The organism is Bordetella genomosp. 2, from assembly GCF_002261345.1.
Taxonomy (GTDB): Bacteria; Pseudomonadota; Gammaproteobacteria; order Burkholderiales; family Burkholderiaceae_B; genus Bordetella_A.
Window position 1 is genome coordinate 281,803 of the sequence record NZ_NEVT01000006.1, and the last position, 56,881, is coordinate 338,683.

Here is a 56,881-nt window from a genome sequence, read left to right on the forward strand (position 1 = left end):
AGCAGACCAGCGAATGGGAGGGCGAGCGCTTCGGCGTGCCCGACCAGGTCGACCGCTATCGCGCCGTCACCTTCGGCGCGCCGCCGGCCGGCAAGAAAGGCGACGCGCGCCCGCTGCAGGAGCCCGGCACCTACTGGGAATACAACGACGTCCGGATCAACCAGCTTTCTTACGCCTTGCTGCACCTGTTCCGCCGGCCGCTGCCGGAGGTGTTCCGCGAAGCCGTGATGCGCCCCATCGGCGCCAGCGAAGACTGGCAATGGGTCTGCTACGACAACGCCTGGGTCGAGATCGACGGCCAGCGCATGCCGTCGGTGCCGGGCGGCTCGCACTGGGGCGGGGGCATGTCCATCAGCAGCGCGGACCAGGCCCTGATCGGCCGCATGCTGCTCGACGATGGCCGCGCCAACGGCCGCCGGGTCATCTCGCCGGAGTGGCTGCGCGCCATGCGCACGCCCAGCGAACTGGCGCCGTACTACGGCTTCCTGATCTGGCTGAACGAAGGGCGGCGCATTTTTCCCAGCGTGCCGGAGTCCAGCTTTTTCGGCATCGGCGCCGGCAGCTCCTTCACCTGGATCGAGCCCGAGCGGCGCATGGTGGTCATCGTGCGCTGGCTGAACTCGTCGCATGCCGACACGCTGTTCGGCAAGATCCTGGCCGCCGTGGACGGCTGAGCGGGCGGCGTGCTCCGGCGCGGGGCCGGTTGACGGGGGTCAAGCTGCGGCCGGACGGGCGGCACTACCCTGGAACCGGCGGGCAACCGCCCGCCAGTCCCTCCACCACAAGAGCACGCCATGTACCAGCACATCCTCATCCCCATCGACGGCTCCGAGCTCTCGCGCCTCGGCCTCGTCAACGGCCTGGCGCTCGCCAAGGCGCTGCAGGCCCGCGTCACCATCATGACGGCGATCGAGCCCATCAACGTCCTGTCGGCCGAAACCGTCCAGTTCGCCAGCGTGCCGCAACAGTACGAGCGCCAGGCGCGCGAACGCGCCCGGCAGTGGCTGGCCGACGCCGCCGACCAGGCCCGCCAGGCGGGCGTGCCGTGCGACACCGCCATCCGCGAGAACAGCCAGCCGTACCTGTCCATCATCGAGTGCGCCACCCAGGGCGGCTGCGACCTGATCACCATGTCGTCGCACGGCCGCAGCGGCATGGCGGCCGTGATGGTGGGCAGCCAGACCCAGAAGGTGCTGACCAAATCCAAGATCCCGGTGCTGGTCTACCGCTGAGCCGCGCCCCGCGGGGCGCGCCGCGCCGGCGCCATCCGCCGGACTGGATATAATCGCCAGTTCGGCTTTTTTTCGTGGCCGCCACTCATCCCTTCCTTTGCGCCCCCGCGCACTACCGATATGAAAAAACTGACCGCTGCTTTCCTGGTCTGCGCCACGTCGCTGCTCGCGGCCTGCGGGCAGAGCGACGACCCCGCCCCGCAAGCCGGCGCCGCCGCCGCCCAGAAAATTGTCGTCGGGCTGGACGACAATTTCCCGCCCATGGGCTTTCGCGACGAGAACAACCAGCTCGTCGGCTTCGACATCGACATGGCGCGCGAGGCCGCGCGCCGCATGGACATCCAGGTCGAGTTCAAGCCCATCGACTGGAGCGCCAAGGAAGCCGAGCTCAACGGCAAGCGCGTCGACGTGCTCTGGAACGGCCTGACCATCACCGAAGAGCGCAAGCAGAACATCGCCTTCACCGCGCCCTACATGGCCAATCACCAGATCATCCTGGTTGCCCACGGCTCGCCGGTGCAGGCCAAGGCCGACCTGGCCGGCAAGGTGGTCGGCGCGCAGGACGGCAGCAGCGCCGTCGACGCCATCAAGAAAGACGCGCCAGTCGCCGCCAGCCTGAAAGAGATCAAGCTGTTCGGCGACAACGTCACCGCCCTGATGGACCTCTCGGCCGGCCGCCTGGATGCCGTGGTGGTGGACGAAGTAGTGGGCCGCTACCTGGCCAACAAGCGCGAAGGGCAGTACCGCGTCCTGGACGAGAATTTCGGCACCGAGGACTACGGCGTGGGCGTGCGCAAGGACGACACCGAGCTGCTGGCCCGGCTCGACCAGACCCTCGCCGCCATGAAAAAGGATGGCTCCGCCGCCCGCATCGCCCAGCAATGGTTTGGCGCCGACATCATCAAATAGGCGCGGGCGCCGGCCCGCTGAGCGCCTAGGATAGCCGCATGGATTACGTCATTTCCCTGCTGGGGCCCATGGCGCAGGGGGGCCAGGACCACCCTGACGCTGTTCTTCGTCACCTTCGCGCTGGCAGTGCCCCTGGGGCTGCTGCTGGCGCTGGCGCGCATCTCGCACTGGCGGCTGCTCAGCCAATTGGTCAACGGCTACATCTGGCTGATGCGCGGCACGCCGCTCATGCTGCAGATGCTGTTCATCTACTTCGCGCTGCCGTTCGTGCCGGTGGTGGGGGTGCGCCTGCCCGATTTCCCGGCCGCGGTGGTGGCGTTCACGCTGAACTACGCCGCCTATTTCGCCGAGATCTTCCGCGCCGGCATCCAGTCGGTGGACCGTGGCCAGTACGAGGGCAGCAAGGTGCTGGGCATGAGCTACCTGCAGACCCTGCGGCGCATCGTGCTGCCGCAGATGGTGCAGCGCGTGCTGCCGCCCATGAGCAACGAGACCATCACCCTGGTCAAGGACACCTCGCTCATCTACGTGCTGGCGCTCAACGACATCCTGCGCACCGCGCGCGGCATCGTGCAGCGCGACTTCACCACCACGCCGTTCCTGGTCGCGGCGGCCTTCTACCTGATCATGACGCTGGTGCTGACCTGGCTGTTCCAGCACATGGAAAAACGCTATGCCAAGTACGACCAATAGCCCCGTCGCCGCCGATCCGCGTCCGGTGATGATCGCGGCGCGCGAGGTCGGCAAATCGTTCGGCGCCGCGCGCGTGCTGGACCAGGTGTCGCTGACGCTGCGCAAGGGCGAGGTGGTCGCGGTGATCGGCCCGTCGGGGTCGGGCAAGAGCACCTTCCTGCGCTGCCTGATCCACCTCGAGACCATCGACGAAGGCAGCATAGAGATCGAGGGCGAGGCCCTGGCGACGGCCGTGCCGGGCGGCCCGAGCCGCTATGTGCGCGATGCGGAGGTGCGGCGCATCTGCCGCAAGATGGGCATGGTGTTCCAGTCGTTCAACCTGTTCCCCCACATGACCGTGCTCGAGAACATCATCGAGGCGCCGGTGACCGTGCAGGGCGTGCCGCGCGACCAGGCCATCCCGAAGGCCGAGGCGCTGCTGCGCAAGGTGGGGCTGCTGAACAAGCGCGACAACTATCCGGCGCGCCTGTCGGGCGGGCAGAAGCAGCGCGTGGCGATCGCCCGGGCGCTGGCCATGGAGCCGGACATCATGCTGTTCGACGAGCCGACCTCGGCGCTCGACCCCGAACTCACCGGCGAGGTCCTGCGCACCATGCGGCAACTAGCCGACGAGCACATGACCATGCTGGTGGTCACCCACGAGATGGGCTTTGCCCGCGAAGCCGCGCATCGGGTGGTGTTCATGGACGAAGGCCGCATCGTCGAAGAAGCGCCGGCCGAGACCTTCTTCCGGGCCCCGCAGCAGCCGCGCGCCCGCGCGTTCCTGGGGAAGATGCTGTAGGCGCCGCGCTTCCATGGCGGCGTCATAGTGTTACACCCAATGAAAGAATTAATAAAATAAAACAGCATTTCTCCACCATTTGATTATCTTGGTAAACATTGCGTGCCCGCCCAGCGAGCGCGCCATCCAGGAGACAAAGGAGGAGGGGAGATGCGTACGTTCCAACGCAGGATCGCCGCATGGCTGGCGTGCGGCGCGCTGGCGCTGCTGGCGGGGTGCGCCGCGCCGGGCGGCGGCAAGCAGTCGACCATCGATATGCCGGGGTTGTCGCAGCCGGTGGAAATTCTGCGCGACCAGCATGGCGTTTCGCACATCTACGCGCAGAACCAGCACGACCTGTTCTTCGCCCAGGGTTTCAACGCCGCGCGCGACCGCATGTGGCAGCTCGACCTGTGGCGCCGCCAGGGCGAAGGCAAGATGGCCGAACAATTCGGCCCGCGCTTCATCGAGCAGGACCGCGCGGCGCGCCTGTTCCTGTACCGGGGCGACATGCAGGCCGAGTTCGCCAGCTACCATCCCGAGGGGCGCGCCATCCTGACCGCGTTCGCCGAGGGCATCAATGCCTACGTCGACTGGGTCAAGGCCAACCCCGAGCACATGCCGCCCGAGTTCAAGCTCACCGGCACCGAGCCGGGCTACTGGAGCCCGGAAACCTCGCTGATCCGCATCTACGGCCTGACCCGCAATGTGGCCAGCGAGGTCAAGCTGGCCCGCCAGGTGGCCGCCCTGGGCCTGAACGTGGTGCAGGACCTGGGCGTGTATGAACCGCCGATTGCGCTGCAGGTGCCGGCTGGCCTGAATGTGAACCAGATCGACGAGAACATCCTGGCCGACTACAACCTGGCGCGCAAGGGGCAGAAGTTCGTCGCCGCCGATTTCCCGCGCAGCCCGCTGGCGGCGGACGGGCGCGAGAAGCTGGCCGAGAGTCTCTCGGCCAGCCTGGAAGCCTCGCTGGATCCCGCCTTCGATCCGCTGGCGCCGCGCTATGAAAGCAATAACTGGACCCTGTCCGGCCAGCGCACGGCGACCGGGCGGCCCATGTTGGTGGGCGATCCGCACCGCACCATCGCCATGCCGTCGCTGCGCTACATGGTGCACCTGAACGCGCCGGGCTGGAACGTGATCGGCGCCGGCGAGCCGGCGCTGCCCGGCGTGTCCATGGGGCACAACGAGCGCATCGCCTTCGGGCTGACCATCTTCGCGTTCGCGGACGAGGAAGACCTGTACGTCTACGACCTCAACCCCGCCAATGCCAGCCAGTATCGCTATCGCGGCGGCTGGGAAACCATGCGCACCATCGACGAGACCATCGAGGTGCGCGGGCAGGCGCCGGTGCGGCGGCAACTGAAGTTCACCCGGCACGGTCCCGTCATCCATGTCGATCCCGTGCGCCACAAGGCCTATGCGCTGCGCGCGGCCTACCTGGAGTTTCCCGGCACGGCGGCCTACCTGGCCAGCCTGCGGCTGAACCAGGCGCAGAACTGGCAGGAGTTCGTGGCCGGCATGGAACGCCACTACACACCCAGCGAAAACATGGTCTATGCGGACGTGGACGGCAACATCGGCTGGTTCGGCGGCAGCATCGCGCCGATCCGCCCGCGCAAGGACTGGAGCGGCATGCTGCCGGTGCCGGGCAATGGCGATTTCGAATGGAACGGCTTCCTGCCGACCAGCTCGCTGCCCAAGGCGCTGAATCCGCCCGAGGGCTACGTAGCGACCGCCAACGAATACAACTTGCCCGCCGACTATGCGTATAAGGACATGTCGAACCGCACCTGGGCCGAACCGTACCGCATCCAGCGCATCCGCGAGGTGCTGGCGGACGCGCGCGGCCTGAGCCTGGAGGATTCGCAGCGCCTGCAGTTCGACAATCTGTCGATTCCGGCCCGCACGCTGACCAAGTACGCCGAGTCGTTGAATTCGACCGATCCGGGCGTGGCCGAGGCGTTGCGGCTGTTGAAGGACTGGGACTATCGCACCGAGATCGATTCGAAGGCCGCCACGGTGTACGAGTTCTGGCTGCCGGAAGTGGTCAAGCGCGTGTCCGACCTGTATGTGCCCGCCAACGGCCGCGAGGTGTTCGGCAACCTGTCCACCCGCAAGACCCTGGAGAAGCTGGCCACGCCCGATGCCGCGTTCGGGCCGCGGCCGGAACAGGGCCGCGACGCGCTGCTGCTGGCGGCGCTGGCCGACGGCGTGCGCAAGCTGACCGCCATGCAGGGGGCCGACTCGCGGCAATGGGAATGGGGCAAGCTGCACCATATCCAGTTCGAGCACAGCCTGGCCGAGCTGCTGCCGCCCGACACCGCCAAAGCGTACGGCACGCCGCGCTACCCGGTCAGCGGCGACAACGATACGGTGCACCGCGCCACGTTCCGCAAATCCGATTTCCGCCAGATCAGCGGCGCCTCGTACCGCCAGGTCATCGACGTAGGCAACTGGGACAACTCGCGCATGCAGAACATGCCGGGCCAGTCGGCCGACCCGCGCAGCCCGCACTACCGCGACCTGCTCGAAGGCTGGGCCACCGGGAAGTACATTCCCATGGCGTTCAGCCGCGAGAAGGTGGAAAGCGAGCTCGGCGATACGCTGGTGCTGCAGCCGGCGCAACGTTGAGCGGGTCGGCGCGGCGCCGGGCGATCGAGCCTCCGGCGCCGCGCCGTCTTAGCGTGGCGGGCCGAGCGGCGGCGCCACGGCTTCCAGCGGCTTGCGCTCGGCGTCGACCGCCAGGCGCCAGGCCAGGATGCCGGCGCCGGCCATCAGCGCCGCCGCCAGCAGATAGCCCAGGGTCAGCGCGCCGCGCTGGCCGCCGCCGATAAGCCAGCCGTACAGGGCCGGCCCGGCGAAGCCGCCGGCGCCGGTGCCGGCCGCGTAGAACAACGAAATGGCCAGCCCGCGCATCTCCAGCGGGAATACCTCGCTGACCGTCAGGTAGGCCGAACTGGCCGCCGCCGAGGCCACGAAGAAGACCGCCGACCAACACCATGCCTGCGAGCGGGCGTCCAGCCAGCCGGCCTGGAATGCCAGCGCGGAGGCGGCCAGTCCGAGACCCGACAGCAGGTAGGTGAGGGCGATCATCCTGCGCCGCCCCACGCGGTCGAACAACGGTCCCAGCACCAGCGGCCCCAGGACATTGCCCAGCGCGAATGGCAGCACGTACCAGCCCACGTCCTGCGCCGGTACGCTGTAGAAGCGGGTAAGGACCAGGGCATAGGTGAAAAAGATGGCGTTATAGAAGAATGCCTGCGCCAGCATCAACGCCAGGCACACCGCCGACCGGTCCGGATAGCGGCGCAGCAGCACGGCCGCCGCCTCGCGCAGTGTGGGCGTGCCGGCCGCATGGCTGGGCAGCGCCGGCGCGGCCGCGGGCAAGGGGCCGTGGCGCCGCCGCACCCGCGCCTCGATATCGCGCACGATGGCCAGCGCCTGCGCCTGGCGGCCGTGCGCCAACAGCCAGCGCGGGCTTTCCGGCACGTCGCGGCGCACCAGCAGGATGGCGATCGCCAGCAGCCCTCCCAGCGCGAAGGCCAGGCGCCAGCCCAGGTCGGCCGGCACCAGGGCCGGGTCGAGCAGAGGCAGGCTGAGGCCGGCGCCGAGCGCCGCGCCGATCCAGAAACAGCCGTTGATGGCCAGATTGACCCGGCCGCGCACGCGCGCCGGGATTAGTTCGTCGATGGCGGAGTTGATGGCGGCATACTCGCCGCCGATGCCCACGCCGGTCAGGCAGCGGCATGCCGCGAAGAACGCGTAGTTCGGCGCGCAGGCCGTGGCGAGCGTGGCGGCCATGTACAGCCCGAGCGTGGCCAGGAACAGCCGCTTGCGGCCGAGCCGGTCGGCCAGCCGCCCGAACAGCAGGGCGCCGGCCACCGCTCCGGCCACGTACAGCGAACCGGCGGCGCCCACTTGCGCGGCGCTCAGGCCCAGGGTGCCGGGCTGGGTCAGCACGCCGCCCAACGACCCGGCCAGCGTGACCTCCAGGCCGTCGAGCACCCAGGCCACGCCCAGCGCGATCACCACGCGCCAGTGCCAGGCCGACCAGGGCAGGCGGTCCAGGCGGGCGGGGATATCGCTGCAGCATGGGGGCATGGCAGTGCGCAGGTCTGTAACGCGACACCAGACAGTACATGAGACCGGCGGCCATGCGTCAAGCGCGCGGCGCGGGTATGCGTCTTGCTGCGCCCGCCGCGCATTGCAGGGAGGACGCGATGAGCCTGACAGCTATTCCGCGCGGCGACCCCGCGACGCTGGCCCACCGCCTGGGCCGCGCCGTGCGGCCGGCCTGCGAGCCGCTGCCGCCGGTGGAGGACGGCGCGGCCTTTGGCGCCTGTTTCGACCGCTATGCCGACGCCCGCATCGTGCTGCTGGGCGAGGCCAGCCATGGCAGCGCCGAGTTCTACCGGGCGCGCGCCGCGATCACCCGACGGCTGATCGCACAGTACGGCTACGACATCGTCGCGGTGGAGGCGGACTGGCCGGACGCGGCGCGCATCGACCGCTACGTCCGCCACCGGCCCGCCGACCCGCACGACGAGCCCGCGTTCACGCGCTTTCCTGCCTGGATGTGGCGCAACGAAGACGTGGCGGCCTTCGTGCAATGGCTGCACCGCCACAATCGCGGCCTGCCGCCCGAGCGGCGCACCGAGTTCCGCGGACTGGACGTCTATTCGCTGCGCGCCTCGATCGCCAGCGTGCTCGCCTACCTGGAGCGCGTCGATCCCGAGGCGGCGGCACAGGCGCGCCGCCGCTACGGCTGCCTGACGCCGTGGCAGACCGAGCCGGCCTGGTACGGTCGCGCGGTGCTGCGCGGCGAGCGCGACCCCTGCGAGGATGAGGTGCATGCCCAGCTGCGCGATATCCTGGCCCGGCGGCTCGAGTACGCGGCGCAAGACGGCGACGACTGGTTCGACGCGGCCCAGAACGCGCGCACTATCCTGGCCGCCGAACAGTACTACCGCAGCATGTTTCGCGGCGCCACCGAATCGTGGAACTTGCGCGACCGCCACATGTTCGAGACGCTGCAGCAGGTGCTGCGCGCCCGCGGCCCGGATGCCCGGGCGGTGGTGTGGGCGCACAACTCGCATATCGGCCATGCGCCGGCCACGGCCATGGGCTGGCAGGGCCAGTTCAATATCGGGGAGCTGTGCCGCACGGCCTACGGCGAGGCCGCCGTGCTCATCGGTTTCGGCACCGACCGCGGCACCGTGGCGGCCGCCGACGACTGGGACGAACCCATGCGGGTCAAGGACGTGCTGCCATCGCGCGCGGATTCGTATGAGCAGGTGTTCCTGCAAGCCGGCGTGCCGTGCGCGCTGGCCGACCTGCGCAAGCCGGCCAACCGGGCGGCGCGCCAGGCCTTGCTGCCGCCCAGGCTCGAACGCGCCATCGGGGTGGTCTACCGTCCCGACACGGAATTCCACAGCCATTACTTCCAGGCGGTGCTGCCGGATCAATTCGATGGCTACGTCTGGTACGAGCAGACCCGCGCGGTCACGCCGCTGGCGGCGCCGGCGCCGCACGGCATGCCCGATACGTATCCGTTCGCCGTCTAGGGCCGCATGACAGGGAGATCGCCATGAACGCTCAAGCCCTTTTCGCCGACAGGGCGGACGCCGGCCGGCAACTGGCGCGGGCGCTGGCCGGACGTGCGGACCGCGACGCCGTCGTCATGGCCCTGCCGCGCGGCGGCGTGCCGGTGGCTTCCGAAGTGGCGCGCGCACTGGGCGCCGCGCTGGACGTGCTGATCGTCCGCAAGCTGGGCGCGCCCGGCCAGCCGGAATTCGGCATCGGCGCGGTGGCCGATGGCGCCGCGCCGCGGGTGGTGCTCAACGACGAGGCGCTGGGCCTCCTGCGGCCGCCGCCCGCCTATGTGGAGGGCGAGATCCGGCGCCAGCTCGACGAGATCGAGCGGCGGCGGGCCGCCTATGCCGCGGGCCGCGAGCCCGCCGAAGTGCGCGGACGGACAGTGGTGGTGGTCGACGACGGCGCGGCGACCGGCGGCACCGCGAAGGCGGCCCTGCGCGCCCTGCGGCAGGCGGGTGCGGCGCGGCTGTTGCTGGCGGTGCCGGTAGCCTCGCCGCATGCCCTGGCGACGCTGCGTCCGGACGCCGATGAGGTGGTGTGCCTGCACGCTCCCGCCGATTTCCGGGCGGTCGGCATGTACTACGCCGATTTCCGCCAGACCTCCGACGCGGAAGTGGTGCGCCTGCTGGCCGGCGCGATGCGCTGAGGCATATTCCGGGGTCAGCGTCCCTGTGCTATGAGCCGCGCGTCCAGGCGTGGGTAGACGCGCCTGGCATTGCCTTCGAAGATCAGGTGCCGGACTTCGGCGCCCAGGCCGCTGGCGTCGATATAGCGGCGCGTGTCGTCGAAATGGTGGCCGGTGTCGGGATCGATGCCGCGCACGGCGCCGATCATCTCGCTGGCGAACAGCAGGTTCTCGACAGGAATCACGCGCGTCAGCAGGTCGATGCCGGGCTGGTGATACACGCAGGTGTCGAAGAAGATATTGTTCAGCAGATGTTCCTGCAGCCGCGGCTTGCGCAACGCCTGGGCCAGGCCGCGGAAGCGACCCCAGTGATAGGGCACGGCGCCGCCGCCGTGCGGGATGACGAACCGCAGTGTCGGGAAATCGCGAAACAGGTCGGAGTCCAGGCATTGCATGAAGGCGGTCGTGTCGCCATTCAGGTAATGTGCGCCGGTCGTGTGAAAACAGGCATTGCAGCTCTGGCTCACGTGAATCATGGCCGGCACGTCATATTCCACCAGCTTTTCGTACAGGGGATACCAATAGCGATCGCTGAGCGGCGGGCTGGTCCAGTGGCCGCCCGACGGATCGGGATTCAGGTTGACGGCGACGTTGCCGTATTCCTCGACGCAGCGCCGCAATTCCGCGATGCAGGTGGCCGGATCGACGCCGGGGCTTTGCGGCAGCATGGCGGCCGGTACGAAATGCTCGGGAAACAGGGTGGCCACCCGGAAGCACAGCTCATTGCAGATACCCGCCCAGGTCGACGACACGCCAAAATCGCCTATGTGATGCGCCATGAAGATGGCGCGCGGGCTGAAGATGGTCATGTCGTGGCCGCGCTCGCGCATCATGCGCAACTGGTTGGCCTCGATGGCGGCGCGTATTTCGTCGTCGCTGATGCGCAATTCGGCGGTCCGCGGTTGCGGCGTGCCGTCCGCCACCGCGGCGATCTGGCGCGCGCGCCACTGCTCGAGCGCCGGCGGCGCGGTGGTGAAATGCCCGTGGCAGTCGATGATCATGTGATCGATTCCGTAGTCAGTTGTTGCTGATGCCCGCGCTCGCGATCAGCTCGCCCCAGCGTCGCGTCTCGGTCTCCAGGAAGGCTTGGAAGCGCGCCGGCGGTTGCGGATCGACGATCGCGCCGACCGCCGCCAACCGCTGCTGGACCTGCTTGTCGTCGAGCACCGCCAGCAGGTTTTCGCTGAGCGTGGCAATGGCCGGGCCGGGCGTTCCCGCCGGCACCAGGAAACCCCACCATACGGTCGCCTCGAAGCCCGGAACGCCGGCTTCGTCGAAGGTCGGCACCTCGGGCAGGGTGGCGATGCGCTGCCGCGACGCCACGGCCAAGGCCCGGATATTGCCGGCCGCCACCCGCGGCGCGGCTTCCAGCGGGTTGACCATCATGAAGTCGAGGCGCCCGCCGATCAGGTCGGTCAGGGCGGGCGCGCCGCCCTTGTAGCCGATGTGCATGGCCTGGATATCGGTCGTGCGCTTGAGCATCTCGACCGCCAGGTGGCCGGATCCTCCCACGCCGGAAGATCCATAATTCATCTTGCCCTGCTTGTCGCGCGCCGCCTGCAGCAGGCCCTGCAGGGTTTGATAGGGCGACTCGGCGTCCACCACGAGCACCAGCGGCGCATAGCCGACGCGCGCCACCGGCGCCAGGTCCTTGAGCGGATCGAAGGGTAGATTGCGGTCCAGCCACGGGTTGGTCGCCAGGCCATTGGCGCCCAACAGCAGCGTGTAGCCGTCGGCAGGCGCGCGCACCACCTCGTGGGCGCCGATATTGGCGTGGTTGCCCGGCTTGTTCTCGACGATCACGGGCTGCCCCAGGCGGCCCGACAGCGGGTCGCCGATGATGCGGGCGACGCTGTCGACCGCGCCGCCCGCCGCGAACGGGACCACGATGCGCAACGGGCGGGATGGGAACGTGTCGGCATTGGCCAGCGCGGGGCCGACCAGCGTCGCGCCGGCCAATGCCAGGCAGGCGGCCCAGCGTCTGCGTACTCGGGAGGTCTGTGCTGTGCCCATGCTTGTCTCCTGATTGTCTGTTTGCCGGAACGGAGGGCGCCCGTGCCGTTGCGCAAACTATGGTGCTAGACTGCATGTGGCGGGTCAAATATATATTTTTATGGGTTTTCCATACGAAAAACGAATAGATGGATCTACGCCAACTACGCTATTTCGTGGCGGTTGCCGAAGAACTCAGCTTCACGGCCGCGGCGCGCCGGCTCAATATCAGCCAGCCACCCTTGAGCATGCAGATCCGCGCGCTCGAAGACGCCTTGGGCGCGCGCCTGTTCGAGCGCGCGCATCGCAGCATCGCGCTGACCGAGGCCGGGCGGGTGTTCCTGGAACAGGCCCGGCTGACGCTTAGCCAGATGGCCCATGCGGTACAGCTTGCCCAGCTGGCCGACCGCGGCGAAGCCGGCTTGCTGCGCATTGCGTTCACTGGATCGGTGCCACTGGTGCCCGGTTTTGCGCGGCTGATCAAGACTTTCCGCGCGGAGCGGCCATTGGCGCGCCTGGAGATCGCCCACATGCCTACCGGGCAGCAGTTGCAGGCGCTCGAAGAACGCCGCATCGATATCGGCCTGCTGCGGCCCGCGCCGCAGTTCCAGCCGCCTGGGCACCTGCATTTCACGCCGTTCTGGAAAGACGAACTGCGCGTGGCGATGTCCGGCGACCACCCGCTGGCCGCGCGCAAGGGCCGCATTTCCGTCAAGGAACTGGCCCGCTATCCGCTTATCCTGTTCCCGCGTGAAATCAGCTGCGGCCTGCACGACCAGATCATCCAGCTGTTCAATGCGGCGGGCCTGGTGCCCCAGGTGGCGCAGGAAGCGCGCGAAGGGACCACCATCGTCGGCCTGGTCGCCGCGGGGGTGGGCATTTCACTGCTGCCCGACACGTACGCGCGCCAGCAGGCCGAAGGTGTGCACTATGCCCAGTTGGAACCCGGCGTGGCCAATTGCCCGCTGTTGCTGGCCCACTGGAAAACCGGGCATTCCGATCTGGTCAGGCGTTTCGTGAAGCTGGCCCGCACGATCATTGCGGCCTGAGCCGCCGCGCGTACACGGTGCCCCAGGCCAGGCCCAGCAGCGCCGTCACCAGCGACCCCAGCAGCACGCCCAGCTTGGCGGCGCCAAGGAAGTTGGCGTCGCCGGCGAACGCCAGCATCGCAATGAAGATGGACATGGTGAAGCCCACGCCGGCCAGCAGCCCGATCAGGGCGATACCGCCCCAGGTGACGCCCGGCGGGAGGGCGCACCAGCCCAGGCGCACCATCAGCCAGCTCATGCTGATCACGCCCAGCGGCTTGCCGGCGATCAGGGCGATCGCCACGCCGGCCATCACCCAATGCGAGCCGCCCGCGGAGAGATCGATGCCGTCGAGGCTGACGCCGGCGTTGGCGAGCGCGAACAGGGGCATGATCGAATAGGCTACCCAGGGATGCAGCGCGCCCTGCACGCGCACCACGGGGGGCAGCACTTCGCGCTGGGCCAGCCGCAACTGGCGCAGCGGCTGCGCCAGGCTGCCGCCGCCGCGGTCCGGGTCGGCGTCGCGTCCCAGCAGGTCGTTCGTCACCCGCGAGACCATGTCCAGCGGGCGCTCGCGCATGGGCACCGACATTACCGGCGTCATCAGGCCCAGGACGACGCCGGCCAGCGTGGGATGGGCGCCGGTCATCAGCAGGCCCATCCAGACGATCGCGCCAGGTATGACATACGCATAGGCGGTACCGACGCCGATGCGTTGCAGGGCCAGCACCATCAGGATGCCCAGCCCGGCGACCAGGAAGCCGCTGTAGTCCAGCCCGCCCGAGTAGAAGAAGGCGATGATCAGCACCGCGATGATGTCGTCGATGATGGCCAGCGCCAGCAGGAAGACCCGCACGTTGCCGGGAATCGAGCGGCCCAGCAGCGCCAGCACGCCCACGGCGAAGGCGATGTCGGTGGCGGTGGGCACGGCCCAGCCGTCGGCGCGCCCGGCTTCGGCATTGAAGGCCAGGTAGATCAGCGCGGGCACGAGCACGCCGCCCAGCGCGGCCGCCAGGGGCAGCGCGGCCTGCCGCAGGTTGGAGAGCGCGCCTTCGTGGATCTCGCGCCGGATTTCCATGCCGACCACCAGGAAGAAGATGGTCATCAACCCGTCGTTGATCCAGAAATGCAGTGACTGCGAGAACTGCAAGCCGCCCACGCCGAAGGACAGCGGCGTGTGCCACAGCTCGTGGTAGGAATGGGGCAGTGGGGAGTTCGCCCAGAGCAGGGCGATGGCGGCGGCCGCCAGCAACACGATGCCGCTGACGGCTTCGATGTGCAGGAAACGCTCGAGGGAGGCGAAGGCGCGCTCGGCCAGGAGTTGCGCGCGCGGCAGATCACGGGACGGGATGGGGCGTCGGTTCATGGGTCGCGTATACCTTGCGCGGCGGCCCGACCTGCGCATGAACCTGTCTCGCCGCAGTATGCGGCTGACACCCGGGCGCCATTGTACACACCTCTGGCGCCCCTGGCAGCAATACCGCTATTTCTTGTTGTTGCCGGCAAAAGCGGCCGTGATGCCCAGGCCGATCAGCAGCGCACCGCCCACGTAGCGCTCGAAGCTCAGGTAGCCGCGGCTTTGCCGCAGCCAGCGGCCCGCGGCGCTGGCCGCCAGCGCATAGCAGGCGTCGCTCGCGAGCCCCAGCACGGTGAACACCAGGCCCAGGAAAACGATCTGCATGGCCACATGGCCGCGGCTGACGTCGACGAACTGCGGCAGGAACGCCAGGAAGAACAGCGCGGTCTTGGGGTTGAGCAGGTTGACGATGAAACCGTCGCGGAACAGCCTGGCATAGCGGCGCTGGCGGGGAGGCAGGTCCGTCGCGCCGATGGGAGCGGGGCGGGTGCAGATCTTCTTCAGTCCCAGCCAGATCAGGTAGGCCGCGCCGGCGTACTTGACGATGCTGAAGGCCAGCGCCGACGAGGCCAGCAGGGCCGACAGCCCCAGCGCCGCGGCCACCACGTGCACCAGGGTGGCCGTGTGGATGCCCAGGTCGGACACCAGCCCGGCCTTGCGGCCCTGTTCCACCGACTGCGCGATGATGAACAACACCGCCGGACCGGGAATGACGAGCAACACCAGGGCGGCGCTGACGAACAGCGCCAGGTTTGCGGTACTGGGAATCACGAATTCCATGGCCAGGGCTCCGGTGGCGGACTTCGGGTGGAAGGGAGGAACCGCTACTTTACTGCAGCCCGGCCGCGGCATGGCAATTGCTGGCTGCCTCCTGAACCGTTCCATCGGGAGACCCATATGTCCAATGAGTCGCCGCGGCACGGCGTGCCCCCGCAGTCCGCCGACCACAGCCATACCGAGCGCCAATACGAATCGCCCCTGTCGGAAGGGGCGCAGATCCCGCACAGCAGTTGGGACAGCAGCGGCCATTCAGGCGAGGCGGCCGGCGAGCCCATGCCGGCCGGGACAGGCCATGGCGTTGCCGGCGACCGCTGGCGTGGCCGCGCCGCCGCCCATGACAGGGGTGGCGGCAGCGGTCCGCCGCCTGGCGATGCCGCACACGGCGGTTATCATGCCCACGATGATCCGGACAGCGGCGGCGCGCATGCGTTTCCTCCCCAGCCGGCCGGCAATAGCGGCGGCTACGAAGGCACCGGCTTCAACCGGGGCTATGGCATCGAGGCGCGCGGCTATCGGCGCAGCGAACACCATGCAGACATCGGCACCCAGTTCGGCGATATCGGCGACTTCGACGACCTGTACGGAGAAGGGCGCCATGGCGGGCTGGGCCACGGCAGGCCGCACACCCTGCCGCGCGGCTACCGGCGCGCCGACGAGCGCGTGCTGGACGATGTCTGCGAACGGCTCAGCCGCAGCGGACTGGACGTATCGGAAGTCTCGGTGCGGGTGGTCGACGGCGAGGTGGTCCTGGAGGGCAGCGTCCGCGAACGCGGCGCGAAGTACGCCATCGAGAACATCGCGGATGGCTGCCTGGGCGTCAAGGACGTGGACAATCGCCTGCGCGTCGCGCAGGACGTGCCCGCGCGGCCACATCCGCCGGGCCGTTGAATGCGGTAGCGGCACCGGGCCGTCGCGAGGCCGGCCATGAGCGCGCCGTTTCTGCGCATACCGCCCAATACCGCGGGCCGGGACCTGGCGGTGGGCGACATACACGGGCATTTCGGCCGGCTGAGACGGGCCTTGGATCGATTCGGCTTCGATCCGCGGCGCGACCGGCTGTTCTCGGTAGGCGACCTGATCGACCGCGGCGCGGAATGCGAGGCCTGCCTGGATTGGCTGGCGGAACCCTGGTTCCACGCCGTACAGGGCAACCACGAGGATTACGCGATCCGGCATGTGCGCACCGGCAAGGTCGACACCGCCAACTGGCGGCACTATGGCGGCGGCTGGTTCCTCGACCTGCCTCCGGCGCGCCAGCAGGTTTATGCGCGGGCGCTGGCCGAGCTGCCGGTGGCGATCGAAGTGCCGACGGCCGCCGGGCCGGTGGGCCTGGTGCACGCCGATTGCCCGGTGCGCGACTGGCGGCGGCTGGAGGCGGCGCTGCGCGAGCATTACAAGCGCACTCGCTCGCATTGCCAGTGGTCGCGCGAGCGGCTGGCGCGGCAGGATTCCTCCGGCGTGGCCGGGGTGCGGGCGGTGGTGGCGGGGCATACGCCGGTGACGCGCCCCGTGGCGCTGGGCAATGTGTTCCACATCGATACCGGGGGCTGGCAGGCAGCGGGCTACTTCACGCTGCTGGACCTGGCCACGCTGCAGGCCTGGCCCGAGCCGATGACCCGGCCAGCCGCGCAGCAGGGCGCGGCCGAGGCGGGCGGGCGCTGAGTGTTTCTGCCAATGGCGTTGACCGCCCGCGCCATTGTGGCGCCGAGCCGCCGCAGCCTAGACTTCGGCACACTCCCGCTATTCGTCCTGGACAGCATGCCCGATCCGCACCTCATGCCTGCCGGCCCCGCGCCGTCAGTCCCGAATCGCCCGCCGCTTGCAGGCGTCACCGTACTGGACCTGACCCGGCTGCTGCCCGGCCCGGTCGCCGGTATGCACCTGGCCGATCTGGGCGCCGACGTGATCAAGGTCGAGGACACTGGCGCAGGCGATTACGCCGCAGCGCCGGTGCGCGAGCTGGTCAACCGGAACAAGCGCGGCATCCGGCTGGACCTGAAGACGCCCGATGGCGTACAGGCACTGCTTGATTTGTGCGCCACGGCGGACATCCTCATCGAAGGCTTTCGTCCGGGCGTGATGGCGCGTCTGGGCGTGAGCTACGAGGCCGCGCGGGCGCGCAATCCGGCCATCGTCTATTGCAGCATCAGCGGGTACGGCCAGACCGGACCGCTGCGCGACGAGCCCGGCCACGACCTGAACTACTGCAGCCTGACGGGCGTGGCCGAGCAGATGGGCCTGCCCGGCGGGCCGCCGGCATTGTCCAACGTGCCGCTGGCGGACTTGTTGGGCGGATCCATGGTGGCGGTGATGGGCGTGCTGTCGGCCCTGTTCGACGCTGGCCGCACGGGGCGCGGGCGCCACGTAGACATCGCGATCGCCGACGGCGTCCTGGCGCATGCGATATTGCCACTGGCCGCCGTGAACTCCAGTGGGGCGGCGCCGCCGAGGGGCGGCGCGAAGCTGACCGGCGCGTTGCCGTGCTACGGCCTATATCCGACGCGCGACGGCCGCTATCTGGCGGTCGCCGCGCTGGAGAAAAAATTCTGGGTCGCCTTCTGTGCGGCGATGGGCCGGCCCGACCTGGCCGACCTGCACAGTACGCAGCAAGATCCGCGCAATGATTGGGTCCGCCTCCAGCTCGAGCAGGTCATCGCCAGCCAGGACCTGGTTTGGTGGCGCGCCAGGCTGCGCGGCACGCAATGCTGCGTTACGCCGGTCATGCGCCTGGAAGAAGTCATGCAGGACCCGCACTTCGCGGCGCGCGGCATGCTGGTGGCCGGCGCGGCCGGGCGGGAGGCGCCGCCCGGCGGGCAACCTGCCAGGCAGTTGGGCTGCCCGGTACAGATGAGCGATTTCTGCTTCGGTATCCGTCGGCCGGCGCCGGCTCCCGGGCAGCACACGGACGAAGTACTGGCCGGCCTGGGTTACGCGCCGGAGCAGGTCGAGCGGTTGCGCGCGACGGGTGCGGCGGCCTGAAGCTGCGGCCGACGGTATACTGGGCGACGCTGCACGCCGCTCATGGCATATCCCCGTATCGCCATACCGATGCCCGCCTCGATCGACTCTTACGGCCCCATCGCCCAGCACACCGTAGCCATCACGCAGGTCATACAAATCCTCCAGGGTGCGCGCAGGCAGGGCCTGGACATTGACATCGCACTGTGGCGGGCGGGCATTTCCCCGGGTCTGCTCGAATCGCCGCTGTCGCGCGTGACGCAAATGCAGTACGCGCGGTTGATGCGGGTGCTGGCGCGCACGATGCGCGACGAGCTGTGGGGCCTGACGCCTCACAGGATGCGGCCAGGCAGCTTCATCCGGATCTGCAGCCAATTGATCCATTGTCGTACGCTGGGCGAGGCGGTCCGCACCGGGCTGGGGCTGTACCGGCTGCTGCCGCAGGTCTTTACGCCGCGACTGCTGGTCGCGGGCGACGTGGCCCGGATCCAGGTGACCCATCGCGAAAGCCAGGTGGACGCACCGGAAAGCTACGCCATGCGCACCTTCTGCTTCATGTCGTACGGCGTCATGTCATGGCTGACCGCCCGGCGCATTCCCGTGCTGTGCGTGGGCGTGCCCAGCGGCAAGGGCTACCGCAGCGAGGCCGAGCGGTTGATGCGTACACGCATCCGCTACACGAGCAACTGTGCGTCGCTGGAGTTCGAGGCGCACTGGCTGGCGCTGCCGGTGGTGCAGACCGCCGAAAGCTTGCAGGCGTTCATTCGCGAAGTGCCAGGCAACCTCGTCATCAAGTATCGGGACCGCAGCCGGCTGTCCGAGCGCATTCGCCGCCTGCTCAGGCAGCAGGCGCTGGTAGACGGCGTCACCCTGGAGGAAGTCGGCCGGCACCTCGGCATGACGCCGCAGACGGTGCGCCGGCATCTGAAGGCGGAAGGGCAGAGCTTCCAGGGCATCAAGGACAACCTGCGCCGCGACGCGGCCATCCAGCTGCTGGCGCGGCCCGACCTGACACTGAACGACATCGCGGCGCAGCTGGGCTATTCCGAGGCCAGTACCTTTCATCGGGCGTTCAAATCCTGGACCGGGCTGGCGCCCGGCATGTACCGGGAAGCCAATCTGAAACCGGCCGCCGTGCGCTGATCGTTTTTGCCAATGGCATTGGCCGCTGCCGCCATTGTCCGCGCCTGTTCTCCCTGCCTACACTGCTTGCGCAGTCGTTGGATCCATTCCTACATAAGCAACCGCCGGCCTGCCGGACGGAGGGCAAAGGGAGACATGAGCATGAATGCTGCGCGCCGTACGTCGTGGGCCCTGGCATGCGGGGCTGCCTGGTTCAGTTGCGCCGTTGGCCTGGCGGCCGCTGCGCCCGGTGCGGCGCTGCCGTATCCGGCCAAACCCATCAGCCTCATCGTGCCATATCCGGCCGGGGGAGGGACCGATACCATTGCCCGGCTGGTGGGCAAGCACCTGGGTGACCGGTTCGGCGTGCCCGTGGTGGTGGAGAACAAGCCCGGCGCGAGCGGAATCCTGGGAAACGACCAGGTCGCCAAGGCGACGCCGGACGGTTATACCCTGCTGCTGGGGATCACCGCGCTGATCCAGACGCCGGCGCTGTACCAGAATGTGCCCTACGACGTGCGCAAGGACCTGGTCCCGGTCAGCGAAGTGGCGCGCTCATCCGATCTGTTCGTGGTGCACCGGGATGTTCCGGCCCATACGGTCGAGCAATTCGTCGAACTGGCCAAGCGCAAGCCGGGAGCGTACCACTACGGCAATTACGGTAACGGCACGTCCTCGCACATGCACGGCGAACGGTTCAAGCTGGTGACCGGCGCGCAAATCGAGGCCGTGCCTTTCAAAGGCGCTGCGCCGTTGACTACCGCCATCCTGGGCGGCCAGATTGCCTCGGCGTTCGTCGATGTGTCGTCCTTCAATGCCAACTTGGAGTCGGACCGGATCAGGATCCTGGCGATTACAGGCACCAAGCGGCACCCCAAGCTGCCATCCGTGCCGACCTTCCAGGAGATCGGCATGGCGGGGTTCGAGCCCAACGGCTGGTTCGGCCTGTTTGCGCCGGCGGGCACGCCTCGGCCGATCGTCGACAAGTTGGCCGCGGCGGTCCGGGAAATCGTCCGTACGGAAGACGTGGACGGCCGCCTGCGGAGCATGGGCCTGACCCCGGTCGGCAACACCCCGGACGAATTCGCCGACGTGATCGATACCGACACGCCGTACTGGGCCGGTATCGTCAAGGACGCGCACATCGTCATGGAATGAGGCGCCCGGGACGGGCGGCCAATGACTCTACAAGGAAACAGGATGGCTCGACAGCAACGGCCGGTATTCGTCATCGGCGTGGGCATGATCCCCTTTACCAAGCCCGGCGCCAGCGCGCCATATACCGTGATGGGCGCCGAGGCGGCCGCCCTGGCCCTGGAGGATGCCGGACTCGATTACGCGGCGGTCGAGCAGGCGTATGTGGGATACGTCTATGGTGATTCGACTGCCGGCCAGGCAGCAATATATGGCGCCGGCCTGACTGGCATCCCGGTATTCAACGTCAACAACAATTGCGCCACAGGCTCCAGCGCGCTGTTTCTGGCTCGCCAGGCGGTGGAGAGCGGGGTCGCCGAATGCGCGCTGGCCCTGGGCTTCGAGCAAATGACACCCGGCGCCCTGAAGAGCAAGTATGAGGACCGGCCGTCACCCATGGCGCGCTTCGTCGACGCGATGGCCAGCCAGCAGGGGTACGATGCCGAGGCTCCGCGGGCCGCGCAGTTCTTCGGCGGCGCCGGCCGCGCCTACATGCGGGAGCATGGCATCCGGCCCGACACGTTCGGCCGGATAGCGGTGAAGGCGCGCCAGCATGCTGCGCGCAACCCGCTGGCGGTATTCCGCAATGTGCTGTCGCTGCAGGAAGTCATGTCCTCGCCCGCCATTTTCGATCCGCTGACGCGCTATCAATGCTGCCCGCCGACCTGCGGCGCCGCGGCGGCGCTGGTCTGCTCGGACGATTTTGCGCGCCGCAACAAGCTGGCCCGGCGGGTGCGGATCGCCGCACAGGCGATGACCACCGACACGCCCAGCAGCTTCGAAAGTAGCGACATGCGCAAGCTGGTGGGTTACGACATGACCGCCACGGCGGCCCGGCAGGTATACGAGCAGGCGGGCATCGGCCCGGGCGACGTGGACGTGGTCGAGTTGCACGACTGCTTCACCACCAATGAGCTCATCACCTATGAAGGACTGGGCCTGACGGCAGAGGGCACGGCCGAGCGTTTCATCCTGGAGGGCGACAACACCTATGGCGGGCGTGTGGTCACCAACCCGTCGGGCGGCCTGTTGTCCAAGGGACACCCGCTGGGCGCCACAGGCCTGGCGCAATGCGCGGAGTTGTACTGGCAACTGACGGGCCGGGCGGAACAGCGCCAGGTGGAGGGCGCACGCATCGCCCTGCAGCACAACCTCGGGCTGGGCGGCGCCTGCGTCGTCACGCTGTATCAGGCAGTCTGACACGCACCGCATCGGGAGGCGGACAACATGCAGAAGAAGCTGGAAGGAAAAGTGGCGCTGGTATCGGGCTCGGGCCGCGGAATCGGCCGCGAGATCGCACTCAAGCTCGCCGCCGAAGGCGCCAGTGTAGTGATCAACGACCTGGATTCCGGCCCGGCCGAGCAGACTGCTCGCGACGTGCGCGCCGCAGGCGGGCAAGCCTGCGTCTGCGTGGGCAGCGTCGCCGCGCCGGACTTCGGCGAGCGCTTCGTCGGGCAGGCGCTGGAGCAGTTCGGCGCTATCGACATCATCGTCAACAACGCCGGCTACACCTGGGACAATGTCATCCAGAAGATGAGCGACGAGCAATGGGAGGCCATGCTGGCCGTGCACCTGACCGCGCCATTCCGCATCCTGCGCGCCGCCTCCGGCTTCTTGCGCGAAACCGCGAAACGCGAAATAGCCGCCGGTTTGCGCAACCACCGCAAGGTGGTGAATATCTCGTCGACCTCCGGCGTATACGGCAATGCCGGCCAGGTCAACTATGCCGCGGCCAAGGCTGGCATCGCCGGTTTGACCAAGGCGCTGGCCAAGGAATGGGGACGCTACAACGTCAATGTCAACAGCGTGGCGTTCGGTTTGATCAAGACCCGCCTGACTGAGGCGCCGGCAGATGCCGACGCGAGCATCGACGTGGAAGGACGCAAGATCCACGTGGGCGTCAATCCGGACAATCTGCGCAACGCCGAAGCGACAATTCCGCTGGGGCGCGCCGGCACGCCTGCCGAGGCAGCGGGAGCGGTGTATCTGTTCTGCATTCCCGAGTCCGATTATGTCAGCGGCCAGGTGCTGGTGTGTGGGGGAGGCCGGCCATGACCCCGGCGCGGCCCTGGGTGAATGCGGAGATCGAGCAGGTCCGCGACACCGCTCTGCGCTTTTTCGAGCGCGAATGCCTGCCTCACGAGGAACGGTGGGCGGCCCAGCGGCACGCCGATCGCGAGATATGGCGTCGCGCCGGCCAGGCGGGACTGCTGTGCGCCAGCATTCCGGCGGCCTATGGCGGTGGGGACGGGACTTTCCTGCACGATGCCGCCATCTGCGAAGCCCAGGCCACGGCGCTGGCGGGGGGACTCAGCATCAATGTCCACAGCGGCATCGTGGCCCACTATATCCTGGCCTATGGCACCGAGGCGCAAAAGCAGCGCTGGCTGCCCCGCATGGCGACCGGCGAATGGGTGGGCGCCATTGCCATGAGCGAGCCCAATGCCGGCACCGACCTGCAGCGCATCCGCACAACCGCCATCCGCCAAGGCGACGAGTATCTGATCAACGGCGCCAAGACCTTCATCACTAATGGCTACCACGCGGATTTGGTGGTCCTGGCGGTCAAGACCGACAGCGGCGCGGGCGCCAGGGGTATTTCGCTGGTGGTGGCCGAGACCGGCGGACTGAGCGGTTTCCGGCGCGGCCAGCCGCTGGGCAAACTGGGGCAGAAAACCATCGATGCGGTCGAGTTGTTCTTCGATGACGTGCGCGTGCCACGGGCGAATCTGCTGGGCGCGGACGAAGGACGAGGATTCGCCCAGCTGATGCAGCAGCTCCCCCAGGAGCGCCTGCTGATCGCGGTGGCGGCAGTCGCCGCCATGCATCGCGCGATCGCGGACACGACTGCCCATGCGCAGCAGCGCCAGCTGTTCGGCGATCGCCTGATGGCCATGCAGAATACCCGCTACGTCCTGGCCAAATGCCAGACGCAGGCCACCATCGCCAGGACTTTCGTGGACGATTGCATCGTGCGCCTGCAGCGCGGCGAGCTGGACGTGCCAACTGCCGCCATGGCCAAGTGGTGGACCACCGAAACCAACTGCCAGATCATCGACGATTGCCTGCAGCTGCACGGCGGATATGGCTACATGACTGAATACCCGATCGCCCGCATGTACGCCGACGCGCGGGTCGGGAAGATATACGGCGGCGCCAATGAGGTCATGAAGGAGATCATCGCGCGCGCCATGGAATCACCCCGCTGAAGTGGTGGCAGGCCGGCGCATATCGGGCGGCGACATTACAAGAACACAAGGAGACAAGCATGGCCAGGTTGCAAGGAAGAAGTCTCGCGCTGCGATCCCGCGGCGCCGCGCTGATGCTGGCATGGGCGGCCACTGGCGCGGCATGGGGCGCCGACGAGGTGTATCCGGCGCGGCCCATCACGATTGTCGTGCCGTCCGCGGCGGGCAACGTCAACGACGCGGTGGCGCGCCTGGTCGGTGCCGAACTGACGGCCCGGTGGGATCAGCCCGTCATCGTGTTGAACAAGCCCGGCGCCGGCACCGAGATCGGCACGCGCTTCGTCGCCAACGCGGAGAAGGACGGCTATACGGCGCTGCTTACCTATACCGCGCATGTGCAGAACCCGGCGCTGTACAAGAGCCTGTCGTATGACCCGATTGCCGATTTCGCGCCGGTCAGCCAGGTGGCGTATTCATCGACCATCCTCGCCGCGCACCCAGGTTTCGAGGCACAGACGTTTGCCGACCTGGTGGCGCTGGTCAAGGCCAATCCGGGCAAATACTTCTACGGATCGTATGGTGCGGGCACCACGGGTCACATCCTGGGCGAACTGCTCAAGAAGGAAGCGGGCCTGCAGATGGACCACGTTGCCTACAAGGGCGGCGCGCCGCTGGCCACGGACATGATCGCTGGGCATGTCAAGTTCGGCTTCATTGCGGTAGGCACCGCCATGCCCTATCTGAAGGCGGGCACGCTCAAGCCTCTGGCAATCACCGGGAGCGTACGCTCGCCGCTGCTTCCCGCTGTGCCGACCTTCCTCGAAGCGGGCTACCGGGGTTTCGAACCGGATGCCTGGATGGGCTTGCTGTTTCCGGCCGGCGTGCCCACGCAGCGAGTCGACGCCTTCGCCCGGGCAGTGGCCGAGATCGTCAGGCGGCCCGAAATGCAGAGACGCTTCGCGGAACTGAACTTGGTCGCCATCGGCAGCACGCCCGCGCAATTCGCCGCAGTGCTGTCCGCCGACCTGCAAAAATGGGCAACGGTCATCGAGCAGGTCGGCATGGTGCGGAACTGAAATGCGGGAGCCAGGTTACCAGGCCCTGGTGTGCACCCACTGGGGCGATTGGCGGGACTTGTCCATGCGTCGGGTGGAACGGGTCGCCTTGCGGCCGGGGCAGGTCAGGATACGGGTTTGCCACGCCGGCGTAGGTTACGCCGTCCGCCTGTTCGTCTCAGGCAAGTACCAGCGCAAGCCTCCTTTGCCGTTCACTCCCGGCACCGAAGTATCGGGCGTGGTCATCGAGGTAGCCGAGGGCGCCGGCCACTTGCGCGTCGGCCAGCGCGTCATGGCGGCGCTGGACTGGGGGGCGTTTGCCGAAGAAGCGGTCGCCAGCGCGACGACAGTCTATCCCGTGCCGGACGGGATCGCGCTGGGTAGCGCCGCGGCGCTGCCCATCACTTATGCCACGGCCTGGGCCGCGCTCGAATGGCGCGCCGGCCTGCGGCCGGGCGAGACACTGCTGGTGCATGGCGCCAGCGGTTCGCTGGGCATGGCGGCGGTGCAGATCGGCCGTCACATGGGTGCCTCGGTGATTGCCACCGCCAGCACGCCGGAGAAACGCCAGGCCGCGCTGGCGCACGGCGCCTCTCATGCGCTGGGCAGCGATGCAGACCGGCTCGCCGCCGACGTCAAGGCCCTCACGGGGCGGCAAGGGGTAGACGTGGTGTTCGACCCTGTGGGCGGCGACCTGTTCGACGCATCGCTGCGCTGTGTGCGGCCGCAGGCACGGGTACTGGCCATCGGGTTCGCGGCGGGGCGCATACCAACGGTGCCGGTCAACCTGCTGTTGGTGAAGAATATTGCGCTGATCGGTTTCAACTATGGCCTGTATATCGGCTGGGGCCTGACGGACGAGCGCGAGCAGCATGCCATGGCGGTGCAGGGGATGGTCGCCAAGTGCACCGGGGCGATCGCCGCGCGCGCCATGCCGCCGCCCCTGACCCGACACTTTGCCTTCACGGACTGGGAAGAAGCGATCGGCACCACCATGTCGCGCCGCTCGGTCGGCAAGGTCATCATCGACATCGGAGGGACTTGACATGAACCACGAGGCGCCCCTGGAGGGAGTCACGGTCCTGGACGCAAGCCAGGGCATCGCCGGGCCGTACTGCGGCTTGATCCTGCGGCAGCAAGGGGCGCGCGTCATCAAGGTGGAGCCGCCCGCGGGGGACTGGGGCCGCAACATGGGGCGCCAGCGGGGCGGGCATACGGCCATCTCGATCGCGTTCAACGCCGGCAAGGAAAGCGTCGTGCTGGACGCCCGCGAGCCCAGGCAACGGGCGGCGCTGCGCCAGTTGGCGGCACAGGCTGACGTGGTGGTCCAGAATTTCCGGCCCGGGGTGGCCGCGCGCATGGGGATAGGGTACGAGGAGCTGGCGCGGCTGCGGCCCCGCCTGGTGTATGCGTCGATTTCCGGCTATGGCGCGGACGGCCCGCAGTCGACGCGGCCGGCGCTGGACACGACGATGCAGGCCGAGAGCGGACTTATGCATACCAACCGGGATGGGGCGGGGCAGCCGCAGCGCATCGGGCTGTACTTGGTAGACCTGAGCGCCGGCCTGTACGCGGCGCAGGCGGTCGGCGCGGCGCTGTACCGCGCGGCGGTAGCGGGGCAGGGCAGGCATGTCGAGATTTCCATGCTGCAGGTCGCGGCGGCGCTGCAATCGTATTTGATCATCGACAAGGCCTTGTTCCCGGATGCCGGTGCGGCGGCTTTCAACGCGCCCACCGGCCTGTTCCCCACTCGGGACGGGCATATTTATGTCAGCATGCTCGATGACGCCATGCTCCGCCGCCTGTCCGACGCGCTTGGCATGGCCGAGTGGCGTACCGCGGAAGATCTGCAGAGCAGCGCCGGCCGCATCGCCAGGGCCGCGGAACTGAACGCGCAGCTGGCGGCCCGGATGCGGGAGCGCACGACAGACGAATGGATGGATCTGCTGCAGGCGCGCGACATCCTGTGCGGCCGGGTCAGGACGCCGCACGCGTTGCTGGAAGACCCGCAAGCGCGCCACCTGGGCCTGTTCGCCATGGCGGCGCAGCCTGGCGCCGGCTCGGTGCCGCTGGTGCGCCTGCCGGGGCAACCGCCGATTAGCGCCGGCGCGGGGGTTTCGCCGCTGCAGGGCGAACATACCGAGGCGGTGTTGCGGCAGTTCGGCATAGCGATCTGACGCGATTCGTTGCACAGCAAGAGGACTAGAGGAGACCACACGATGGACGCAGCGCATAGCCCATTCTGGCCCCGTGGCGTGCCCCGCATGCTGCGGGTTCCCCAGGTGCCGTTGGGACATTTCCTGGACGTGGCGGCGCAGCGGTATCCCGACAAGACCGCCATCGTGTACTGCGACGCCAGGATCCGCTACGGCGACTTGAAAGCGCGCGTCGACCGCCTGGCGGCTTTCATGTTCCACCGCCTGGGCGTGCGGCACGGCGACAGGATCCTGCTGTTCAGCCAGAACTGCCCGCAGTTCGTCATGGCTTTTTATGCCATCGTCCGGTTGGGCGCGGTGGTTGTGCCGATCAATGCCATGTGCACGAGCGCCGAGCTGGAGCATTACCTTGCGGATACTGACGCGCAACTGGCGTTCGTCGCGCAGGACTTGCTGCCGCAGGTGCAGCCGCATCTGGGCGGACGGCTGCGGCATGCCGTGATCCATGCCTATAGTGACGGCCTGCCCGAGCAGGATCCTGCCAATGAGACCCCAGAGTGGGTACTGGCGCCGCGGCGGGCCCTGGCCGGCGACAACCTGACCGGCTTCGAGGACGCCGTGGCGCGCGGCGCGGGGGAACTGCCGCCTGCGCCATCGCCGGACAGCCTGTGCGTGTTGCCGTACACCTCGGGCACGACCGGGCAACCCAAGGGCTGCAAGCATACGCACCAGACGATACTGGCAGCCAATATCGCCTCCTCGCTCTGGCGCGGCCTGCATGCGGAGTCGGTGTTCCTGGCGGTGGCGCCGCTGTTCCACATGCTTGGCATGCAGGGCATGATGAACCAGCCCATCGTGCTCGGCGCCACCATCGTGATGATGCCGCGCTGGAACCCGCGCGCGGCAGCGCATATCATGGAAAAGCACCGGGTTTCGGCCTGGTCGGCGCCGCCCGCCATGGTGATCGATTTCTTCAGCCAGCCCGGCATCGGCGAACGCCGGCTGGACAGCCTGGCGACGCTGTGCGGCGGCGGCGCCGCCATGCCGGAGGCGATCGCCACCATGCTCCAGCAGCGCTTCGGGATCCAGTACAACGAAGCCTACGGTCTGTCGGAAACGGCGTCCTTCCTGCATGCCAACCCACCCCAACGGGGCAAGCGGCAATGCCTGGGGTTGCCGGGGCCGGGCGTCGAATCGCGCATCGTCGATCCTGTCACCCTGCAAGAACTGCCGCGCGGCGAGGTCGGCGAACTCGTCACCCGCGGCCCGCAGGTCATGCTGGGCTATTGGCGCAATGAGCAGGCCGACCAGCAGGCTTTCTGCGAGCTGGACGGCAAGCGCTTCCTGCGCACCGGCGACTTGGCCAGCATCGATGAAGACGGATACTTCTTCATGCGCGAGCGGCTCAAGCGGATGATCAACGCATCCGGCTACAAGGTCTGGCCGGCCGAAGTCGAAAACATGATGTACGAACACGAGGCAGTGCGCGAAGCCTGCGTCGTGGGCTTGCCGGATCAGCGGCGCGGCGAGACCGTCAAGGCGATTGTGGTGCTCAAGCCGGACTGCCAGGGCATGGTGAGCGAGCAGGAGCTGATCGCCTGGTGCCGCACGCGCATGGCGGCATACAAGGTGCCGCGCTTCATTGAGTTCACCGACAGTTTGCCGAAATCCAACACCGGCAAGGTTCTGTGGCGCATGTTGCAGGATGCCCAGCGGCAGGCGCACGAGGCCCGCGAGCGCCGCACGCAGCCGGTGTAGATGCCGGGCCGGCGGCTGCCGGCCCATGAAGGATCAGACCAGGCTGAGTCCGACCCCGATGATGATGCCGGACACGAACAACTGGATGAGGCAGAACCCCATGATGTCCTTGGCTTTGAGGCCGGCGATGGCGAGCACCGGCAGGGCCCAGAACGGCTGCAGCATGTTGGTCCAGGCGTCGCCCCAGGCCACGGCCATGGCCACGCGGGGGATGTCGGCGCCCAGCGCCTGCGCCGAGGCGATGACGATCGGGCTTTGCACCGCCCACTGGCCGCCGCCGGAGGGGATGAAGATATTCACGATGCCGGCGCTGATGAAGGTCCACAGCGGCAGGGTGGCGGCGGTCGAGATCGATACGAACCACTCCGACAGGGACGCCGCCAGGCCGGAATCCATCATGATGGCCATGATGCCCGCATAGAACGGGAACTGGATGACGATGCCGGCGCCGCCGCGGATCGCCTCGTCCAGGCTGGCCAGCAGGCGCCGCGGCGTGCGGTGCAGCACGATGGCCAGGAACAGGAACGTGAAGTTGATGACGTTCAGGTTCAAGCTGGCGCCGCGGATCACGTAATAGTCGAACAGGTAGGCCAGGCCGGCGAAGCCGATCAGCATGGCCAGCACCGTGCTGTTCTCCAGCCGGGCGGCCGGGCGGCGGTCGTCGCTGTCGGCGCGCTCGGGTTCGGCCGTGGCCAGTTTGGCGGGATCGACGTAGATGCTGTCTTTCTCGTCGGGCAGCATCAGGCGGTTGACCAGCGGCACCGCGATGAACAGGGCGACCACGATGGCCAGGTTGAAGGCCGCGAATATCGTGTCCGAAGTCGGCACGATGCCGATCTGGTCGGCCGAGAAATGGCCCTCCGTGGCGATGGTCAGCGGAATCGAGCCGGCCAGGCCGCCGTGCCAGATGATGAAACCCGAGTAGGCGCTGGCCACCAGCAGGCGGTAGTCGACGCGGATCTGGCGCGCGATTTCCTTGGCGAACAAGGCGCCCACCACCAGGCCGAAGCCCCAGTTGATCCAGCTGGCCGCCAGCGATACCACCGATACCAGCACGATGGCGCCGCCGGCGCTGCCGGACAGCCCGGCCAGGCGCGACAGCAGCTTCTTGACGAGCGGCGTGCTGGCCAGCATGTAGCCCGTCAGCAGGACCAGCAGCATCTGCATGGCGAAGGTGAGCAGGCCCCAGAAACCGTTGCCCCACCAGCGGACCACGTCCATGGGCGCGCGGCCCTCGAATACGATGGCCGCGGCCGCGGCGACCAGGGTCAGCAACACGACAAAGATGTAGGGATCGGGCAAATAGCGCTCGACGAGCTTCACCGATCCGCGCGACAGTAGTTTGAACACACAACCTCCTCTGACTGTAGGCGCGCCGGACATGGCCGGCGGACGGCGCGAATCCTAGCACGGCCGCGTGCCGTCCCGCGTGGCAACGCCGCCGCGCTCAGGCCGGCAGGGCGTCGGGCACGCCCAGGTCGTGCGCCAGCCTGGCCATGCCCTCCCAGATGGCGTCGTCGAACTGCAGGGAGTCGGCGTTGCGCTGGCGGTTGCGCGCTTCGTACTCGCCCGGATACTCGACTCGCTCGACGCCCGGTTGCGGCGGGCAAGCGTGCAGATAGTCGATGAAGGCGCCGACTTCCTGGCTCCGCCAGTCGGTATTGAAGTCGACCTGGGGATCCAGCAGGATGGCGAACATATTGTTGGTGGCCACGCCATGGCGCGGATGCTCCGGCTGGATGGTGCCGCCGCCCGACAGGACGCCGGCCAGCAGTTCGGCCACCAGGCCCATGGCGTAGCCCTTGTGCCCGCCGAACGGCAGCAGGGCGCCGGGCGGGTCGGTGAACAGGGCGCCCGGGTCGGTGGTGGGCCGGCCCGCGGCATCGATGAGCGCGCCGGGCGGCGCCGGTTCGCCCTGGGCCGCCAGCACCCGCGCCTTGTTCACGGCGATCGAGCTGGTGGCCATGTCCACCAGCAGCGGCGGGCGGCCGCCCGGCAACGGGCCGGCGAAACACAGCGGGTTGGTGGTGAGGCAGGCGCTCGCGCCGCCGAAGGGCGCCACGGTCGGTGCGCGGTTGATCACATTGGTAAAGGCCAGCAGGATCAGCCCGCGCGCCGCCACCATTTCGCCGTAATGCCCCATGCGCCCCAGGTGATGGCTGTGGCGCAGGGTGACGATGCACTGCCCATGCGCGCGGGTGCGCTCGATGGCCTCTTCGATGACCTGCTTGCCGACATACTGGCCAAGCCCGTGGTGGCCGTCGAACGCCACCATGGCGCCACGGTCGCTGACCAGCTCGGGCCGGCCGTCGGCGCGCGCCAGGCCGTCGGCCAGCACGCGCCGGTAGTTGGCCAGGATGGACAGGCCATGGCTGGTGTAGCCGACGCGATCGGACTCGACCAGATGCTGGGCCACGGCCTCGGCGATGTCGTCGGGCACGTCCATGGCGGTGAGGACGCGCTGGCCATATGCCAGCGCCTGCGTAAGCGAGATCTTCATGTCCGGCTCCTCATAGCCAGCCCAGCCAGCGCCAGTAGGTCAGGCCCATGCCCAGCATCAGCACGTAGCCGACCAGCGAAATCACGATCCCGACCTTGGCGAACTGCTTGGCCGTGAAGGTTTCGGTGCCCAGGCACACCATGTTCTGCGGCGCGTTGATCGGCAGGATGAAGCCATAGCTGACCACGAAGCCCAGCAGCATGGTCATGCCCAGCCGGTTGAAATCGCCGGGCAGGGTGGCCAGCACGGCAATCAGGATGGGCAGCATGGCCGACGTCAGCGCGGTGGCGCTGGCAAAGCCCAGGTGGATCAGGATCAGGAACGCCGCGAGAACCGCGAAGATGGCCAGCGGGCCGAGGTGGTCGAGCCCGGTGCGCGCCACGACCTGGGCCCCCAGCCACTGGCCGGCCTGGGTCGTCAGCAGCGCGGTGCCCAGGCTGATGCCCACCCCGAACACAATGACCGTGCCCCACGGGATGCGCGACTGCACGTCCTTCCACGTCATGACGCCGATACGGGGCAGCATCAGCAGCACCAGCCCGAAATACGTGGTCGACGTGGTGTCGAAGCGGTGCAGCTTGCCCTCGGTGGCCCAGCACAGCAGCAACAGCAGGGAGACCGCCATCAGGCGCTTCTGCGGCGCGGTCATGGGGCCGAGCTCCTGGAGCGATTTCTCCACGGCTTCTTTGCCGCCCGCGATGTTGTCGCTTTCCGGCGGCAACATCTTCAGGACCAGGAAAATCAGCACGGCCGACATGATCAGGGCCCACGGCGTGCCCGCGACCAGCCAGTCCGCCCAGGTGACCCGTTCGCCCAGCATCTTTTCCATGAAGCCGACCGTCAGCAGGTTCTGCGCGGCCGCGGTCTGGATGCCGACGTTCCAGATGCTGGTGGCCTGCGCCACGATGATCATGATGCCGGCCGCGATGTTGGAGCGTTTCTCGACTCCGAATGCCGCGATGACGCCCATCATGATGGGCACCACGGCGGCGCTGCGCGCGGTGGCGCTGGGCACGACCAGGCTGAGCACGATGGTGACGGCGATGCAGCCGATCAGGATGCGGCGCGTGCTGGTGCCGATGCGCGCCAGCGTCACCAGGGCGATGCGCCGGTCCAGCCCGGTGTAGGTCATCGCCGCGGCGATGAACAGGGCGCCCGCGACCAGGGCGAGCGCCGAGTTCGAGAAGCCGGCCAGCGCCATGCTGATCGCGGCCGATGTGCCGTAGACCACCGATGGGTCCTTGATGGTGGGGGCGGTGCCCAGCAGGAAGGCCATCAGCGTGGTGATCATGATGGCGCTGGCTTCATAGGACACCGCTTCGGTGATCCACACCACCACCGCGAATACCAGGATGGCCAGCATGCGGTGGCCGGCAGGGGCCAGGTCGGCCGGCAGCGGCGCAAGCAGTACGAGGATCAGGGCCAGGAAGCCGGCGACCAGGCCGACGGGTATCTTGGCTTTCTTGGGGGGAACTGCCGCGGGGGCGGTTGCCGAGCTAGTCATGTCAATCTCCGGGCACGCGATTCAGGGAACGGGACGGGCCTGCGTAAATGCAAATATCGGAGTAAAAACAATAACTTATTTATATTTCTTTAAGTTGTTTATTTAAAGAAAAATCTCAAATCGAGCCGGCGCAAATCAAGGTCGAGTGATGCGGAATACTTCCGTTTATAGCGGATAATGCAACGGTACGATTATTTATGACAAATGCTGCAGCAGGGCGAACGGGTGCTAATTGATACATTTGCACGCGAATGGCGGCGCTTCAGCGGTCGCCGCGCCCGCCTTGGCAAACCTTGAAAGTGCGGTAGTATTCAGGTTCCCGTAAGTTTGGAGACCCGCCCGGGCTGGCGGTCACGCTGCGCCCGGCACGCTTCCCTTTTCATGTCCAGCGAACCTCTCAGTACGATCGCGCCGCGCACGATTCATGCGCGGCGCCTCCCTCGCAAGCCCGCTGCCGCCCGCACGGCCCGCCATCCCGCCTCCCGGACCGATCATGCTGTTTGACTGGATGGCCGACCCCACCGCCTGGCTGGGCCTGGCGACGCTGATCATTCTCGAAATCGTCCTGGGCATCGACAACCTGGTGTTCATCGCGATCCTGGCGGACAAGCTGCCGCCGGAACAGCGCAATCGCGCCCGCATCATCGGCCTGACCCTGGCCATGCTGATGCGCCTGGGCCTGCTGGCCAGCATCGCCTGGGTGGTGACCCTCACCGAACCGCTGTTCACCGTGCTGGGCGCCGAGATCTCCGGCCGCGACCTGATCCTGATCTTCGGCGGCGTGTTCCTGTTGTTCAAGGGGACCATGGAACTGCATGAGCGTGTCGAGGGCAGGGCGCACGGCGACACGGGCGCGCGGCCGCAGCACGCGGTGTTCTGGCAGGTGATCTTGCAAATCGTCGTGCTCGATGCGGTGTTCTCGCTCGACTCGGTCATCACGGCCGTGGGCATGGTGCAGGAACTGAGCATCATGATGATCGCGGTGGTGGCCGCCATGGCGGTCATGATGCTGGCCAGCCGCCCGCTGATGGCCTTCGTCGGCCGCCACCCGACCGTGGTCATCCTGTGCCTGGGCCTGCTGCTGATGATCGGTTTCAGCCTGGTGGCCGAGGGCCTGGGTTTTCATGTGCCCAAGGGCTACCTGTACGCCGCCATCGGCTTCTCGATCGTCATCGAGCTGTGCAACCAGCTGGCGCGCCGCAACCGCAGCCGGCGCAGCCTCGGCCTGAGCGGGCGGCAGCGCACGGCGCAAGCGGTGCTGCGGCTGCTGCGCGGCAACCGGGGGGAGGCCGGCGGCGTGCAGAACCCGGTGGAGGAGGTGGCCGCCCTGGTCGATGGCGTCGACGGCGAGCCCGTTTTCGCGCCGGAGGAAAGCAGCCTGATCGAGCGCGTCCTGGCCATGGGCAACCGCGATGTGCGCTCGATCATGGTGCCGCGCGGCGAGATGGTCTGGCTCGACGTCAAGGACAGCGCCGACGCGATCACCAGGAAATTCGCGTCCGGCCATGCGCGGCTGCCGCTGTGCGAAGGCGACGCCGCCAACGTGATCGGGGTGGTCCACTTCAAGGACCTGCTGCCCCGCCTGCAGGTGCCCGGCGCCATCGACGTCATCGAACTGGCGCGCTCGCCGCATTACGTCATGGAGACCACGCCCGTCTTCAAGGTGCTGGAAGTCCTGCGCCAGTCGCGCGAGCACATGTTGATCGTGGTCGACGAGCACGGCAGTTGCGAGGGCCTGGTGACGCCGCTGGACGTGCTGACCGCGGTAGGGGGCGAACTCCCCGAGAACGCCGACGACGCGACGGCCGCGACGCCCGTCGGCGACGGATCCTGGCTGCTGGACGCCAGCATGCCGATCGATGAGGCGCGTCTGTTCCTGTCCGGCGCCGCGCTGGGCGCGGAAACTCCCGACGCCACGCTGGCCGGCGCGCTGCTGCGGGTCGAAGGGCGCTTGCCGGATGTGGGCGAAGTGATCCAGTGGGGCGACTGGTCGTTCGAGATCACGCGGCGCGACGGGCTGCGGATCGACCAGGTGCGGGCGCGGCAACGCCTTGCGGCCGAGGAAAAGGACTTACACGACGGCGGACCGCTACGTACAGTGGCATGACGCTACGGGCGTGCGCCATGGCCGGGCCGGACTACGCGGCGCCCGCTTCTTTCCGGCGGGCGCCGCGCGGCCGGCTTACTTGCCGGCGTCCAGGCGCTGCTGCATGCGCGCGGCGCGATCCGGCGAGGAGGGGTGCGAGCTGAACATGCTGCTCTGGCCGCCGTCCAGTTCGGCCAGCTTCTGGAACGCCGTCACCAGGCCCTTGCGGTTCATCTTCTTCTGCGTCAGCAGGTCGAACGAGTAATCGTCGGCCGCGGTTTCCTGCGATTGCGAGAACTGCGCATTGATGAACTTCTCGGTCAGGTCGCCCAGTTGCGAGGCGCTCAGCGAGGCGACGACGCTGTTGCCGGCCGCGCCGGCGGCCTGGCGGGCGGCGCTCACGGCATAAGCGGTCTGCATGGCCTTCTTGGTGTGGCCCAGCGCCACGTGGCCCATTTCGTGGCCGATCACGCCGCGCAGCTCGTCGTCATTCATCAGGTCCATCAGGCCGCTGTAGACGCGCACGCAGCCGTTGCCCATGGCCCAGGCATTGACGTCTTCGGTCAGGTAGACCTTGTAGTTGACCTTCTGGCCGTTCAGCGTCATGTTGCCGAAGCCGCGCATCAGCTTGGTCAGGCGCTTGCTGTACTTGTTGCCGGCCGGGGCGATCTTCGATTCCTGGTCGCTCTGCTTGCAGGCGGCGTCCGACAATTGGACGATATCGGCATCCGAGAGGTTGGCCGCCTTGGCCATGTCGGCGCCGGCCGACAGCAGGCCATTGGCGTCCATCCCGCCCATGTTGCTGCAGCCGGCCAGGAACAGGCTGGCGGTCAGCGCGGTGCACATGAATTTCATCTTGTTGTTCATTGAATTCCTCTTTCGCTACACGTCGTGTTTGAGACGGGTCCATTCCCGTGCGCCGGCCCCGCCGTGCTGGTTGGGCAGGCGGGCAGAACTGTAAAGACAAGTGACAGGAATTAGGTGTTATTGCTTGTCGAACTGAAATCAAATGTTATGCGCGCGTGCGAACGGGGCGCGATCGACGACGCGCCGGGCCGCCGGGACGCGAGGGTGGGGCACGGCGATTGCGACCGCCGGGCCGAAGGCCGCGCGGCCGGCAACCGGGAGCCTTGCCGATGAGAATGATCCACCTGAACTGCATATCCACTTGCCCGGCAGGCGGGCGGCTGATGGACGGCCGGTCCTCGTGGCTGGCGGCGCGCGGCAGGCTGTGTTGCCATTGTGTGCTGGTCGAACTGGACGACGGCTCGCTGGCGCTGATCGACACCGGGCTGGGGCTGCGGGACGTGCGCCATCCGCGCTCGCGGCTGAGCGCCTTCTTTCTGGCGCTGGTCAAGCCAGAATGGCGCGAGGCCATGACCGCGGTGCGGCAGATCGAGGCGCTGGGTCATGCGGCGCGGGATGTGCGCCACATCGTGCTGACGCACCTGGACTTCGACCACGCCGGCGGGCTCGACGATTTTCCTCAGGCCACCGTGCATCTGTTGCAGGCCGAGCAGGACGTGGCGCTGCGGCAGGGCAGCTGGATGGACCGCCAGCGCTTTCGCCCGCAGCAATGGTCGTCGCGCGGGCGATGGCGCGGCTACGCGCCGTCACAGGGCGAGGCCTGGTATGGATTCGAGCGAGTCCGCGCGCTGGACGGCCTGCCGCCGGAGATCGCCCTGGTTCCCCTGCCTGGCCATACGCTGGGCCATGCCGGTGTGGCCGTGCAAGGCGCCGACGGTTGGCTGTTGCTGGCCGGCGACGCGTACTTCCATGCGCGGGAAATGGACCTGGAGCGGCCGGGATGCCCGCCCGGTTTGCGGTTCTACCAATGGATGCTGGAGCACGACCGCGCCGCGCGCCTGGCCAACCAGCAGCGCCTGCGTCAATTGCGGCGCGACCATGGCAAGGAGGTCCGCCTGTGCTGCGGCCATGACACCGCCGAATTCGAGCAACTGGCCCGCCGCGGTTTCGGGGTCCCTGTCGAGCCGGGCGTGCCGCGGCATGCCTAGGCGGCGATCGGCTTGCGGATTCAGGACGGCCGCCGCGCGCGCACCTCGGCGTGGCGGCGCGCGATCGCTTGCGCGGTGACCCGCATCCGCTCCACCACCCGGGCGAAGTTCTCCTGCGCCAGCCTTTCTGCCATGGCGGTGACGGTGACGGCACCCAGGGCCGACCCGGCGCCGTCGTCGGGGTCGGGGATGGGAATCGCCACGGCGCTGGTGCCCGGCATCAAACCGGCGGGCGCATGCGCGATGCCGCTCGCGCGCGCCTTGTCGACCCGTTGCAGGATGTCGGCCGGGCTCTCGCCCAGCACGGCAAGGCGCGCTGCATTCGCCGCGACGATGGCGGCGCTTTCTTCCCCGGGCAGGCAGGCAAGCAGCGCCACGCCGGACACGCCCACGCCCAGCGGCCGCCGCACGCCGACTTCGATCGACAGGACCTGGATCGGATGATGGCCGGTGCGCCGGCCTATGCATATGGAGTCGTGCCCGTGGCGTATGCTGAGGAACACGGTGTCGCCCACCTGGTCCGCAAGCTCGGCGAGGTAGGGGTCCGCCAAGGTCAGCAAAGGAAAGCGCCGCGTGCGGGCCAGCCCCAAGAGGCTGATTTCCGGGCCGATGAGATAGCGCCGCGTGGCGGGATCCTGCTCGATGGCGCCTTCCTGCAGCAGCGTCTTCAACAGCCGATGCACGGTGGGGCGGTTCAGCCCGGACATGCGCACCAGGTCGATCAGGCGCACGCCGCGTTCCTGCCCACAGGCCACCAGGCGCAGGATGGCGACTGCGCGCCGCACCGTTTGCGCGCCGGCGGGCGTTTCGTCGGTCATTGCCGCGAACGGCGGGCCTTCGTCGTCGGTGGTCATTGGCCGTCCGTCATGATGGACTTCGGCGTCTGCCGTATGGCCCGCTTGGTGACGATCGGGCCCAGGGACGCATAGTTGGGGCCGCCGATGCGGCACACCGGCCGCAATTGTTCCGTATCGATCTTGCCGTCGCGCGCCAGGCCGTCGCGGATGTGGAATACCAGCACTTCGCCGACGAAGAATTCCGCGCCTGTCTCCCCGTAGGGCGTGACACTGTGGAAACGGCATTCCAGGCTGATGGGCGCGGCGGCCAGCCGGGGCGTCGCGACGGCGTCTCCCGCAATGACTTCCAGTCCCAGCAGCTCGGCCTCGCTGGTCTCGGGCGGATGCTCCTCCGCGCTGGCGTGCATGGCATCCAGCAGGCTCTCGTCGCCGATGTTCACCACGAAATGCCCGTGATCCAGGATGTTGCGCGCCGTGTCCTTGCGTAGTCCGGCCTTGCGCCCGATGTTCACCCCGACCATGGGCGGCGTGTTCGAGACGAAGGTATAGCAGCTGAAGGGCGCCAGGTTCACCTTGCCGCCGGGTCCCAGGCTGCTGATCCAGGCAATCGGACGGGGCACGACGATGCCGCTCATGAGCTTGTAGGTCTGTTCGGGCGTAAGTGCGGGCGCGGCGATACGCATGGCGGAATCTGTCTCTCTCTAATCGGCATGCCTGGACGCGCGGTTCTTCGCGTCCAGCTATTGAACTATAAGGCGGGACAAGAGGAGGGCGTTTCCTCCCAGCCCGCCGGGTCGCCGCCGTGCGACGGCCGTCCACGGAAGGCGCGCCCGGCCTGCACAACCACGCACGCCAGGCCCTTGTTCCGGTTTTGCATTTTCAGCCTTCTTGCATGCCGCCGCATCGGGGGCCAGGCGGCCATTCTCCGGTTAAGTCCGTTATTTGGACTTTTTTCGCAAACTGGCGTTGTCGCAGCCGACGCAAATTCCTAGAGTCTGTCCTCACCAGATCGCCAACCCGACATCGGAGACAACCATCATGACCCGCCGCTTCCTGGCCGGGGCCTGCGCCGCCATGGCGCTGGCCAGCCTGGCTTCCATCGCTCATGCCGCCTGGCCGGACAAGCCGGTGCGCATCGTCGTGCCATATCCGCCCGGCGGCAATGTGGACGTTGCCGCCCGCTTGATCACGCCGGGCCTGCAGGCCGCCCTGGGCCAGCCTTTCATCGTTGAAAACAAGCCGGGCGCCGGCGGCATGATCGCCGGCGAATACGTCGCGCGCGCCGAGCCGGACGGCTACACCCTGTTCATGGCGGCCAACGGCCCCTTGCTCTTCAGCCCGCTGATTTTCAAGCGCGACGCCTACAAGTGGGACCGCGACTTCGCGCCCATCAGCGCCATCTCATATACGCCCCTGGTCCTGGAGGTGAAGCCGTCGCTGCCCGTGAAAACGGTAGGTGAACTGATCGAGCTGGCCAAGCGCGAGCCCGGCACGCTGACCATGGCGTCGCCCGGCGCGGGCACCACCAATCACCTGGTCAGCGAACTGCTGCAGCGCGTCACCGGCGCACGCTGGACGACTGTCCAATACAAGGGCAACGCACCGGCCAATACCGACCTGCTGGGCGGGCACGTCGATTTCCAGTTCGACCAGATCTCCGTCGCGTCGCCGTTCATCAAGGAAGGCCGGCTGCGCGCCCTGGCGGTGACCACCGCCAAGCGCGTGCCGATGCTGCCCGACGTTCCCACTTTCGCCGAGGCGGGCATCAAGGACATGGAGGCGTCGACATTCACCGGCCTGTTGGCGCCCAAGGGGACGCCGCCTGCGATCCTGGCGAAATTGAGCCAGGCATTGGCCGGCATCCTGAAGCAGCCGGACATCATCACGCGCTTCAACGAGCTGGGCGCCGAGGCGCGGGGCAGCTCGCCCGAGGAATTCACGCGCTACCTCGCCGCCGGGGACGCCCGCTGGACGCCCATCATCGAACAGGCCCATATCACCGCCAAGTGACGCCAGGAAACTCCATGACCAGACGCAGTATCTACGCCGCAGGCTTCAGCCACAAGAATCCCATACCCGCCGCCTGCCGCATCGGCAGCCTGCTTTATTCGGGCAGCATCCAGGGCACGGACCCCGCCACGGGCGCCTACGGCGAGACGCTGGCGCGCCAGTGCGAACTGATGTTCGATCATGTGCGGCGCATTGTCGAAGCGGGCGGGGGATCGCTCGCCGACATCATCAAGATGACGGTCTGGATGCGCGACCGCGACCAGCGCGCCGCCCTGAACGCCGCCTGGCTGCAAGCCTTCCCGGATGCGCAGAACCGTCCTGCGCGCCACACCATGAAGGCGGACCTGGATGGCGGCAAGCTCGTCGAATGCGACTTCATCGCGGTCATCGCGCAGCAAGAGGCGGCAGGGGAGGCAAGGGGATGACCCAGTACCAGTCTTTCCAGCCCCATCCCACCGCTCCCCGCACCCGGCTGCCCGCCGGATCGTGCGACAGCCAGTTCCACGTATTCGGGCCGGCCGAACGCTATCCGGTGCGCCCGGGCGCCGCCTATGAAATGCCCGGCGCCACCATCGAAGTCGCCTTGAAACTGCACCGGCTGCTGGGCATCGAGCGCGGGGTGATCGTGCAGGCGACCACCTACGGCGCCGACCACCAGGTCGTCCTGGATGGCCTGGCCGCCGCGGGCCCCGGCTATCGCGGCTGCGCCAACGCGGCCGTGCTGGCCGAACGCGACGATGCCTATATCGCCAGGCTGCACGACGCCGGCGTGCGCGGCGCGCGCTATACCCGGCAGGGCCTGGGCATCAGCATGGAGCCCGCCGCCTACCGGCGCTCCATCGCGAGGCTGCGCGAACTGGGCTGGTACGCCAAGTTCCAGCCCGAACCCGACGGCATCATGGCGCAGGTGCCGCAGTTCGAGGACCTGGACATTCCCGTGGTCATCGACCACATGGGGCGCGCCAACCCCGCGGCGGGGGAGAGCGATCCCAGCCGCCGCAAGCTGCTGGAGCTGCTCGAGCGCGGCAACTTCTGGGTGATGTTGTCGCTCTCGGAAAAACTGTCCCGCACCGGCGAACCCTGGGACGACGTCGTGCCGCTCGCGCAGGCGTTGATCCAGGCGAACCCGGACCGCGTGATCTGGGGCAGCGACTGGCCGCATCCCGTCTCGGTCAAGGCCACGCCCGATGAGGGCCGCCTGGTGGACCTGCTGGCCCGCTACGCCGGCGACGCGGCGACGCTCAAGAAAATCATGGTCGACAACCCGGCCCGCCTGTTTGGATACGACAAATGAAACTGCTTTCCTTCGAATACCAGGGCCGCGAACGCTTCGGACTGCTGCGCGGCGATGACGAGATCGTCGATCTGAGCGGCCTGGGCTGCGCCAGCCTGCGCGCGGCGCTGGCGACCGGCGCGCTGCCGGAACTGCGGCAGCGCGCGGCGGGAGGAGGGCAGGTGTTGCGCCTGGCCGACGTCCGCCTGCTGCCGCCGATCCCGGCGCCGGAAAAAATCATCTGCGTCGGCGTGAACTACGGCAATCGCAACGAGGAATACAAGGATGGCAGCGCGCCGCCCGCCTATCCCAGCGTCTTCCCGCGCTTCCCGGGGTCGTTCGTGGGCCACGGCCGGCCCTTGATACGCCCGCGCGTGTCGCGGCAGCTGGACTATGAAGGCGAAATCGCCCTCATCATCGGCAAACGCGGCCGGCATATCCCGGCCGCGCAAGCCTGGGATCATGTCGCCGGCCTGACGTGCGCCAACGAAGGCACGGTTCGCGACTGGGTGCGGCACGGGAAATTCAACGTGACGCAAGGCAAGAACTTCGACGGCAGCGGCGCCATGGGCCCCTGGATGGTGACGGCGGACGAGTTTGATCCCGCCGCGCCCCTGACCGTGACCACCCGCGTCAACGGCGAACAGCGGCAACACGACACCACCGCCAACCTCATGTTCCCCTTCGCCGAACTGATCCGCTACATCTCCACCTGGACCACCCTGGAGCCGGGCGACGTCATCTCCACCGGCACGCCGGTGGGAGCGGGCGTGCGCTTCGACCCGCCGCGCTATCTGGCGCCGGGCGACCTGGTCGAAGTGGAGGTGCCGGGCATCGGCACGCTGGCCAACACGGTGGCGGACGAGCCCGCCTGACAATCCGTCCTCTCATGAATCGCTGAACAACCCAAGGATTCCCCATGCTCAACGAAACAGGACCGCGCCCGCGCCGCCGAATTGCTCCTGGAGGCCGAGCGCACCGGCGTGCCGGCCAGGCAATTGGCCCAGACCTTCCCGGCAATGGAGATCGCCGATTCCTACGATATCCAGAAACGCATCATCGACCGGAAGATCGCCGAGGGCGCGCGGCTGCGCGGCCACAAGATCGGCCTGACATCCAAGGCCATGCAGAGCACCGTGGGCATCGACGAGCCCGACTACGGCCATCTGCTCGACACGATGTTCTTCCAGGATGGGCAGACCATTGCCACGCAAAAGCTGATCGTGCCGCGCGTGGAGGTCGAACTGGCCTTCGTGCTCGGCAAGCCCTTGCGCGGCCCGGATGTTTCGCTGTTCGACGTCCTCGATGCCACCGATTACGTGGTGCCCGCGCTGGAAATCATCGACGGCCGCAGCCAGTATCCGCGCACCATCGTCGACAACATCGCCGACAACGCGGCGTGCGCCGGCATCGTCCTGGGCGGCAGGCCGGTGCGGCCGATGGACATCGACCTGCGCTGGGTCGGCGCCATCCTGCTGAAGAACGGCGTCATCGAGGAATCCGGCGTGTCCGCGGCGGTGCTGGGGCATCCCGCGCTCGGCATCGCCTGGCTGGCCAACAAGCTGGCGCAGCACGATGCCGGGCTGGAGGCCGGGCACATCGTCCTGGCCGGCTCGTTCACCCGCACCGTCGCGGTCGGCCCCGGCGACACGCTGCACGCGGATTACGGCAAGCTGGGCGGCATCTCCGTCCATTTCTCCTGAGGAGCGCGGGCGTGGATCTTCCCATCAATGGATTCAAGCGCGCGCTGCGCGAGCAGCGCCACCAGACCGGCCTGTGGGTGACGCTGGGGCAGGCCAACAGTGCGGAACTGGTGGCGGCCAGCGGCTTCGACTGGTTGCTGCTGGATACCGAGCACACCCCGGCGACGCTGCCCACGGTCATGGCGCAGTTGCAGGCGGTGGCCGCGTATCCCTCTCATCCGGTCGTGCGGCCGTCCTGGAACGACAAGGTGCAGATCAAGCAGTACCTGGACATCGGCGCGCAGACGCTGTTGCTGCCCTATGTGCAGAACGCGGCCGAGGCCCGTGGGGCTGTCGCGGGCATGCGCTACGCGCCCCATGGCATGAGAGGCGTCGGCGGCACCGTGCGCGCCACCCGCTATGGCCGCGTGGCCGACTACATGCGGCGCTGCGAGGAGGAGCTGTGCCTGCTGGTCCAGGTAGAGACGGGCGAGGCGCTGGAAAACCTCGACGCGATCCTCGCCGTCGATGGCGTCGACGGGGTCTTCATCGGGCCGGCCGATCTTTCCGCCAGCCTGGGCCATCCCGGCGAGCCGGGGCATCCCAGGATAGTGGGCGAGGTGGAGCAAGCCATTGCGCGCGTGCGCGCCGCCGGCAAGGCGCCGGGCGTGCTGACCACCGATGAAGCCCTGGCACGGCGCTACATGGCCGCCGGCAGTCTCTATACCGCGGTCGGCGTGGACGCCGCGATCCTGGCGCGCCATTGCGACCAGTTGGCGCAACGTTTCCGCTGAAATGCGCCGCCGAGGCCCGGCACTGGCAGGCGGCGGGATGAGGGCGAGGGGCCGGGTCGGCTCCTCGAATCCATTACTTTACATAATATACATTATGCGTATATTAGATGGCCAAGCCGCCAGGCCTGGCCCCGCCTTACATCGACTTCAAATCGATTTCCTTGGCGATCTTGCCGAAGGTCTGCAGGTCCGCCTTTACCCGCGCCGTGGTTTCCGCCGGCGTCGAGGCTTTCGGGATCATGCCCAGGTCCTGCAGGCGCCGCTGCATCTCCGGCTTGGCGAACGCCCGCGCGATGGTTTGCTGCACTTTTTCGACCACCGCGTCGGGCGTGCCGTGCGGCGCGGCCAGGCCGAACCAGGCCACGGCCGAAAAGCCCGGCAGCCCCGCCTCCGGCGCGGTCGGCACGTCCGGCAAGGCGGCCACGCGCCGCGGATTGGTGACGAACAGCGCCCGCACCTTGCCGGCCTGGATGAACGGCGTCTGCACCCCGGTGTTGTCGAGGACCGCGTTGATATGCCCGCCCAGCAGATCCGTCATGGCCGGGCTGCTGCCCTTGTACGGCACCACGTTGACCTCGATGCCGGCGGCGCGCGCGAACATCAGCTGGGTCAGGTGCTGCTGCGTTCCCATGCCGGCATTGCCGAACGTGATGGAGCCGGGATGCTGGCGGCCGTAATCGATGAATTCCCGCAGGTTCTTGGCCGGGAACTGGTTGTTGGTCACCACGACGAACGGCAGATCCACCAGCACCGTGACCTGCTTGAAGTCCTCCAGCGGCTTGTAGCGCAGCTTGTAGACGTACGGATTGACGGCCATCGTGCCGCTGGCCGTCAGCACCAGCGTATAGCCGTCCGGTTCGGCGCGCGCCACGTGTTCGGTGCCCAGCACCCCGCCGGCGCCCGGCCGGGCTTCCACGATGGCCGGCTGGCCCAGTTCGCTTTGCAAGGCGTCGGCCGCATAGCGCGCCAGCATATCGGCGGTGCCGCCGGTCGCATAAGGCAGGATGATGGTGATCGGCTTGCTGGGATAGCTGTCGGCGGCCACCGCCGCCGAGGCGCTCATGACCGTCGCTACACACGCGGCGGCCAGTAACTTCAGGTTCTTTGCCATCGATGGATTCCCCGGGTATTTGTCACACTGCGCTAAAACCCGGACAAGATTAAGTGCTGGCGCGTTATATGACCAATCAACATTTATAATGGAATATCATCATTCCAGCTGATAATGGACGGCCTCATGCTAGGCGCCATCGACCTGAACCTGCTGCGCATCTTCGATGCCGTCATGACCGAACGCAACGTCACGCGGGCGGCGGCCGCGCTGCACATGACGCAGCCCGCGGTCAGCAACGCCATCAACCGCCTGCGGCTGACCTTGCAAGATCCCCTGTTCATCAAGGTGCAAGGCGGCGTGCTGCCGACCCAGCGCGCCGAGTTGCTGTGGCCGCCGATCCGCGATGCGCTGACCCGCATTGCCGATACCCTGGAACGCAGCGACTTCGACCCGGCCCGCTCCGAGGCGGTGTTCCGGCTGGCGATGTCGGACTACGTCGCCGACCAGGTGATCCGGCCGCTTTTCGTCGAACAGCAGACGGTGGCGCCGAATATCCGCATTCACCTGCACCCCTACTCGCTCGACAATGCCTCGGTGCTGCTGGAAAAAGGCGAGGTCGACATGGCGGCCGGCGTGTATTCGAATTTCGGCTCGTCGCTGCGCACCTTGCCGCTGGAAACCCTCACCTATGTGTGCGCCATGCGCAAGGGCCATCCCCTGCTGGCGCAGCCGCGCTTCACGCTGGACGACTTCCTGCGCGCCCGGCACTTGATGGTCAGCCTGCTGGGCACCCCTGCCCTGATCGACCACGAACTGGCCGCGCACGGCTACAAGCGCAACGTGGTGCTGACCATCAACCAATTCGCCCTGGCCCCGCGCCTGCTGGCCGAGACCGACCTCATCTGCGTGGTCCCGGTCAACACGGTGCGCAACAGCCCGCACAGCCACCAGCTCGAGGCGGTCGAGGCGCCCTTCCCCTTCGCGCCGCGCACGGTCAACCTGGTCTGGCACGAGCGCTCGGACAATGTGCCGGCGCACCGCTGGCTGCGCGAGGAAATCCTGAAAGTCTGCAAGGCCCAGGGCATGGTGTTCGACCAGGCGCAGCCGGCCGAATCGCATGGCTACTGAGCCTTCATCATTCGTTTTAATGATAATCACTAATGCAAAACTTTGATTGGATCGAATAATCGACGGCCGATAAGATTTCCGGGTCCTACATCCGGCGCCCCGCGCGCCCGTCTCCCGGAGATCCCGCGTGACCCAGACCGCACCAGCCCCCGCCCGGCGTTTTCGCGTCGGCTTTGACGTGGGCGGCACGTTCACTGATTTCACATTGCTGGCCGAACACACCGGCGCGCTGCATTACTTCAAAGTCCCTTCCACCCCGCACGATCCCGCCGAGGCGATCCAGGCCGGCCTGTCGCACTTGATGCGCGAACACGGCATCGCCGGGCCCGAGCTGGCGCACGTGGGCCACGGCACGACGGTGGCGACCAACATGGTGATCGAGCGGCGCGGCTCGCGGTGCGCGCTGGTGACCACGCGCGGCTTTCGCGACGTGCTGGAAATCGGCCGGCAAACGCGCCCGCACCTGTATGACTACAACGTCACCAAGCCGGCGCCGCTGGCGCCGCGCGCCTGGCGCTTCGAGATATCCGAGCGCATCGCGGCCGACGGTTCGGTGCTGGCGCCGCTCGACGAGGACGAGGTCGTCGCCGTGGCGCGCCAACTGGCGGCGGCGCAGGTGGAATCGGTGGCCATCTGCTTCATGCACAGCTACCGCAATGATGCCCACGAGCGGCGGGCGCGCGACATCCTGGCCGAATACCTGCCCGGCGCGTACTTGAGCGTGTCCAGCGAGATTCTGCCGGAGTTCCGCGAGTACGAGCGCATGTCCACCACGGCGCTCAATGCCTATGTGGGCCCGCGCATGGCCGCCTACATGCGCAACCTGGTCGATTCGGTGCGCGGCATGGGCGTGAGCGCCCCGCCCGCCACCGTGCATTCCAATGGCGGCCTCATGTCGGTGGAATCGGTGCTGACCGCGCCGGTGCGGACCTGCGTGTCGGGGCCGGCGGCCGGTGTCATCGGCGCCGCCGAACTGGGCCGCGCGGCCGGCTTTCCCAATCTGATCACCTTCGACGTGGGCGGCACCAGCACCGATGTCTCGCTGGTCGCCGACTTGCAGCCGCTGTTCACCTCCAGCCGGCTGGTCGCGGATTATCCGGTCAAGACGCAGATGGTCGACGTGCACGTGATCGGCGCCGGCGGCGGCAGCATCGCCCGCATCGACGACGCCGGCGCGCTGAAGGTCGGGCCGCAAAGCGCCGGCGCCGTGCCGGGCCCCATCGCCTACAACCGCGGCGGCACGGTGGCGACCCTGACCGACGCGCACGTCGTGCTGGGCCGCCTCAACCCGGTCGCCTTGCTGGAAGGCCGCATGGCGGTCCACGCCGAGCAGGCCCGCGCGGCGTTGCAGGCGCAGATCGCCGGGCCGCTGGGCCTGAGCGTCGAAGAAGCCGCCTACGGCATCCTGCGCATCGCCAATTCCAACATGGCCCGCGCGGTCCGGGCCGTATCCACGGAGCGCGGCCACGACGTGCGCAAGTTCGCGCTGTGCGCCTTCGGCGGCGCCGGCGGCCTGCACGCGGCCGAACTGGCGCGCGATTGCGGCATCGGCAAGGTGCTGATCCCGCAGGAGCCCGGCACCATGTGCGCGCGCGGCATCCTGCTGTCCGACATCTCCATGGATTTCGTGCAGACGCTGATGGCGCATGCGCACGCCGACGGCTGGCTGGCGGTGCAGCAGTCGCTCGATACACTGGCGGACAAGGCGGGCGCCTGGCTCGCCGAGGAAGGCGTGCCAGGCGCGGCGCAGCGCCTGTCGGCCGTGATCGACGCGCGCTACCAGGGCCAGAACTTCGAGATCCCGGTGCCCCTGGACGGGATGCGCCTGATGCCGCTGGCGGATTTCATCGCCGCGTTCAGCGCGGCCCATATCCGCGAATACGGCTATGACGCCGCCGAACGCGCGATCGAGATCGTCAATTGCCGGGTGCGCGCGGTCGGCCTGGTGCCGCGCGCGCCGCTGGCCCGCGTGGCGGGCGGCCGGACGCTGGACGAGGCGCTCAAGGAACGGCGTCGCGTCTATTTCGAGGCCGCTGGCTGGCTCGATACCCCCGTCTATCGCCGCGCCCTGCTGCCGCCCGACACGCCTGTCGAAGGTCCGGCCGTGATCGAGGAAATGAGCTCGACCACGGTCGTCCTGCCCGGCCAGCAGGCGCGCGCCGATGAATACGGCAACCTGATCGTCAACCTCCACCCCTGAGACGCCTCGCCATGAGTATCCGATCGACCACCGCCCCCGGCGCGGACCCGTTCGACCCCATCGAGATGGAGGTCTTCAGCAATCGCCTGCTGTCCATCACCGAGGAAATGGGCAATACCCTGATCCGTTCGTCCTTCTCGAGCAACATCAAGGAGCGCAAGGACTGCTCGGTGGCGCTGTTCGACGCGGCCGGACGCCTGGTGGCGCAGGCCGCCCACGTGCCGGTGCACCTGGGCTCCCTGTCGGGCGGCATCGACGCCGTGCTGCGGCGCTACGGGACGGCCGGCATCCGTCCCGGCGACGTGTTCCTGTGCAACGACGCCTATCTGGCCGGCGGCACCCACGCGCCCGATATCACCGTGGTCTCGCCGATTTTCTGCGAGGGCGCGCTGCGCTTCTTCGCGGCCAATATCGGCCACCACACCGACGTGGGCGGCGCGGTGCCGGGCTCGACTTCGCACCACCTGAAAACGGTGTGGGAGGAAGGCATACGCCTGCCCGCCATGCGCATCGTGCGGCAGGGCGAGCTGGACCAGGACCTGCTGGAAATGATCGCCCACAACACGCGCGAGCCCGATAACCGGATGCACGACATCCGCGCGCAGATCGCCACCAACGACAAGGGCGCGCGGCTGGTGCTGGACCTGGTGCAGCAGTCCGGGCTGACGGCCGTGCTGTCGGCCATCGACGGCATCCTGCTGTACACCGAGCGGCGGTTGCGCAACCGTATCGCCCAGCTGCCCGCCGGCACCGTATCGTTCGTCGAGCGCATGGACGACGACGGCATGGGCGGCGATCCGGTCGCCATCCAGGCCAACGTGCACGCCCGCGACGGCCAGCTCTATGTGGATTTCACCGGCACCGGCAAACAGGCGCGCGGCGCGTTCAACCTGCCGGCCAGCGCCCTGAACGCCAGCGTGTACTTCGCGGTAAAAGCCATGCTGGACCCGGAGCTCATGCCCAACAATGGCCTGTTCCAGCCTATCAGCATCAGCGCGCCCGAAAACACCATCACCAACCCCAGCTTCCCGGCCGCCGTGGGCGCGCGGGTGACGACGGCGCAGCGCGTGGCCGGCACGGTGATCGGCGCGCTGGGCCAGTTGCTGCCGCCCGAGCGCGCCATGGCGTCGTGCAACGACGTGATGCCGTCCATGCTGTTCGCCGGCCCGCAGCGCGACGGCAAGGGCACCTTCGTGTACCTCGAGACCCTGGGCGGCGGCGCCGGCGGCCGCGCGCAGGGCGACGGCATGGACGGCATCCAGGTGCATGTGACCAACACCTCCAACCTGCCCGCCGAGGCCCTGGAGATCGAGTATCCCCTGATGGTCGAGGAATATGCCCTGGTCGACGATAGCGGCGGCGCGGGCCGTTACCGCGGCGGCATGGGCATCGCGCGCCAGATCCGCTCGCTGCACGACCAGCTGACCTGCTCGATCCGCTGCGATGCCGCCCTGTTTGGCGCCGCCGGCCTGAACGGCGGGCTGCCGGGCGGCACCTCGCGGGTGGTGCAGAATCCCGGCCGCGCCGACCAACAGCGCCTGCCCAACAAGATTTCCGGCCATGCGCTGCCGGCGGGCCAGTCGGTGCGGCTGGAGACGCCCGGCGGCGGCGGCTACGGCGCGCCGACCGGGCGCGACCTGGCGGCGTTGCGCCGCGACCTGCTGGACGGCAAGGTGAGCCGGGCGGCGGCCGAACGCGACTACGGCAGCGAGCGCGTGGCGCAGGCCCTGGCAAAGGAACCGGCATGACCGGCGCCATCGGCGGCGCTACCGGTACGACGGCGTCCCGGCCGTTGCTGCGTCGTGTTGCCGTCCCGGCCGCGCCCGTCCTGCGCCTGAGCTGGAATGGCCAGCCGCTCGAAGCGCGCCAGGGCGATACCGTGCTGACAGCGCTGCTGCTGGCGGCCGGTCATTTGCGCGTCACGCTGGGCGAAGGCGCGCCGCGCGCCGGATTCTGCCTGATGGGCGCCTGCCAGGACTGCTGGGTGCAGACCGGCACGGGCCGGCGCCTGCGGGCCTGCACCACCCTGGCCGAAGACGGCATGGACCTGGTCAGCGCATTGCCGGGAGATCCGCCATGCCCATGACAGGCACCGCCGGCGGCGGCCGGAACACGCCTGGGATGGTGGTGGTGGGCGCCGGGCCGGCCGGCGTGCGGGCCGCGCATACCCTGCTGGCGCACGGCGTACGCCCGGTGGTCGTGGACGAAGCGCCGCTGCCCGGCGGGCAGATCTACCGCCAGGCGGCCGTGCCGCGCGCCGGCGCGCGCGAGCGCTACGGCTTCGAATGGAAACGCGCGGCGGCCATCCATGCCGCCGGCGCCGAACTGCGCCGATGCGCCGACTACCGCGCCGCCACCACGGTGTGGAACGCCGCGCCGGGCTGCCTGGACCTGGCGGGAGCGGCCGGCATCGAATCCCTGCCCTATGCCCGCCTGTTGCTGGCGACCGGGGCCACCGACCGCGTCCTGCCATTCGCGGGCTGGACCTTGCCCGGCGTGTACTCGCTGGGCGGCGCGCAGATCGCCCTCAAGAGCCAGCATTGCCTGGTGGGACCGCGCATCGTCTTCGCCGGCACGGGCCCCCTGCTCTACCTGGTGGCCTACCAGTACGCGCGCGCCGGCGCGCAGGTGCAAGCCGTGCTCGACTGCGCCTCCCCGGCCGGCCGGGCGCGCGCGCTGCCGGCCTTGCTGAATCAGCCCGCCACGCTGGCCAAGGGCTTGTATTACCTGGGCTGGCTGCGCGCCCGCGGCGTGCCGGTGCATCGCGGCGCGCAGCTCGATGGCGCGCTGGGCTCGGCCCGGGTCGAGGCGGTGCGCGCGCGAATCGGCGGCGCGGCGCGCACCCTGGCGTGCGACGCGCTGGCCGTCGGCCATGGCCTGCGGGCCGAAACCCAGCTCGCCGATCTGCTCGATTGCGCCTTCGATTTCGATGGAGCGCAGCGGGCCTGGCTGCCCCGGCGCGACGCCGATGGCCGCAGTTCGGTCCCGGGGGTTTATCTGGCGGGCGACGGCGCCGGCATCGGCGGCGCCCATCTGGCGGAAATCGCCGGCGAACGGGCCGCGCTCGCCATGCTGGCCGACAGCGGCGTGCCGGTCGATGCGGCGCGACTGCGGCGGCTGGCCCGGCGCCAGGAACGGCTGGCGCGTTTCCGGCGCGGGCTGGACCAGGCGTTCGCGCTGCCGGCCGCGGCCGGCGCCGGCTGCGACGATGCCGTGATGGTATGCCGCTGCGAAGAGGTGCGTGCCGGCGTCCTGCGTTCGGCCGCGCAGCAATACGCGATCGACGACCTGAACCGCCTCAAGGCGCTGACGCGCATCGGCATGGGCTTGTGCCAGGGCCGCATGTGCCAGGCCGGCGCCGCCGAGCTGCTGGCCGATTGCCGCCGCATTCCGGTGGCGCAGGTCGGCCGGCTGCGCGGCCAGGCGCCCGTCAAGCCGCTGGACATGGCCAGCCTGGGCAAGGTGCAGCCATGAGCCTGGTGCATACCGAAGTGGCCATCATCGGGGCCGGGCTGGTGGGCGCCGCCACGGCGCTGGCGCTGCGGCGGGCCGGCATCGCAGCGGTACTGGTCGAGCGCGGCTTGTGCGGGGCGCGCGCCAGCGGCGTGAATTTCGGCGGCGTGCGCCGCCAGGGCCGCTCCGTCGAACAGTTGTACCTCGCGCAGCGGGCCCACGGCATCTGGGCGCGGCTGCCCGAACTCATCGGCACCGACGCGGAATATGTGCGCTCGGGCCACCTGAAGCTGGCGCGTTCCCAGGCCGACCTGGAACGGCTGGCGGCCTACCGCGAGCAGGTGCGCGATTTCGACCTCGACTTGCAGATCATCGAGGGCGCGGCGCTGCGCCGCCGCTTCCCGGCGCTGGGGCCGGACGTCGCGGGGGGCTCGCTGTGCCCCGCGGACGGCCAGGCCAACCCTCGCCTGGTGGCGCCCGCCTATGCGCACGCCGCGCTGCGGCACGGCGCGCGGCTGCTCGAACATTGCGCCATCGTGCAGGCGGACGCGCACGGTGACGACTTCCTGCTGTGCGCCGCGGACGGCCGCCGCATCCGCGCGGCGTGGGTGGTCAACGCCGCCGGCGCCTGGGGCGCCGAGGTGGCCAGCTGGTTTGGCGACGTGCTGCCCTTGCAGATCAAATATCCGACCATGCTGGTCACCGAGCCGCTGACGCCGCAGATCGGCGTATCGCTGGGTGTCGAAGGCGGCGGTTTCTATGCGCGGCAAGTGGCCCGGGGCAACGTGGTGATGGGCGGCGGCTATGGCGCCGCCCTGCCCGGCAACCGCAGCCGGCCGGGCCGCGCGGCGCTGGCCGCGCTGGGCCGCACGGCCCCTGCCATCCTGCCCGCGCTGGCGCACGCCAGCGTGATCCGTTGCTGGTCGGGCATCGAAGGCTATTTCAGCGACAAGAATCCCGTCATCGGCGCCAGCCCGGCTGTCCCGCGCCTGTTGCATGCTTTCGGTTTTTCCGGCGGCGGCTTCCAGATCGCCCCGGCGGTCGGCGAAGTGGTGGCGGAAATGATCATGGGCCGCAACACCTTGATGATGCCCGAGCGCTTCGCGCCGGCCCGGTGGGCGGACGCGGCCGGTGCGTCCTGAGCGGGCCGCGGCGCCAACGGGCGCGGCCCGGATGGCGCGGGACGGCAAGCGGCGTCAGCCGGGCGCCTGCCCCGCCTCATGTCCCAGCATGGCGCTTACCGCATGGGCTTCGGCCCGCACGGCGGCGGCGGCGCGCCCATCGACCGATGCGTCGAAGCCGCCCGTCGCGCCGAGCGCCGTCAGCACGGCGCGGGGCCGGCCGGTGTAGTCGAAGATCGGCGCGGCGACCGCGCTGATGCCCTTCAGATTGGTGTCGCGCACGCAGGCGCAGCCGGCCGCCCGGACTTCGCGGCGCAATGCGCCTATGGGGTCGGCGCGTTCCAGCAAGGCGCGCTGGTCGGCGCTGGCGGCGTCGAGTTCGGCCCGCGCCTGCGCGCTGACCGCCGCCTCGTCCAGGGTGGCCAGGAATGCCCGTCCGGTGGCCGACCACAGCAACGGCAGCACCGAGCCCACCCGCACGTTCACCGTCACGGGCAGCCCCGGCTCTTCGAAACGCACGATGGTCGGCCCCTTGTTGCCCATGACCGCGATGAAGCAAGTGACTTCCAGCGTTTCGCGCAGGCGCACCAGGGCGGGCTCGGCCAGCCGGACCGGCTCGGCCTGCCGCATCGCCGCCACGCCCAGCAGCAAGGCCTGCAGTCCCAGGTAGTACTGCTGCGACCCCGCGTCCTGCTGCACCAGCCCTTCTTCGATCAGGCTTGCCAGGTAGCGGTGCACCTTGGCGGGGCTTTCGGCCACGTGGGCCGCCAGCGCGGTCAGGCTGGCGCGCCCGCCCAGGCGCGCCAGTCCCTTGAGCACCGCCATGCCGGTCTCCGCCGCCTGCACCCGCTGGCGGCGCTGGCGCGCGGGTGGCGGGTCATCGATGCGGGCCGTCTCGGAGTTCTTGCTGGTCATACGCGCGCCTGCCGGGTTCGCTAAGGGAAAGTACGCACAGCTTAGCGGGTTTATTCATTTACGCATAGCGTATATTATTTACGCAAATAACAAACGCGGCAGTGCCGCCCAACGACCTGGAGACAAGCAATGCACTTCCTCAAGCCCCTCATCACCCTGGGCCTGGCCGCCCTGCCCCTGCTGGCGCCGGCCGGCGCCACGGCACAGGACTATCCCGACAAGCCGCTGCGCTGGATCGTGCCGTATGCGGCGGGCGGCGGCTCCGACTTCCTGGCCCGCACCATCGGCCAGGGCTTGTCGGCCCGCATCGGCCAGCCGGTGGTGGTGGACAACAAGCCGGGCGGCAATACCGCGATCGGCGCTTCCGAAACCGCGCGCGCCGCGCCGGACGGCTACACCATGCTGTCGGCCGACAACGGCACGCTGGTGTTCAACCCGGTGCTGTACAAAGAGCTCTCGTACGATGCGGGCAAGGACCTGGCGCCCGTCACGCTGATGGGCCGCTTTCCGATGATCCTGGTCGTCGGCCCCGGCATGCAGGCCGGCAATGTGCAGGAGTTCATCGAGGCCGCCCGCAAGCAGTCGGCCGGGCTGGACTTCGCCTCGGCGGGCGCCGGCAGCCCGCACCACCTTGCGATGGAATTGTTCAAGGTCGAGACCGGCCTGAAGATGGTGCATGTGCCGTACCGCGGCGCGGCCCCGGCGCTGGCCGACGTGGCGGCCGGCCAGGTGCCCGCCATGATGGTCGACCTGGCCGCCGGCGCGGGCTTCATCAAGGCGGGCAAAGTGCGGGCCCTGGCGGTCGCCAACCCGACCCGGCTGCCGCAGCTGCCCGATGTCCCCACCTTCGCCGAGGCCGGCTACAAGAATGTCGAGGCGGCCGCGCTGGTTGGCCTGGTGGTGCCCGCCCGGACGCCGCCGGCGGTGATCGACGCGCTCAACAAGCAGGTCGTCGCCGCCATCGGCGCGCCCGACGTCAACAAGCGCCTGGTCGATTTCGGCATCGAGCCCGTCGGCGATACGCCGGCCGAATTCAGCGCGCTGCTGCAGAACGAGCGGACGCGCTGGCACAAGCTGATCAAGGACCTGGACATCAAGCTGGACTGAGCAATACCGCCCTGCCCGCGCCGCGGCGGCGGCCGGGCAAGGCTTGTTTCACGCGGAGCCTCCCATGACCCCTACTTCCCCTGCCCGTCCTTCCGGCTGCCCGGTGGACCATTCGGCGCTCGCTGCCGCGGCGGGCTGCCCGGTGAGCCCCCGGGCGGCCGAGTTCGATCCGTTCGGCGACGGCTACCAGCAGGACCCGCCCGAATACGTGCGTTGGGCGCGCGAACAGGAGCCGGTGTTCTACAGTCCCAAGCTCGGCTATTGGGTAGTGACGCGCTACGACGATATCAAGGCGATTTTCCGCGACAACATCACGTTCAGCCCGTCGATCGCCCTGGAGAAGATCACCCCGACCGGTCCGGAAGCGAATGCCGTGCTCGAGTCGTACGGCTACGCCATGAACCGCACCCTGGTCAACGAGGACGAGCCGGCCCACATGCCGCGGCGGCGCCTGCTGATGGACCCGTTCACGCCGGCCGAGCTCAAGCACCACGAGCCGATGGTGCGGCGGCTGACGCGCGAATATGTCGACCGCTTCATCGACGCCGGCAAGGCGGACCTGGTCGACCAGATATTGTGGGAAGTCCCGCTGACCGTGGCGCTGCATTTCCTGGGCGTGCCGGAAGAGGACATGGACATGCTGCGCAAGTATTCGATTGCGCACACCGTCAATACCTGGGGCCGCCCCAAGCCGGAAGAACAGGTGGCCGTGGCGCATGCGGTGGGCAATTTCTGGCAGTTCGCCGGCAAGGTGCTCGAGAAAATGCGCCGCGACCCGTCCGGCCCGGGCTGGATGCAATACGGCATCCGCAAGCAGCGGGAGCACCCGGACATCGTCACGGATTCCTATCTGCACTCCATGATGATGGCGGGCATCGTGGCCGCCCACGAGACCACCGCCAATGCCTCGGCCAATGCGATGAAGCTGCTGCTGCAGCATCCCCAGGCGTGGCGCGACATCTGCGAAGACCCGGCGCTGATCCCGAACGCCGTAGAGGAATGCCTGCGCCACAATGGCTCGGTGGCCGCGTGGCGGCGCCTGGCCACCCGGGACGTGGAGATCGCCGGGGTGAAGATTCCGGCCGGCGCCAAGCTGCTGATCGTGTCTTCCTCCGCCAACCACGACGAGCGGCATTTCGCCGATGCCGACCTGTTCGATATCCGGCGCGAGAACGCCAGCGACCAGCTGACCTTCGGCTATGGCTCGCACCAGTGCATGGGCAAGAACCTGGCCCGCATGGAAATGCAGATCTTCCTGGAAGAGTTCACGCGCCGGCTGCCGCACATGAAGCTGTCCGAACAGCGCTTCACCTACGTGCCCAATACGTCGTTCCGCGGACCGGAGCATCTGTGGGTGGAATGGGACCCGCGCCTGAACCCGGAGCGCCGGCGCCCCGAGCTGCTGCAGGTCCGCCAGCCGGTGCGCATCGGCGAGCCCTCCGCGCACGCCATCAGCCGCACGGTAGTGGTCGAGCAGGTCGCGCCGGCCGGCGACGGCATCGTCAGGCTGCGGCTGGCTTCGTGCGACGGCCGGCCCCTGCCCCGCTGGGCGCCCGGCGCGCATATCGATGTCGAGTGCGGCGACACCGGCATCTCGCGCCAATATTCATTGTGCGGCGATCCCGCCGACACGCGCAGTTTCGAGATCGCGGTGCTGCATGAGCGCACGGGCCGCGGCGGGTCGGCCTGGATCCACGCCCGCGTCAAGCCGGGCGACCGCTTGCGCATCCGCGGGCCGCGCAACCACTTCCGGCTCGACCCGGCCGCGCGCAAGGCCATTTTCATTGCCGGCGGCATCGGCATCACGCCCATCAGCGCGATGGCCCGCCACGCGCGCCAGGCGGGCATGGACTACGAACTGCACTACAGCGGCCGCTCGCGCGCCGGCATGGCGCTGTTGGACGAACTGGCCGCCCTGCACGGCGAACGCCTGCGCACGCACGTATCGGATGAAGGGCGCCGCAACGACTTCGCCGCCCTGCTGGCCCGGCCCGAGCCCGGCACGCAGATCTATGCGTGCGGCCCGCAACGCATGCTCGATGCGCTGGCCGCCGCCTGCGCCGCCTGGCCGGAAGACGCCCTGCGCGTCGAGCATTTCCATACGACCGCCACCGTGCTGGACCCGTCAAAGGAGCATGCCTTCGAGGCCGAGCTCAAGGATTCCGGCCTGGTCATCAACGTGGCCGCCGACCAGACGCTGCTGGCGGCGCTGCGCGCCGCCAATGTCGATGTGCAGAGCGATTGCGAGGAAGGCCTGTGCGGCTCGTGCGAAGTGCGGGTGCTGCAGGGCGCCATCGACCACCGCGACGTGGTGCTGACGCGGTCCGAGCGCGACGCGAACGGCAAGATGATGGCGTGCTGCTCGCGCGCGGCGGGCACGCGGATCGTGCTGGAACTGTAGCAACCCGCGCGCCGCCGCCGGGATGACGGTGGCCGGGGCGTGCACTGCCGCTGGTTCGTTTTGGAAGATAATAATTATTAAATATCAATAATTTATATCTATTTCTAAAAGTAGTTCATTATATTTTGGCAGGCCAGCCATGCCCGCCTGCCGGCGCTTGTCTTGGCCCAACCTGATGCACGCATTTGGCTCTAGCGTTATGGCGGCATCCAGGCAAACTTGATCGCGGGCCGCAACGCAGCAGTCCAGTCGTACCGGGGCGCGGCTTACTCTCTTCAGGAGATCACCATGCAAGCGATCAATCGCCTCATTCGCCGCTGCGTCCTGGCTGGCGGCTTCACCCTGCTGGCCGCCGCGCAGGCCCACGGGCAAA

Annotated in this window: 50 protein-coding genes and 1 pseudogene (2 of these 51 running past the window's edge); 38 read left to right on the forward strand and 13 right to left on the reverse strand. The window is 68.4% G+C overall.

The window, feature by feature from the left end; all coding sequences use genetic code 11:
* The 6 genes and pseudogenes from CAL24_RS11440 to CAL24_RS11465 form a co-directional block, all read left to right on the forward strand.
* Positions 1–674: the 3' portion of a serine hydrolase domain-containing protein gene (locus CAL24_RS11440; RefSeq protein WP_094806771.1), read on the forward strand. Its footprint begins 376 nt before the window's first position; only the last 674 of its 1,050 coding nucleotides appear in the window; the start codon falls outside the window, past its left edge; its stop codon occupies positions 672–674.
* Between the two features lie 120 nt (positions 675–794).
* Positions 795–1,232, forward strand: coding sequence for a universal stress protein (locus tag CAL24_RS11445; protein WP_094806772.1), 438 nt, complete (start codon positions 795–797; stop codon positions 1,230–1,232).
* 120 nt (positions 1,233–1,352) lie between these two features.
* Entirely contained in the window at positions 1,353–2,141 is a 789-nt protein-coding gene (locus CAL24_RS11450) for an amino acid ABC transporter substrate-binding protein (protein ID WP_028356093.1), read from the forward strand.
* A gap of 38 nt (positions 2,142–2,179) precedes the next feature.
* Positions 2,180–2,834: pseudogene (locus tag CAL24_RS11455) on the forward strand (amino acid ABC transporter permease).
* A 28-nt stretch (positions 2,835–2,862) separates the two neighbouring features.
* Entirely contained in the window at positions 2,863–3,615 is a 753-nt protein-coding gene (locus tag CAL24_RS11460) for an amino acid ABC transporter ATP-binding protein (RefSeq protein ID WP_028356091.1), read from the forward strand.
* Between the two features lie 150 nt (positions 3,616–3,765).
* Positions 3,766–6,231, forward strand: a complete 2,466-nt coding sequence (locus CAL24_RS11465) for a penicillin acylase family protein (protein WP_094806773.1) — start codon at positions 3,766–3,768, stop codon at positions 6,229–6,231.
* A 48-nt stretch (positions 6,232–6,279) separates the two neighbouring features.
* Here the strand turns inward: CAL24_RS11465 and CAL24_RS11470 are convergent, their stop codons facing one another.
* Positions 6,280–7,701 (reverse strand): MFS transporter, encoded by a 1,422-nt coding sequence (locus tag CAL24_RS11470; RefSeq protein WP_094806774.1) that lies wholly within the window; start codon positions 7,699–7,701, stop codon positions 6,280–6,282.
* 119 nt (positions 7,702–7,820) lie between these two features.
* On the opposite strand from CAL24_RS11470, the gene CAL24_RS11475 reads away from it, so the two are divergent.
* A complete protein-coding gene (locus CAL24_RS11475) occupies positions 7,821–9,164 on the forward strand; it encodes an erythromycin esterase family protein (protein ID WP_094806775.1) in 1,344 nt (447 codons plus the stop codon).
* Positions 9,165–9,187: 23 nt separating this feature from the next.
* Positions 9,188–9,841: a phosphoribosyltransferase gene (locus CAL24_RS11480; protein ID WP_094806776.1), complete on the forward strand. Its 654-nt coding sequence runs from the start codon at positions 9,188–9,190 to the stop codon at positions 9,839–9,841.
* A 14-nt stretch (positions 9,842–9,855) separates the two neighbouring features.
* Here CAL24_RS11480 and CAL24_RS11485 read toward each other — a convergent pair whose 3' ends face one another.
* Both CAL24_RS11485 and CAL24_RS11490 read right to left on the reverse strand, forming a co-directional pair.
* Positions 9,856–10,881: an amidohydrolase family protein gene (locus CAL24_RS11485; RefSeq protein ID WP_094806777.1), complete on the reverse strand. Its 1,026-nt coding sequence runs from the start codon at positions 10,879–10,881 to the stop codon at positions 9,856–9,858.
* A 16-nt stretch (positions 10,882–10,897) separates the two neighbouring features.
* Complete coding sequence (locus CAL24_RS11490; protein ID WP_028356085.1) at positions 10,898–11,893, reverse strand: Bug family tripartite tricarboxylate transporter substrate binding protein; 996 nt, start codon at positions 11,891–11,893, stop codon at positions 10,898–10,900.
* A gap of 128 nt (positions 11,894–12,021) precedes the next feature.
* On the opposite strand from CAL24_RS11490, the gene CAL24_RS11495 reads away from it, so the two are divergent.
* Positions 12,022–12,921 (forward strand): LysR substrate-binding domain-containing protein, encoded by a 900-nt coding sequence (locus CAL24_RS11495; RefSeq protein WP_028356084.1) that lies wholly within the window; start codon positions 12,022–12,024, stop codon positions 12,919–12,921.
* Here CAL24_RS11495 and nhaA read toward each other — a convergent pair.
* A complete protein-coding gene (gene nhaA / locus CAL24_RS11500; RefSeq protein ID WP_170947073.1) occupies positions 12,908–14,266 on the reverse strand; it encodes a Na+/H+ antiporter NhaA in 1,359 nt (452 codons plus the stop codon). The genes CAL24_RS11495 and nhaA overlap by 14 nt on opposite strands.
* A gap of 117 nt (positions 14,267–14,383) precedes the next feature.
* A complete protein-coding gene (locus CAL24_RS11505) occupies positions 14,384–15,037 on the reverse strand; it encodes a LysE family translocator (protein WP_028356082.1) in 654 nt (217 codons plus the stop codon).
* Between the two features lie 117 nt (positions 15,038–15,154).
* Between CAL24_RS11505 and CAL24_RS11510 the strand changes: the two genes are divergently transcribed.
* The 12 genes from CAL24_RS11510 to CAL24_RS11565 all read left to right on the forward strand — a co-directional run bounded on the left by CAL24_RS11510 (position 15,155) and on the right by CAL24_RS11565 (position 28,468).
* A complete protein-coding gene (locus tag CAL24_RS11510) occupies positions 15,155–15,925 on the forward strand; it encodes a BON domain-containing protein (protein ID WP_028356081.1) in 771 nt (256 codons plus the stop codon).
* Between the two features lie 36 nt (positions 15,926–15,961).
* Positions 15,962–16,699 (forward strand): metallophosphoesterase, encoded by a 738-nt coding sequence (locus CAL24_RS11515; RefSeq protein ID WP_094806778.1) that lies wholly within the window; start codon positions 15,962–15,964, stop codon positions 16,697–16,699.
* Between the two features lie 18 nt (positions 16,700–16,717).
* Positions 16,718–18,016 carry a CaiB/BaiF CoA transferase family protein gene (locus tag CAL24_RS11520; RefSeq protein WP_249278530.1) on the forward strand — a complete coding sequence of 433 codons (1,299 nt, stop codon included), beginning with the start codon at positions 16,718–16,720 and terminating at the stop codon, positions 18,014–18,016.
* 42 nt (positions 18,017–18,058) lie between these two features.
* Positions 18,059–19,138, forward strand: coding sequence for an AraC family transcriptional regulator (locus CAL24_RS11525; protein WP_249278531.1), 1,080 nt, complete (start codon positions 18,059–18,061; stop codon positions 19,136–19,138).
* 141 nt (positions 19,139–19,279) lie between these two features.
* Positions 19,280–20,275 carry a Bug family tripartite tricarboxylate transporter substrate binding protein gene (locus tag CAL24_RS11530; RefSeq protein WP_094807253.1) on the forward strand — a complete coding sequence of 332 codons (996 nt, stop codon included), beginning with the start codon at positions 19,280–19,282 and terminating at the stop codon, positions 20,273–20,275.
* A gap of 42 nt (positions 20,276–20,317) precedes the next feature.
* Positions 20,318–21,511 (forward strand): lipid-transfer protein, encoded by a 1,194-nt coding sequence (locus tag CAL24_RS11535; RefSeq protein ID WP_028356077.1) that lies wholly within the window; start codon positions 20,318–20,320, stop codon positions 21,509–21,511.
* A 27-nt stretch (positions 21,512–21,538) separates the two neighbouring features.
* On the forward strand, positions 21,539–22,366 hold the full coding sequence (locus CAL24_RS11540) for an SDR family NAD(P)-dependent oxidoreductase (RefSeq protein WP_028356076.1): 828 nt from the start codon (positions 21,539–21,541) through the stop codon (positions 22,364–22,366).
* Positions 22,363–23,520 (forward strand): acyl-CoA dehydrogenase family protein, encoded by a 1,158-nt coding sequence (locus CAL24_RS11545; protein ID WP_094806780.1) that lies wholly within the window; start codon positions 22,363–22,365, stop codon positions 23,518–23,520. The genes CAL24_RS11540 and CAL24_RS11545 overlap by 4 nt, the downstream gene beginning before the upstream one ends.
* A 59-nt stretch (positions 23,521–23,579) precedes the next feature.
* A complete protein-coding gene (locus CAL24_RS11550) occupies positions 23,580–24,575 on the forward strand; it encodes a tripartite tricarboxylate transporter substrate binding protein (protein ID WP_094806781.1) in 996 nt (331 codons plus the stop codon).
* A 1-nt stretch (position 24,576) separates the two neighbouring features.
* Positions 24,577–25,599 carry an NADPH:quinone oxidoreductase family protein gene (locus CAL24_RS11555; RefSeq protein WP_028356073.1) on the forward strand — a complete coding sequence of 341 codons (1,023 nt, stop codon included), beginning with the start codon at positions 24,577–24,579 and terminating at the stop codon, positions 25,597–25,599.
* A 1-nt stretch (position 25,600) separates the two neighbouring features.
* The gene (locus tag CAL24_RS11560) at positions 25,601–26,731 is read left to right on the forward strand and encodes a CaiB/BaiF CoA transferase family protein (RefSeq protein WP_094806782.1); all 1,131 of its coding nucleotides are present in this window, start codon (positions 25,601–25,603) and stop codon (positions 26,729–26,731) included.
* A gap of 42 nt (positions 26,732–26,773) precedes the next feature.
* A complete protein-coding gene (locus tag CAL24_RS11565; RefSeq protein ID WP_038853973.1) occupies positions 26,774–28,468 on the forward strand; it encodes a long-chain-fatty-acid--CoA ligase in 1,695 nt (564 codons plus the stop codon).
* Between the two features lie 33 nt (positions 28,469–28,501).
* Here CAL24_RS11565 and CAL24_RS11570 read toward each other — a convergent pair whose 3' ends face one another.
* From CAL24_RS11570 to CAL24_RS11580, 3 genes are all read right to left on the reverse strand, one after another.
* Positions 28,502–29,818: a short-chain fatty acid transporter gene (locus CAL24_RS11570; RefSeq protein WP_028356070.1), complete on the reverse strand. Its 1,317-nt coding sequence runs from the start codon at positions 29,816–29,818 to the stop codon at positions 28,502–28,504.
* Between the two features lie 97 nt (positions 29,819–29,915).
* The gene (locus CAL24_RS11575) at positions 29,916–30,968 is read right to left on the reverse strand and encodes an Ldh family oxidoreductase (RefSeq protein ID WP_094806783.1); all 1,053 of its coding nucleotides are present in this window, start codon (positions 30,966–30,968) and stop codon (positions 29,916–29,918) included.
* A gap of 10 nt (positions 30,969–30,978) precedes the next feature.
* The gene (locus tag CAL24_RS11580; RefSeq protein ID WP_028356068.1) at positions 30,979–32,472 is read right to left on the reverse strand and encodes a DASS family sodium-coupled anion symporter; all 1,494 of its coding nucleotides are present in this window, start codon (positions 32,470–32,472) and stop codon (positions 30,979–30,981) included.
* 493 nt (positions 32,473–32,965) lie between these two features.
* On the opposite strand from CAL24_RS11580, the gene CAL24_RS11585 reads away from it, so the two are divergent.
* Positions 32,966–34,579: a TerC family protein gene (locus CAL24_RS11585; RefSeq protein ID WP_094806784.1), complete on the forward strand. Its 1,614-nt coding sequence runs from the start codon at positions 32,966–32,968 to the stop codon at positions 34,577–34,579.
* Between the two features lie 75 nt (positions 34,580–34,654).
* Here the strand turns inward: CAL24_RS11585 and CAL24_RS11590 are convergent, their stop codons facing one another.
* Entirely contained in the window at positions 34,655–35,404 is a 750-nt protein-coding gene (locus CAL24_RS11590) for a M48 family metalloprotease (protein WP_028356066.1), read from the reverse strand.
* A gap of 290 nt (positions 35,405–35,694) precedes the next feature.
* Between CAL24_RS11590 and CAL24_RS11595 the strand changes: the two genes are divergently transcribed.
* Positions 35,695–36,573, forward strand: a complete 879-nt coding sequence (locus tag CAL24_RS11595; RefSeq protein WP_094806785.1) for an MBL fold metallo-hydrolase — start codon at positions 35,695–35,697, stop codon at positions 36,571–36,573.
* A 20-nt stretch (positions 36,574–36,593) separates the two neighbouring features.
* Here the strand turns inward: CAL24_RS11595 and CAL24_RS11600 are convergent, their stop codons facing one another.
* Positions 36,594–37,427, reverse strand: coding sequence for an IclR family transcriptional regulator (locus CAL24_RS11600; protein WP_249278532.1), 834 nt, complete (start codon positions 37,425–37,427; stop codon positions 36,594–36,596).
* Entirely contained in the window at positions 37,424–38,053 is a 630-nt protein-coding gene (locus CAL24_RS11605; protein WP_094806786.1) for a flavin reductase family protein, read from the reverse strand. Before CAL24_RS11605 ends, CAL24_RS11600 begins: the two co-directional genes overlap by 4 nt.
* 355 nt (positions 38,054–38,408) lie before the next feature.
* Between CAL24_RS11605 and CAL24_RS11610 the strand changes: the two genes are divergently transcribed.
* The 6 genes from CAL24_RS11610 to CAL24_RS11635 are packed head-to-tail and all read left to right on the forward strand — an operon-like array spanning position 38,409 to position 43,129.
* Complete coding sequence (locus tag CAL24_RS11610; protein WP_094806787.1) at positions 38,409–39,380, forward strand: Bug family tripartite tricarboxylate transporter substrate binding protein; 972 nt, start codon at positions 38,409–38,411, stop codon at positions 39,378–39,380.
* 14 nt (positions 39,381–39,394) lie between these two features.
* Positions 39,395–39,805 (forward strand): RidA family protein, encoded by a 411-nt coding sequence (locus CAL24_RS11615; protein ID WP_028356061.1) that lies wholly within the window; start codon positions 39,395–39,397, stop codon positions 39,803–39,805.
* Complete coding sequence (locus tag CAL24_RS11620) at positions 39,802–40,674, forward strand: amidohydrolase family protein (protein WP_094806788.1); 873 nt, start codon at positions 39,802–39,804, stop codon at positions 40,672–40,674. Before CAL24_RS11615 ends, CAL24_RS11620 begins: the two co-directional genes overlap by 4 nt.
* Entirely contained in the window at positions 40,671–41,528 is an 858-nt protein-coding gene (locus CAL24_RS11625; RefSeq protein ID WP_094806789.1) for a fumarylacetoacetate hydrolase family protein, read from the forward strand. Before CAL24_RS11620 ends, CAL24_RS11625 begins: the two co-directional genes overlap by 4 nt.
* An 18-nt stretch (positions 41,529–41,546) precedes the next feature.
* On the forward strand, positions 41,547–42,356 hold the full coding sequence (gene hpaH, locus CAL24_RS11630) for a 2-oxo-hept-4-ene-1,7-dioate hydratase (protein WP_094806790.1): 810 nt from the start codon (positions 41,547–41,549) through the stop codon (positions 42,354–42,356).
* Between the two features lie 11 nt (positions 42,357–42,367).
* Positions 42,368–43,129 (forward strand): aldolase/citrate lyase family protein, encoded by a 762-nt coding sequence (locus CAL24_RS11635; protein ID WP_094806791.1) that lies wholly within the window; start codon positions 42,368–42,370, stop codon positions 43,127–43,129.
* Between the two features lie 136 nt (positions 43,130–43,265).
* Here CAL24_RS11635 and CAL24_RS11640 read toward each other — a convergent pair whose 3' ends face one another.
* A complete protein-coding gene (locus CAL24_RS11640) occupies positions 43,266–44,240 on the reverse strand; it encodes a Bug family tripartite tricarboxylate transporter substrate binding protein (RefSeq protein WP_094806792.1) in 975 nt (324 codons plus the stop codon).
* A 126-nt stretch (positions 44,241–44,366) separates the two neighbouring features.
* Here CAL24_RS11640 and CAL24_RS11645 point away from each other — a divergent pair, with 126 nt between their 5' ends.
* From CAL24_RS11645 to CAL24_RS11670, 6 genes are all read left to right on the forward strand, one after another.
* Complete coding sequence (locus CAL24_RS11645) at positions 44,367–45,311, forward strand: LysR family transcriptional regulator (protein WP_094807255.1); 945 nt, start codon at positions 44,367–44,369, stop codon at positions 45,309–45,311.
* Between the two features lie 127 nt (positions 45,312–45,438).
* Positions 45,439–47,511 carry a hydantoinase/oxoprolinase family protein gene (locus tag CAL24_RS11650; RefSeq protein ID WP_028356054.1) on the forward strand — a complete coding sequence of 691 codons (2,073 nt, stop codon included), beginning with the start codon at positions 45,439–45,441 and terminating at the stop codon, positions 47,509–47,511.
* Positions 47,512–47,522: 11 nt separating this feature from the next.
* Positions 47,523–49,259, forward strand: a complete 1,737-nt coding sequence (locus tag CAL24_RS11655) for a hydantoinase B/oxoprolinase family protein (RefSeq protein ID WP_094806793.1) — start codon at positions 47,523–47,525, stop codon at positions 49,257–49,259.
* Positions 49,256–49,597 (forward strand): (2Fe-2S)-binding protein, encoded by a 342-nt coding sequence (locus CAL24_RS11660; protein ID WP_094806794.1) that lies wholly within the window; start codon positions 49,256–49,258, stop codon positions 49,595–49,597. Before CAL24_RS11655 ends, CAL24_RS11660 begins: the two co-directional genes overlap by 4 nt.
* Positions 49,588–50,985 carry an NAD(P)/FAD-dependent oxidoreductase gene (locus CAL24_RS11665; protein WP_249278533.1) on the forward strand — a complete coding sequence of 466 codons (1,398 nt, stop codon included), beginning with the start codon at positions 49,588–49,590 and terminating at the stop codon, positions 50,983–50,985. The genes CAL24_RS11660 and CAL24_RS11665 overlap by 10 nt, the downstream gene beginning before the upstream one ends.
* Positions 50,982–52,106, forward strand: coding sequence for an NAD(P)/FAD-dependent oxidoreductase (locus CAL24_RS11670; RefSeq protein WP_094806795.1), 1,125 nt, complete (start codon positions 50,982–50,984; stop codon positions 52,104–52,106). Before CAL24_RS11665 ends, CAL24_RS11670 begins: the two co-directional genes overlap by 4 nt.
* Before the next feature lie 54 nt (positions 52,107–52,160).
* Here the strand turns inward: CAL24_RS11670 and CAL24_RS11675 are convergent, their stop codons facing one another.
* On the reverse strand, positions 52,161–53,000 hold the full coding sequence (locus tag CAL24_RS11675; RefSeq protein ID WP_051439561.1) for an IclR family transcriptional regulator: 840 nt from the start codon (positions 52,998–53,000) through the stop codon (positions 52,161–52,163).
* 129 nt (positions 53,001–53,129) lie between these two features.
* Here CAL24_RS11675 and CAL24_RS11680 point away from each other — a divergent pair, with 129 nt between their 5' ends.
* From CAL24_RS11680 to tauA, 3 genes are all read left to right on the forward strand, one after another.
* Positions 53,130–54,107, forward strand: a complete 978-nt coding sequence (locus CAL24_RS11680) for a Bug family tripartite tricarboxylate transporter substrate binding protein (RefSeq protein ID WP_094806796.1) — start codon at positions 53,130–53,132, stop codon at positions 54,105–54,107.
* Positions 54,108–54,171: 64 nt separating this feature from the next.
* Positions 54,172–56,508: a cytochrome P450/oxidoreductase gene (locus tag CAL24_RS11685; protein WP_094806797.1), complete on the forward strand. Its 2,337-nt coding sequence runs from the start codon at positions 54,172–54,174 to the stop codon at positions 56,506–56,508.
* A gap of 288 nt (positions 56,509–56,796) precedes the next feature.
* Positions 56,797–56,881, forward strand: partial view of a taurine ABC transporter substrate-binding protein gene (gene tauA / locus CAL24_RS11690; RefSeq protein ID WP_094806798.1) — the 5' portion only. 947 nt of this gene lie beyond the right edge of the window; the window shows 85 of its 1,032 coding nt (coding positions 1–85); the start codon lies at positions 56,797–56,799; its stop codon lies beyond the right edge, outside the window.

Excerpts from the sequence above, each read along its gene's own strand:
- CAL24_RS11445 (WP_094806772.1), top strand. The coding sequence starts at position 795 with ATGTACCAGCACATCCTCATCCCCATCGACGGCTCCGAGCTCTCGCGC.
- CAL24_RS11450 (WP_028356093.1), top strand. The coding sequence starts at position 1,353 with ATGAAAAAACTGACCGCTGCTTTCCTGGTCTGCGCCACGTCGCTGCTC.
- CAL24_RS11460 (WP_028356091.1), top strand. The coding sequence starts at position 2,863 with ATGATCGCGGCGCGCGAGGTCGGCAAATCGTTCGGCGCCGCGCGCGTG.
- CAL24_RS11465 (WP_094806773.1), top strand. The coding sequence starts at position 3,766 with ATGCGTACGTTCCAACGCAGGATCGCCGCATGGCTGGCGTGCGGCGCG.
- CAL24_RS11470 (WP_094806774.1), bottom strand. The coding sequence starts at position 7,701 with ATGCCCCCATGCTGCAGCGATATCCCCGCCCGCCTGGACCGCCTGCCC.
- CAL24_RS11475 (WP_094806775.1), top strand. The coding sequence starts at position 7,821 with ATGAGCCTGACAGCTATTCCGCGCGGCGACCCCGCGACGCTGGCCCAC.
- CAL24_RS11480 (WP_094806776.1), top strand. The coding sequence starts at position 9,188 with ATGAACGCTCAAGCCCTTTTCGCCGACAGGGCGGACGCCGGCCGGCAA.
- CAL24_RS11485 (WP_094806777.1), bottom strand. The coding sequence starts at position 10,881 with ATGATCATCGACTGCCACGGGCATTTCACCACCGCGCCGCCGGCGCTC.
- CAL24_RS11490 (WP_028356085.1), bottom strand. The coding sequence starts at position 11,893 with ATGGGCACAGCACAGACCTCCCGAGTACGCAGACGCTGGGCCGCCTGC.
- CAL24_RS11495 (WP_028356084.1), top strand. The coding sequence starts at position 12,022 with ATGGATCTACGCCAACTACGCTATTTCGTGGCGGTTGCCGAAGAACTC.
- nhaA (WP_170947073.1), bottom strand. The coding sequence starts at position 14,266 with ATGAACCGACGCCCCATCCCGTCCCGTGATCTGCCGCGCGCGCAACTC.
- CAL24_RS11505 (WP_028356082.1), bottom strand. The coding sequence starts at position 15,037 with ATGGAATTCGTGATTCCCAGTACCGCAAACCTGGCGCTGTTCGTCAGC.
- CAL24_RS11510 (WP_028356081.1), top strand. The coding sequence starts at position 15,155 with ATGTCCAATGAGTCGCCGCGGCACGGCGTGCCCCCGCAGTCCGCCGAC.
- CAL24_RS11515 (WP_094806778.1), top strand. The coding sequence starts at position 15,962 with ATGAGCGCGCCGTTTCTGCGCATACCGCCCAATACCGCGGGCCGGGAC.
- CAL24_RS11525 (WP_249278531.1), top strand. The coding sequence starts at position 18,059 with ATGGCATATCCCCGTATCGCCATACCGATGCCCGCCTCGATCGACTCT.
- CAL24_RS11530 (WP_094807253.1), top strand. The coding sequence starts at position 19,280 with ATGAATGCTGCGCGCCGTACGTCGTGGGCCCTGGCATGCGGGGCTGCC.
- CAL24_RS11535 (WP_028356077.1), top strand. The coding sequence starts at position 20,318 with ATGGCTCGACAGCAACGGCCGGTATTCGTCATCGGCGTGGGCATGATC.
- CAL24_RS11540 (WP_028356076.1), top strand. The coding sequence starts at position 21,539 with ATGCAGAAGAAGCTGGAAGGAAAAGTGGCGCTGGTATCGGGCTCGGGC.
- CAL24_RS11545 (WP_094806780.1), top strand. The coding sequence starts at position 22,363 with ATGACCCCGGCGCGGCCCTGGGTGAATGCGGAGATCGAGCAGGTCCGC.
- CAL24_RS11550 (WP_094806781.1), top strand. The coding sequence starts at position 23,580 with ATGGCCAGGTTGCAAGGAAGAAGTCTCGCGCTGCGATCCCGCGGCGCC.
- CAL24_RS11555 (WP_028356073.1), top strand. The coding sequence starts at position 24,577 with ATGCGGGAGCCAGGTTACCAGGCCCTGGTGTGCACCCACTGGGGCGAT.
- CAL24_RS11560 (WP_094806782.1), top strand. The coding sequence starts at position 25,601 with ATGAACCACGAGGCGCCCCTGGAGGGAGTCACGGTCCTGGACGCAAGC.
- CAL24_RS11565 (WP_038853973.1), top strand. The coding sequence starts at position 26,774 with ATGGACGCAGCGCATAGCCCATTCTGGCCCCGTGGCGTGCCCCGCATG.
- CAL24_RS11575 (WP_094806783.1), bottom strand. The coding sequence starts at position 30,968 with ATGAAGATCTCGCTTACGCAGGCGCTGGCATATGGCCAGCGCGTCCTC.
- CAL24_RS11580 (WP_028356068.1), bottom strand. The coding sequence starts at position 32,472 with ATGACTAGCTCGGCAACCGCCCCCGCGGCAGTTCCCCCCAAGAAAGCC.
- CAL24_RS11585 (WP_094806784.1), top strand. The coding sequence starts at position 32,966 with ATGCTGTTTGACTGGATGGCCGACCCCACCGCCTGGCTGGGCCTGGCG.
- CAL24_RS11590 (WP_028356066.1), bottom strand. The coding sequence starts at position 35,404 with ATGTGCACCGCGCTGACCGCCAGCCTGTTCCTGGCCGGCTGCAGCAAC.
- CAL24_RS11595 (WP_094806785.1), top strand. The coding sequence starts at position 35,695 with ATGAGAATGATCCACCTGAACTGCATATCCACTTGCCCGGCAGGCGGG.
- CAL24_RS11600 (WP_249278532.1), bottom strand. The coding sequence starts at position 37,427 with ATGACCACCGACGACGAAGGCCCGCCGTTCGCGGCAATGACCGACGAA.
- CAL24_RS11605 (WP_094806786.1), bottom strand. The coding sequence starts at position 38,053 with ATGCGTATCGCCGCGCCCGCACTTACGCCCGAACAGACCTACAAGCTC.
- CAL24_RS11610 (WP_094806787.1), top strand. The coding sequence starts at position 38,409 with ATGACCCGCCGCTTCCTGGCCGGGGCCTGCGCCGCCATGGCGCTGGCC.
- CAL24_RS11615 (WP_028356061.1), top strand. The coding sequence starts at position 39,395 with ATGACCAGACGCAGTATCTACGCCGCAGGCTTCAGCCACAAGAATCCC.
- CAL24_RS11620 (WP_094806788.1), top strand. The coding sequence starts at position 39,802 with ATGACCCAGTACCAGTCTTTCCAGCCCCATCCCACCGCTCCCCGCACC.
- CAL24_RS11625 (WP_094806789.1), top strand. The coding sequence starts at position 40,671 with ATGAAACTGCTTTCCTTCGAATACCAGGGCCGCGAACGCTTCGGACTG.
- CAL24_RS11640 (WP_094806792.1), bottom strand. The coding sequence starts at position 44,240 with ATGGCAAAGAACCTGAAGTTACTGGCCGCCGCGTGTGTAGCGACGGTC.
- CAL24_RS11645 (WP_094807255.1), top strand. The coding sequence starts at position 44,367 with ATGCTAGGCGCCATCGACCTGAACCTGCTGCGCATCTTCGATGCCGTC.
- CAL24_RS11655 (WP_094806793.1), top strand. The coding sequence starts at position 47,523 with ATGAGTATCCGATCGACCACCGCCCCCGGCGCGGACCCGTTCGACCCC.
- CAL24_RS11660 (WP_094806794.1), top strand. The coding sequence starts at position 49,256 with ATGACCGGCGCCATCGGCGGCGCTACCGGTACGACGGCGTCCCGGCCG.
- CAL24_RS11665 (WP_249278533.1), top strand. The coding sequence starts at position 49,588 with ATGCCCATGACAGGCACCGCCGGCGGCGGCCGGAACACGCCTGGGATG.
- CAL24_RS11670 (WP_094806795.1), top strand. The coding sequence starts at position 50,982 with ATGAGCCTGGTGCATACCGAAGTGGCCATCATCGGGGCCGGGCTGGTG.
- CAL24_RS11675 (WP_051439561.1), bottom strand. The coding sequence starts at position 53,000 with ATGACCAGCAAGAACTCCGAGACGGCCCGCATCGATGACCCGCCACCC.
- CAL24_RS11680 (WP_094806796.1), top strand. The coding sequence starts at position 53,130 with ATGCACTTCCTCAAGCCCCTCATCACCCTGGGCCTGGCCGCCCTGCCC.
- CAL24_RS11685 (WP_094806797.1), top strand. The coding sequence starts at position 54,172 with ATGACCCCTACTTCCCCTGCCCGTCCTTCCGGCTGCCCGGTGGACCAT.